Source organism: Caloramator sp. CAR-1 (assembly GCF_030546345.1).
In the GTDB taxonomy this organism is placed as follows: Bacteria; Bacillota; Clostridia; order Clostridiales; family Caloramatoraceae; genus Caloramator; species Caloramator australicus.
In genome coordinates, this window is the sequence record NZ_JAUONW010000040.1 from 57,672 (window position 1) to 114,262 (window position 56,591).

General features: G+C 33.6%; 65 protein-coding genes, 1 tRNA gene and 1 riboswitch (2 of these 67 cut by a window edge). Of the genes, 54 read left to right on the forward strand and 12 right to left on the reverse strand.

The annotated features are described in order from the left end of the window. The 5 genes from Q3V94_RS11070 to Q3V94_RS11090 all read left to right on the forward strand — a co-directional run. Positions 1 to 503 carry the final stretch of an OPT family oligopeptide transporter gene (locus tag Q3V94_RS11070; protein WP_303527727.1) on the forward strand. The gene continues 1,408 nt to the left of window position 1, outside the view, so 503 of the gene's 1,911 nt are visible here — the last part of the coding sequence; its start codon lies beyond the left edge, outside the window; its stop codon occupies positions 501 to 503. A gap of 176 nt (positions 504 to 679) precedes the next feature. Further along, the gene (hutH, locus tag Q3V94_RS11075; protein ID WP_303527730.1) at positions 680 to 2,206 is read left to right on the forward strand and encodes a histidine ammonia-lyase; all 1,527 of its coding nucleotides are present in this window, start codon (positions 680 to 682) and stop codon (positions 2,204 to 2,206) included. Between the two features lie 124 nt (positions 2,207 to 2,330). Then, on the forward strand, positions 2,331 to 2,837 hold the full coding sequence (locus tag Q3V94_RS11080; RefSeq protein WP_303527733.1) for a GAF domain-containing protein: 507 nt from the start codon (positions 2,331 to 2,333) through the stop codon (positions 2,835 to 2,837). A gap of 10 nt (positions 2,838 to 2,847) precedes the next feature. Next, a complete protein-coding gene (locus Q3V94_RS11085) occupies positions 2,848 to 4,566 on the forward strand; it encodes an N-6 DNA methylase (protein WP_303527736.1) in 1,719 nt (572 codons plus the stop codon). Between the two features lie 75 nt (positions 4,567 to 4,641). Next, positions 4,642 to 4,866, forward strand: coding sequence for a glutaredoxin family protein (locus Q3V94_RS11090; protein WP_274765839.1), 225 nt, complete (start codon positions 4,642 to 4,644; stop codon positions 4,864 to 4,866). A 27-nt stretch (positions 4,867 to 4,893) separates the two neighbouring features. Here Q3V94_RS11090 and Q3V94_RS11095 read toward each other — a convergent pair whose 3' ends face one another. Continuing rightward, entirely contained in the window at positions 4,894 to 5,034 is a 141-nt protein-coding gene (locus tag Q3V94_RS11095; RefSeq protein ID WP_008909497.1) for a hypothetical protein, read from the reverse strand. Between the two features lie 112 nt (positions 5,035 to 5,146). On the opposite strand from Q3V94_RS11095, the gene Q3V94_RS11100 reads away from it, so the two are divergent. After that, a complete protein-coding gene (locus Q3V94_RS11100; RefSeq protein ID WP_303527741.1) occupies positions 5,147 to 6,010 on the forward strand; it encodes a DUF4438 domain-containing protein in 864 nt (287 codons plus the stop codon). A 14-nt stretch (positions 6,011 to 6,024) separates the two neighbouring features. Then, positions 6,025 to 6,630, forward strand: coding sequence for a lipopolysaccharide assembly protein LapB (locus tag Q3V94_RS11105; protein WP_303527743.1), 606 nt, complete (start codon positions 6,025 to 6,027; stop codon positions 6,628 to 6,630). Here the strand turns inward: Q3V94_RS11105 and speE are convergent. Beyond that, on the reverse strand, positions 6,579 to 7,406 hold the full coding sequence (speE, locus tag Q3V94_RS11110) for a polyamine aminopropyltransferase (protein WP_008909494.1): 828 nt from the start codon (positions 7,404 to 7,406) through the stop codon (positions 6,579 to 6,581). The genes Q3V94_RS11105 and speE overlap by 52 nt on opposite strands. 137 nt (positions 7,407 to 7,543) lie before the next feature. Continuing rightward, positions 7,544 to 7,696: riboswitch (yybP-ykoY riboswitch) on the forward strand. Between the two features lie 12 nt (positions 7,697 to 7,708). Between speE and Q3V94_RS11115 the strand changes: the two genes are divergently transcribed. From Q3V94_RS11115 to Q3V94_RS11155, 9 genes are all read left to right on the forward strand, one after another. Then, positions 7,709 to 8,353 carry a TMEM165/GDT1 family protein gene (locus Q3V94_RS11115; RefSeq protein WP_303527747.1) on the forward strand — a complete coding sequence of 215 codons (645 nt, stop codon included), beginning with the start codon at positions 7,709 to 7,711 and terminating at the stop codon, positions 8,351 to 8,353. 104 nt (positions 8,354 to 8,457) lie between these two features. Next, positions 8,458 to 8,793 (forward strand): anti-sigma F factor antagonist, encoded by a 336-nt coding sequence (gene spoIIAA / locus Q3V94_RS11120; RefSeq protein WP_303527750.1) that lies wholly within the window; start codon positions 8,458 to 8,460, stop codon positions 8,791 to 8,793. Between the two features lie 14 nt (positions 8,794 to 8,807). Further along, positions 8,808 to 9,233, forward strand: a complete 426-nt coding sequence (spoIIAB, locus tag Q3V94_RS11125; RefSeq protein WP_274765833.1) for an anti-sigma F factor — start codon at positions 8,808 to 8,810, stop codon at positions 9,231 to 9,233. 16 nt (positions 9,234 to 9,249) lie between these two features. Beyond that, the gene (gene sigF / locus Q3V94_RS11130; RefSeq protein ID WP_303527751.1) at positions 9,250 to 10,002 is read left to right on the forward strand and encodes an RNA polymerase sporulation sigma factor SigF; all 753 of its coding nucleotides are present in this window, start codon (positions 9,250 to 9,252) and stop codon (positions 10,000 to 10,002) included. Between the two features lie 77 nt (positions 10,003 to 10,079). Further along, entirely contained in the window at positions 10,080 to 10,223 is a 144-nt protein-coding gene (locus Q3V94_RS11135; protein ID WP_274765832.1) for a hypothetical protein, read from the forward strand. Between the two features lie 4 nt (positions 10,224 to 10,227). Then, positions 10,228 to 10,692, forward strand: coding sequence for a stage V sporulation protein AC (gene spoVAC, locus Q3V94_RS11140; RefSeq protein WP_008909488.1), 465 nt, complete (start codon positions 10,228 to 10,230; stop codon positions 10,690 to 10,692). A 5-nt stretch (positions 10,693 to 10,697) separates the two neighbouring features. Then, on the forward strand, positions 10,698 to 11,720 hold the full coding sequence (spoVAD, locus tag Q3V94_RS11145; RefSeq protein ID WP_303527753.1) for a stage V sporulation protein AD: 1,023 nt from the start codon (positions 10,698 to 10,700) through the stop codon (positions 11,718 to 11,720). Then, complete coding sequence (spoVAE, locus tag Q3V94_RS11150; protein WP_303527859.1) at positions 11,720 to 12,076, forward strand: stage V sporulation protein AE; 357 nt, start codon at positions 11,720 to 11,722, stop codon at positions 12,074 to 12,076. Before spoVAD ends, spoVAE begins: the two co-directional genes overlap by 1 nt. A gap of 11 nt (positions 12,077 to 12,087) precedes the next feature. Further along, the gene (locus Q3V94_RS11155) at positions 12,088 to 12,660 is read left to right on the forward strand and encodes a stage V sporulation protein AE (RefSeq protein WP_303527756.1); all 573 of its coding nucleotides are present in this window, start codon (positions 12,088 to 12,090) and stop codon (positions 12,658 to 12,660) included. 11 nt (positions 12,661 to 12,671) lie between these two features. Here the strand turns inward: Q3V94_RS11155 and Q3V94_RS11160 are convergent, their stop codons facing one another. Next, positions 12,672 to 14,963: a transglycosylase domain-containing protein gene (locus Q3V94_RS11160; protein ID WP_303527759.1), complete on the reverse strand. Its 2,292-nt coding sequence runs from the start codon at positions 14,961 to 14,963 to the stop codon at positions 12,672 to 12,674. Positions 14,964 to 15,208: 245 nt separating this feature from the next. Between Q3V94_RS11160 and Q3V94_RS11165 the strand changes: the two genes are divergently transcribed. Together Q3V94_RS11165 and yunB are read left to right on the forward strand one after the other, a co-directional pair. After that, a complete protein-coding gene (locus Q3V94_RS11165) occupies positions 15,209 to 16,630 on the forward strand; it encodes a glycosyltransferase family 2 protein (protein ID WP_303527762.1) in 1,422 nt (473 codons plus the stop codon). A gap of 74 nt (positions 16,631 to 16,704) precedes the next feature. After that, on the forward strand, positions 16,705 to 17,379 hold the full coding sequence (yunB, locus tag Q3V94_RS11170) for a sporulation protein YunB (RefSeq protein ID WP_303527764.1): 675 nt from the start codon (positions 16,705 to 16,707) through the stop codon (positions 17,377 to 17,379). A 15-nt stretch (positions 17,380 to 17,394) separates the two neighbouring features. Here yunB and Q3V94_RS11175 read toward each other — a convergent pair whose 3' ends face one another. From Q3V94_RS11175 to hpt, 3 genes are all read right to left on the reverse strand, one after another. Then, positions 17,395 to 18,240 carry an NAD(P)/FAD-dependent oxidoreductase gene (locus Q3V94_RS11175; protein WP_303527766.1) on the reverse strand — a complete coding sequence of 282 codons (846 nt, stop codon included), beginning with the start codon at positions 18,238 to 18,240 and terminating at the stop codon, positions 17,395 to 17,397. Beyond that, a complete protein-coding gene (trxA, locus tag Q3V94_RS11180; RefSeq protein ID WP_008909480.1) occupies positions 18,240 to 18,563 on the reverse strand; it encodes a thioredoxin in 324 nt (107 codons plus the stop codon). Before trxA ends, Q3V94_RS11175 begins: the two co-directional genes overlap by 1 nt. A 143-nt stretch (positions 18,564 to 18,706) precedes the next feature. Beyond that, positions 18,707 to 19,234 (reverse strand): hypoxanthine phosphoribosyltransferase, encoded by a 528-nt coding sequence (gene hpt / locus Q3V94_RS11185; protein WP_008909478.1) that lies wholly within the window; start codon positions 19,232 to 19,234, stop codon positions 18,707 to 18,709. Positions 19,235 to 19,356: 122 nt separating this feature from the next. On the opposite strand from hpt, the gene hflX reads away from it, so the two are divergent. Beyond that, positions 19,357 to 21,162, forward strand: a complete 1,806-nt coding sequence (gene hflX, locus Q3V94_RS11190) for a GTPase HflX (RefSeq protein ID WP_008909477.1) — start codon at positions 19,357 to 19,359, stop codon at positions 21,160 to 21,162. A gap of 18 nt (positions 21,163 to 21,180) precedes the next feature. Here hflX and Q3V94_RS11195 read toward each other — a convergent pair whose 3' ends face one another. After that, on the reverse strand, positions 21,181 to 22,857 hold the full coding sequence (locus Q3V94_RS11195) for an NAD(P)/FAD-dependent oxidoreductase (protein ID WP_008909476.1): 1,677 nt from the start codon (positions 22,855 to 22,857) through the stop codon (positions 21,181 to 21,183). A gap of 107 nt (positions 22,858 to 22,964) precedes the next feature. Between Q3V94_RS11195 and Q3V94_RS11200 the strand changes: the two genes are divergently transcribed. Continuing rightward, a tRNA-Gln gene (locus Q3V94_RS11200) sits at positions 22,965 to 23,040 on the forward strand. Positions 23,041 to 23,144: 104 nt separating this feature from the next. Next, the gene (locus Q3V94_RS11205) at positions 23,145 to 24,434 is read left to right on the forward strand and encodes an amidohydrolase (protein ID WP_008909475.1); all 1,290 of its coding nucleotides are present in this window, start codon (positions 23,145 to 23,147) and stop codon (positions 24,432 to 24,434) included. Here Q3V94_RS11205 and Q3V94_RS11210 read toward each other — a convergent pair. Continuing rightward, on the reverse strand, positions 24,429 to 25,439 hold the full coding sequence (locus Q3V94_RS11210; RefSeq protein ID WP_303527772.1) for an alkaline phosphatase family protein: 1,011 nt from the start codon (positions 25,437 to 25,439) through the stop codon (positions 24,429 to 24,431). The two genes, Q3V94_RS11205 and Q3V94_RS11210, sit on opposite strands and share 6 nt — an antisense overlap. A 105-nt stretch (positions 25,440 to 25,544) precedes the next feature. Between Q3V94_RS11210 and rd the strand changes: the two genes are divergently transcribed. The 5 genes from rd (at position 25,545) to Q3V94_RS11235 (ending at position 29,285) form a co-directional block, all read left to right on the forward strand. Continuing rightward, entirely contained in the window at positions 25,545 to 25,703 is a 159-nt protein-coding gene (gene rd / locus Q3V94_RS11215; RefSeq protein ID WP_008909473.1) for a rubredoxin, read from the forward strand. 82 nt (positions 25,704 to 25,785) lie between these two features. After that, the gene (locus tag Q3V94_RS11220; RefSeq protein WP_008909472.1) at positions 25,786 to 26,025 is read left to right on the forward strand and encodes a hypothetical protein; all 240 of its coding nucleotides are present in this window, start codon (positions 25,786 to 25,788) and stop codon (positions 26,023 to 26,025) included. A gap of 85 nt (positions 26,026 to 26,110) precedes the next feature. Further along, a complete protein-coding gene (locus tag Q3V94_RS11225; RefSeq protein ID WP_303527775.1) occupies positions 26,111 to 27,004 on the forward strand; it encodes a nucleotidyltransferase domain-containing protein in 894 nt (297 codons plus the stop codon). Between the two features lie 14 nt (positions 27,005 to 27,018). After that, entirely contained in the window at positions 27,019 to 27,864 is an 846-nt protein-coding gene (locus Q3V94_RS11230; protein ID WP_303527777.1) for a DegV family protein, read from the forward strand. A gap of 8 nt (positions 27,865 to 27,872) precedes the next feature. Continuing rightward, a complete protein-coding gene (locus tag Q3V94_RS11235; RefSeq protein WP_274765820.1) occupies positions 27,873 to 29,285 on the forward strand; it encodes a PLP-dependent aminotransferase family protein in 1,413 nt (470 codons plus the stop codon). A 14-nt stretch (positions 29,286 to 29,299) separates the two neighbouring features. Here the strand turns inward: Q3V94_RS11235 and Q3V94_RS11240 are convergent, their stop codons facing one another. Further along, on the reverse strand, positions 29,300 to 29,494 hold the full coding sequence (locus Q3V94_RS11240) for a DUF1858 domain-containing protein (RefSeq protein ID WP_008909468.1): 195 nt from the start codon (positions 29,492 to 29,494) through the stop codon (positions 29,300 to 29,302). Positions 29,495 to 29,619: 125 nt separating this feature from the next. On the opposite strand from Q3V94_RS11240, the gene Q3V94_RS11245 reads away from it, so the two are divergent. Continuing rightward, complete coding sequence (locus Q3V94_RS11245) at positions 29,620 to 30,279, forward strand: YigZ family protein (protein WP_303527782.1); 660 nt, start codon at positions 29,620 to 29,622, stop codon at positions 30,277 to 30,279. Next, complete coding sequence (locus Q3V94_RS11250) at positions 30,276 to 30,650, forward strand: CoA-binding protein (RefSeq protein ID WP_274765818.1); 375 nt, start codon at positions 30,276 to 30,278, stop codon at positions 30,648 to 30,650. Before Q3V94_RS11245 ends, Q3V94_RS11250 begins: the two co-directional genes overlap by 4 nt. Before the next feature lie 11 nt (positions 30,651 to 30,661). Here the strand turns inward: Q3V94_RS11250 and Q3V94_RS11255 are convergent, their stop codons facing one another. Then, entirely contained in the window at positions 30,662 to 31,033 is a 372-nt protein-coding gene (locus Q3V94_RS11255) for a sulfite exporter TauE/SafE family protein (RefSeq protein ID WP_303527787.1), read from the reverse strand. Further along, positions 31,030 to 31,389, reverse strand: a complete 360-nt coding sequence (locus tag Q3V94_RS11260; RefSeq protein WP_274765817.1) for a sulfite exporter TauE/SafE family protein — start codon at positions 31,387 to 31,389, stop codon at positions 31,030 to 31,032. The genes Q3V94_RS11255 and Q3V94_RS11260 overlap by 4 nt, the downstream gene beginning before the upstream one ends. Positions 31,390 to 31,503: 114 nt before the next feature. Here Q3V94_RS11260 and nadE point away from each other — a divergent pair, with 114 nt between their 5' ends. The 3 genes from nadE to Q3V94_RS11275 are packed head-to-tail and all read left to right on the forward strand — an operon-like array spanning position 31,504 to position 34,167. Beyond that, complete coding sequence (gene nadE / locus Q3V94_RS11265) at positions 31,504 to 32,235, forward strand: NAD(+) synthase (protein ID WP_303527794.1); 732 nt, start codon at positions 31,504 to 31,506, stop codon at positions 32,233 to 32,235. 43 nt (positions 32,236 to 32,278) lie between these two features. Beyond that, positions 32,279 to 33,019: a YebC/PmpR family DNA-binding transcriptional regulator gene (locus tag Q3V94_RS11270; RefSeq protein WP_274765816.1), complete on the forward strand. Its 741-nt coding sequence runs from the start codon at positions 32,279 to 32,281 to the stop codon at positions 33,017 to 33,019. 41 nt (positions 33,020 to 33,060) lie between these two features. Next, a complete protein-coding gene (locus tag Q3V94_RS11275; RefSeq protein WP_303527796.1) occupies positions 33,061 to 34,167 on the forward strand; it encodes a CapA family protein in 1,107 nt (368 codons plus the stop codon). 5 nt (positions 34,168 to 34,172) lie between these two features. Here Q3V94_RS11275 and Q3V94_RS11280 read toward each other — a convergent pair whose 3' ends face one another. Continuing rightward, positions 34,173 to 34,616 (reverse strand): YaiI/YqxD family protein, encoded by a 444-nt coding sequence (locus tag Q3V94_RS11280; protein WP_303527797.1) that lies wholly within the window; start codon positions 34,614 to 34,616, stop codon positions 34,173 to 34,175. A 68-nt stretch (positions 34,617 to 34,684) separates the two neighbouring features. Between Q3V94_RS11280 and Q3V94_RS11285 the strand changes: the two genes are divergently transcribed. From Q3V94_RS11285 to Q3V94_RS11395, 23 genes are all read left to right on the forward strand, one after another. After that, on the forward strand, positions 34,685 to 35,839 hold the full coding sequence (locus Q3V94_RS11285) for a metallophosphoesterase (protein WP_008909940.1): 1,155 nt from the start codon (positions 34,685 to 34,687) through the stop codon (positions 35,837 to 35,839). A 49-nt stretch (positions 35,840 to 35,888) separates the two neighbouring features. Next, positions 35,889 to 36,473, forward strand: a complete 585-nt coding sequence (locus Q3V94_RS11290; protein WP_008909939.1) for a hypothetical protein — start codon at positions 35,889 to 35,891, stop codon at positions 36,471 to 36,473. A 73-nt stretch (positions 36,474 to 36,546) separates the two neighbouring features. Beyond that, the gene (gene ruvC / locus Q3V94_RS11295) at positions 36,547 to 37,041 is read left to right on the forward strand and encodes a crossover junction endodeoxyribonuclease RuvC (RefSeq protein WP_008909938.1); all 495 of its coding nucleotides are present in this window, start codon (positions 36,547 to 36,549) and stop codon (positions 37,039 to 37,041) included. Positions 37,042 to 37,050: 9 nt separating this feature from the next. After that, positions 37,051 to 37,641, forward strand: coding sequence for a Holliday junction branch migration protein RuvA (gene ruvA, locus Q3V94_RS11300; RefSeq protein ID WP_008909937.1), 591 nt, complete (start codon positions 37,051 to 37,053; stop codon positions 37,639 to 37,641). Positions 37,642 to 37,650: 9 nt separating this feature from the next. Beyond that, positions 37,651 to 38,664, forward strand: coding sequence for a Holliday junction branch migration DNA helicase RuvB (gene ruvB, locus Q3V94_RS11305; protein WP_303527803.1), 1,014 nt, complete (start codon positions 37,651 to 37,653; stop codon positions 38,662 to 38,664). Next, positions 38,654 to 39,679, forward strand: a complete 1,026-nt coding sequence (gene queA / locus Q3V94_RS11310; RefSeq protein WP_008909935.1) for a tRNA preQ1(34) S-adenosylmethionine ribosyltransferase-isomerase QueA — start codon at positions 38,654 to 38,656, stop codon at positions 39,677 to 39,679. Before ruvB ends, queA begins: the two co-directional genes overlap by 11 nt. 10 nt (positions 39,680 to 39,689) lie before the next feature. Beyond that, a complete protein-coding gene (gene tgt / locus Q3V94_RS11315) occupies positions 39,690 to 40,814 on the forward strand; it encodes a tRNA guanosine(34) transglycosylase Tgt (RefSeq protein WP_303527806.1) in 1,125 nt (374 codons plus the stop codon). A 41-nt stretch (positions 40,815 to 40,855) separates the two neighbouring features. Further along, on the forward strand, positions 40,856 to 41,254 hold the full coding sequence (locus Q3V94_RS11320; protein ID WP_303527808.1) for a TIGR04086 family membrane protein: 399 nt from the start codon (positions 40,856 to 40,858) through the stop codon (positions 41,252 to 41,254). Between the two features lie 94 nt (positions 41,255 to 41,348). Beyond that, the gene (gene scfA / locus Q3V94_RS11325; protein WP_274768047.1) at positions 41,349 to 41,489 is read left to right on the forward strand and encodes a six-cysteine ranthipeptide SCIFF; all 141 of its coding nucleotides are present in this window, start codon (positions 41,349 to 41,351) and stop codon (positions 41,487 to 41,489) included. Between the two features lie 53 nt (positions 41,490 to 41,542). Next, positions 41,543 to 42,901 (forward strand): thioether cross-link-forming SCIFF peptide maturase, encoded by a 1,359-nt coding sequence (scfB, locus tag Q3V94_RS11330; RefSeq protein WP_303527812.1) that lies wholly within the window; start codon positions 41,543 to 41,545, stop codon positions 42,899 to 42,901. 105 nt (positions 42,902 to 43,006) lie between these two features. Beyond that, positions 43,007 to 44,239: a protein translocase subunit SecD gene (gene secD, locus Q3V94_RS11335; RefSeq protein WP_303527814.1), complete on the forward strand. Its 1,233-nt coding sequence runs from the start codon at positions 43,007 to 43,009 to the stop codon at positions 44,237 to 44,239. Between the two features lie 23 nt (positions 44,240 to 44,262). Beyond that, complete coding sequence (gene secF, locus Q3V94_RS11340) at positions 44,263 to 45,123, forward strand: protein translocase subunit SecF (RefSeq protein ID WP_303527862.1); 861 nt, start codon at positions 44,263 to 44,265, stop codon at positions 45,121 to 45,123. A gap of 293 nt (positions 45,124 to 45,416) precedes the next feature. Continuing rightward, positions 45,417 to 46,463 (forward strand): LacI family DNA-binding transcriptional regulator, encoded by a 1,047-nt coding sequence (locus Q3V94_RS11345; RefSeq protein WP_303527816.1) that lies wholly within the window; start codon positions 45,417 to 45,419, stop codon positions 46,461 to 46,463. A gap of 93 nt (positions 46,464 to 46,556) precedes the next feature. Beyond that, entirely contained in the window at positions 46,557 to 47,537 is a 981-nt protein-coding gene (locus Q3V94_RS11350; RefSeq protein WP_303527818.1) for a sugar ABC transporter substrate-binding protein, read from the forward strand. A 74-nt stretch (positions 47,538 to 47,611) separates the two neighbouring features. Then, positions 47,612 to 49,111 carry a sugar ABC transporter ATP-binding protein gene (locus Q3V94_RS11355; protein WP_303527820.1) on the forward strand — a complete coding sequence of 500 codons (1,500 nt, stop codon included), beginning with the start codon at positions 47,612 to 47,614 and terminating at the stop codon, positions 49,109 to 49,111. Positions 49,112 to 49,139: 28 nt separating this feature from the next. Then, positions 49,140 to 50,129, forward strand: coding sequence for an ABC transporter permease (locus tag Q3V94_RS11360; protein ID WP_303527822.1), 990 nt, complete (start codon positions 49,140 to 49,142; stop codon positions 50,127 to 50,129). 19 nt (positions 50,130 to 50,148) lie between these two features. Further along, positions 50,149 to 50,982, forward strand: a complete 834-nt coding sequence (locus Q3V94_RS11365; protein ID WP_303527824.1) for a sugar phosphate isomerase/epimerase — start codon at positions 50,149 to 50,151, stop codon at positions 50,980 to 50,982. A 29-nt stretch (positions 50,983 to 51,011) separates the two neighbouring features. Further along, entirely contained in the window at positions 51,012 to 52,022 is a 1,011-nt protein-coding gene (iolG, locus tag Q3V94_RS11370) for an inositol 2-dehydrogenase (protein ID WP_303527826.1), read from the forward strand. 52 nt (positions 52,023 to 52,074) lie between these two features. Beyond that, positions 52,075 to 53,310, forward strand: a complete 1,236-nt coding sequence (locus Q3V94_RS11375) for an NADP-dependent malic enzyme (RefSeq protein WP_303527827.1) — start codon at positions 52,075 to 52,077, stop codon at positions 53,308 to 53,310. 12 nt (positions 53,311 to 53,322) lie between these two features. Next, positions 53,323 to 54,351, forward strand: coding sequence for a type II glyceraldehyde-3-phosphate dehydrogenase (locus tag Q3V94_RS11380; protein ID WP_303527828.1), 1,029 nt, complete (start codon positions 53,323 to 53,325; stop codon positions 54,349 to 54,351). Further along, entirely contained in the window at positions 54,336 to 55,598 is a 1,263-nt protein-coding gene (gene pgk / locus Q3V94_RS11385) for a phosphoglycerate kinase (protein WP_303527830.1), read from the forward strand. The genes Q3V94_RS11380 and pgk overlap by 16 nt, the downstream gene beginning before the upstream one ends. A 67-nt stretch (positions 55,599 to 55,665) precedes the next feature. Next, on the forward strand, positions 55,666 to 56,514 hold the full coding sequence (locus Q3V94_RS11390) for a transketolase (RefSeq protein WP_303527832.1): 849 nt from the start codon (positions 55,666 to 55,668) through the stop codon (positions 56,512 to 56,514). Then, positions 56,511 to 56,591: the 5' portion of a transketolase family protein gene (locus tag Q3V94_RS11395; RefSeq protein WP_303527834.1), read on the forward strand. It continues 885 nt past the right edge of the window; only the first 81 of its 966 coding nucleotides appear in the window; it begins with the start codon at positions 56,511 to 56,513; its stop codon lies beyond the right edge, outside the window. Before Q3V94_RS11390 ends, Q3V94_RS11395 begins: the two co-directional genes overlap by 4 nt.

A 56,591-nucleotide genomic window follows, 5' to 3' on the forward strand; every position in this document is an offset into this window, starting at 1 on the left:
TTATACTAATGCTCAACTCAGCTTATGGAATTGGTTCAAAGGAAATTCCAGCACCACAGGCAACTATGATGTCAATGGTTGTTAAAGGAATTATGACTTCACAGCTTCCATGGACATTGGTTCTTGCAGGTATTTCCTTTGGAGTAATGTGCGAACTTATGGGTATTCCAATACTTCCATTTGCCCTTGGACTATATCTTCCAATTCATTTAAGTGCAGGGGTTGTAATTGGTGGTATTGTAAGAGCAGTTGTTGATAAGAAGTTTAAAGACAATGAAGAAGTTCTAAAGGAAAAGACAGAAAAGGGAGTTCTTTTAGCGTCTGGTATGGTTGCTGGGGAATCTTTAGTTGGAATACTCCTTGCAGTTTTTGCGATGGTTGGAGTAAATATTGGAATTGGAGAAAAGATACTTCCAGCAATAACTTCAAGTCCATGGACTTCAGCAGTTATGGGACTTGTATTGTGCTATTGGATTTACAGCTTTGTTGTGAAAAAGGATTAATCTATGAGTCCTTAAGAAGTTAAATACTTCTTAAGGGCTTTTTTATGTTTTTAACTAATATTCAGATAAAATTTGACAAAATATTTTATATATTTATATATTTCGAAAAAGTTAAATAAATGTTATAATAATTATGTAAAATTTATATTTTGGCAACATTTTAGGGGGGTAAAATAATGAACAAGGTTGTGATCGATGGACACCATTTAACTATTCAAGATGTCGTAAATGTTGCAAGAAATGGTTATTATGTTGAGCTTTCAGATGAGGCTAAATTAAGGGTAGAAAAGGCAAGGGCCTTAGTCGACAAGTTTGTTCAAGAGGAAAGAGTAGAATATGGGATTACAACCGGCTTTGGAAAGTTTGCCGATGTTGTAATTTCAAAGGAGGATACAAAAAGGCTTCAAAGAAATCTCATTGTTTCCCATGCCTGTGCAGTTGGAGATGAGTTTGACACAGAAATAGTAAGGGCTATAATGCTTTTAAGAGCTAATGCGCTTTCAAAGGGACATTCTGGAGTTAGATTATCAACCCTTCAAACTCTCATAGATATGCTAAACAAAGGAGTCCATCCTGTTATATATGAAAAGGGATCCTTAGGTGCCAGCGGAGACCTTGCACCTTTATCCCATATGGTTCTTGTAATGATTGGAGAAGGCGAAGCATATTATCAAGGCGAAAGATTAAGCGGGGAAGAGGCTTTAAAAAGAGCAGGAATTGAAAAGGTTGAGCTTGTTGAGAAGGAAGGACTAGCTCTAATAAACGGAACTCAGGTTATGACAGCTATTGGGGCTTTAGCAGTTTATGATGCTATAAACCTTGCAAAGGCTTCAGACATTATAGCTTCCATGACAGTTGAAGCACTAAGGGGAATTACTGATGCTTATTATCATAGGGTTCATGAGGTAAGACCACAGATAGGACAGCTAAAATGTGCAAGGAACCTATTAAGGATTTTAGAGGGAAGCAGTTTAACTACAAGGCAGGGTGAACTTAGAGTTCAGGATGCCTATACATTAAGATGCATTCCACAGATACATGGAGCAAGCAAAGATGCTATAGAATATGTAAAAAGAGTTATAGAAATAGAAATAAATTCTGCAACAGACAATCCTTTGATTTTTGAGGATGAGATGAGGGTAATTTCAGGAGGCAATTTCCATGGACAGCCTGTTGCCCTTGCAATGGACTTTTTAGGAATTGCAGTATCAGAGCTTGCCAATGTATCTGAAAGAAGAATAGAAAGACTTGTAAATTATCAATTAAACGATCTTCCAGCCTTTTTAACTAAAAAGGGCGGACTTAACTCAGGATTTATGATTGCACAGTATTCTGCAGCATCTTTGGTTTCTGAGAATAAGGTTCTTGCACATCCAGCATCAGTTGATTCAATTCCATCCTCTGCAAATCAAGAGGACCATGTGAGCATGGGAACTACTGCTGCAAGGAAGGCAAGAAGCATTATTTATAATGTATCAAGGGTATTAGGAATTGAATACCTTGCTGCAGCTCAGGCCATAGATTTTAGAGGTGATTTTAAACTTGGAAGAGGAACTGAAGTTGCATACAAGCTAATTAGAAAGGAAATAGAACATCTTGATGAGGATAGAGTAATGTATATTGATATTAATAAGGCAAGTCGACTTGTAGATAGTGGAACTCTTGTTAAAGAAGTGGAGGATAAAATAGGAGAGATAGAATAGGTGCCTGGCACTTAAGATTTAAGATTTTTATGAGGGTGCAAATTATTTGCACCCTTTTATTTTGGAGTTGAAGGTATTTTTGTATAATGATATATTAATATAAAAAGCGATTGGAGGCGATAATATGTTAAATAATAATAAGATAGTTGCTGATTCAAAAGAAAATTTTTATAAGATGCTAATATATAGAATTGAAAGTTACTTATCTGCTGAAAAGGATGTTTTAGCAAATTTATGCAACGTTGCGGCACTATTATATGATAATTTAGAGGATATAAATTGGGCGGGATTTTATTTGATGAAGGATGGGGAGCTTGTTTTAGCCCCCTTTGGAGGCAAAGCTGCCTGCACGAGGATAAAAATAGGTAAGGGTGTTTGTGGAAGTGCAGCAAGGGATAGGAGGACATATATTGTGCCAAATGTCCATGAGTTTGAAGGGCATATAGCCTGCGATAGTGCATCAAATTCTGAGATTGTAGTTCCGATTATAAAAGATGATGTGCTCTATGGGGTTTTGGATATTGACAGTCCTAAGTTCAATAGATTTGATGATACTGATAAAATCTTTTTAGAAAAGCTGGTTGAAAAGCTAAATAAATACTTAGATTGGAAGGAAGTTACGAGAATATAAAGGAGGATATATGCTTAAAGAATTTTTAGATGACTTAGACAAAACCTATCAAAGCTTAATTAATGGAATAATTGATTTAAGCATATTTGATAAATGGGGAGAAAGCTTAGGAGATACATATCAAAGATTAAAGAACAAGGAAGAAAAAAAGAAAATGGGAAGCGTTTATACTCCCTATGAGGTTATAAAGTATATGGTGGATTCTTCTTTAAGTTTTGAAGATTATAGAAAGAATCCAAATTTAAAAATTTTAGATCCCTCCTGTGGGGGAGGATTTTTTTTGATTTATGTTTATGAAAAATTATTGGGATATGCAGAAAAACTAAATATTAAAAATGCAAAGGAACATGTTGTAAATAATAATATCTATGGGATGGACCTTGATGATGTAGCTTTAAAAATAACTATATTAGAGCTTTATAAAAGAAGCGGAATTATACCTAAAAATATAGTCTGTGGAGATTTTTTATTCGATGATCAGGATGAATTTGATGTAATAATCGGTAATCCCCCCTACATGGGACATAAAGTTCTTCTTAAAGATTATAGAGAAAAATTAAAAGAAAATTTTGGTGATGTTTTTTATGACAAGGGGGATCTTTCCTATTGCTTTATTAAAAAATCCATTGAAACTTTAATGGACGGAGGGAAATTAATATTTTTTATTTCAAGATACCTTCTAGAAGCGCAACATGCCTCCGGTATAAGGAATTTTATTTTAAACAATTCTTCAATAGAAAAAATTATAGATTTTTATGGGGTTAGGGTTTTTAAAAATGCAGGAATTGATAATATAATTATTTACCTTATAAAGGGTGAAGGAAAAAATATAGAGTATTATAAATTTTTGCCAGATTCTAAAAAAAATATTGATGAGATTTTTGAGGATATAGAGAAAAAAACAAGTTTATATACTAAAAGAGTTGAGATTTTAAAGGATGAGTTATCTAATGATGGTTGGATTTTTTTAAATAACTTAGAAAAAAGCATAATAAAGAAAATTAAAGGAGTAAATTTATGTGATATTGTAGAGTGCTTTCAGGGGATAATAACTGGATGCGATGATGCCTTTGTTTTAACTTGGGAGGAAGCAAAAAAGCTTAAAATAGAAGATAAATTATTAAAGCCCTGGATAAAAGGGAGCAATATAGAGAAATTTAAAGTTATTAACTCAGATAAATGCTTAATATATTCAAATTTAATTGATGATGAAAAAGGATATAGAAATGCTTTAAAGCATATAGAAAAATATAAGGAAAAGCTGATTAAAAGAAGAGAATGCCAAAAGGGAGTCAGAAGGTGGTATGAGCTTCAGTGGGGAAGAAGTATCGATTTATTTGAAGGCAAAAAAATTGTTTTTCCTTATAAGGCAGCAAGCAATAAGTTTGCCATAGATTTTGGAAGTTATTTTAGCGCTGATGTTTATGGATTAAAACTTTTAGGTTTGTATGAGTCATTATATTCCTATGAGTTTTTGGTGGGTATTTTAAACAGCTCAATATATGAATTTTATATAAAAACCCACCTTAAAAAGCTTGGAGATAATTTATATGAGTATTATCCTTATAATCTTTTAAGGATTAAAATACCAGAATATATAAAAGATGTAGAGAATGAAGTCTTAAAGTATGGGAATGCTAATATTAAAATAATAGATAAGATACTTAAAGAATATTTTAAAATAACAGATAAAGAATTTAATGAAGTAAAATTTTGGCTAAGTGGTTGATTTTTTAGATACCAAGTAATATAATATTATTAGAAAATATAATACCTACATGGGGTATATGAAGGAGGAATAAATATGGCAGTTACAGTATACACAACACCAACTTGTCCATGGTGCACAAGGGTTAAGGAATACTTAAGGGAAAAAAACGTTCCATTTACTGAAAAAAATGTTGCTGCAGATAGAGCAGCAGCTATGGAGATGGTTAAAAAATCAGGTCAAATGGGAGTTCCAGTAGTTGATATTAATGGCAAGATTATTGTAGGATTTGACAAGGAAGCCATAGATAGAGCCCTATAATAAAAGGACTGCATCTTCGCAGTCCTTTTATCTTGTATCATTTCTTCTATACCCAAATGTTTCTCTAAACTTTTCATCTATAAGATCAATTCCAGGACCTATCTTATATCTTTTGGATGCTGTTGGAAGTTCCTTGCCTAATATCCATTTCTTGCTCTTTCTTACCATTATTTCACCTCCGATAGAGTTTCTAATAAAATTATGTGTAGTTTGTAAAAAATTATCCCATATAAATTTATATTTGTTATAATATAATTAGCTTAATTTTTGGGGGGATAATATGATAAGAACAAATTTTGAAAGGACTGTCCTTCAATCGGTTCAAGGTAAAATTCATCATCCAGTTAATGCAACTCCTTTTAGGGTTGATGTTAACGGAAAAGCACATGTTTTGCCTGCAACAGGTGGAATAACTTATAATGTTAAGGTGGGAGATCCTGTTTTTGGATGGTCTGGAGATCATGTTGAACCAGGAGTTTCGATTAGGAATGAGGATAAGAATGAAAATGGTGCTCTAATGCTTTTTGCCTGCATTGGAAATGAGGCAAGAGTTGTAACTGGTGATGCAAAGGGTGCTAAAGGATTTGTCATTGGAAAGCACGGAGGAATTGACCACGTTTTAATTCAATTTGAAGAGGAAGACTTAGACAAGATGGCAGTTGATGACAAAATTTTAATTAAAGCATGGGGACAGGGACTTAAACTTTTAGATTATCCTGATGTTGAAGTTATGAATGTTGATCCAAGGCTATTTTTAAATATTCCTATAAAGGAAGAAGAAGGGAGATTAAAAGTTCCTGTTGTTGCCGAGGTTCCTGCTTATCTTATGGGGTCAGGAATAGGTGCTGCTACTGCATTTTCAGGGGATTATGATATAATGACAGAAGATATGGAGGAAATTAAAAGACTTGGACTTGATAAATTAAAATTTGGAGATTTAGTCCTATTAAGGGATTGTGATAATACCTATGGAAGAGGGTATTTAAAGGGTGCTGTAAGCATAGGTGTTGTTATCCACAGCGACTGCATTAAGATGGGACATGGACCTGGTATTACAACCATATTGACATGTAAGTCTGATAAAATAGAAGGATATATAGATGAAAATGCCAACATAATAAACTACATAGATTATATTAAGTAGGAGGATTAAAGTAGGTGGATAATAGAGCTTTTAGAAGCATGATTTTGCTTTTGTTTATTATAGTTTTATTGATTGGATTTTCAGGATATTTGAATTTTTTACCTTCAACTATTAAAAGTATAGTTTTAGTTCTGTTCGTTTTGCTGTTTGTATTTTATGAATCAAGAAGGCCTGTAAAAAGCCTTAAAGATATAAATAGGATATATCAAAGAAGAAGTCTATTTAGCAGGAAAAAAGCCATAGAAACATTAGAGGAGGGCTTACAATTAGATAGTTTAAAGGATAATGAAAAATTGTTTTTATCCATGCAATTAGCTTTAGAATATTATAAATTGAAGGACTACGAAAAGGCATGTGAAGCCTTTAAAAGGGTTGTAGATGAGGCTTTAAGGACGGATTACATTAAAATTGAAGAAAAATTTTTAATAAAATTAGTCGGATCTTATATTTTAAACAATAAAAGGGAAGAAGCACAGAAAATATATAACAGGCTTTTAGCATCAGGAAAATGCGACAAAAGCAAGGTAGTTGAAGATATGTTAAAAATAGGCCCTCTTAATAAGAGGGCTTATTTTACTAATTCTTGGATATATTTTGGTAATACGAAGCATGCTTTGTGAATTTCAGGAGTATAGTATTTTGTATCTAATTCTGGAATTTTTGTTGTATCAACTTGAGTTGGGTCATATTTTTTGGATCCTATTGTGAAGCTCCAATATCCTCCTGGATATGTAGGAATAGCAGCCATAAATAGCTTTGTTACTGGGAATATGTTTCTTGCATCATTGAATACCTTCTTTACTGTTTCCGGTAAATAGAATGGAGTTTCAGTTTGAGCAACAAATATACCATCCTCTGTTAATGCGTTGTATATGTCTTTATAGAAGTTTCCACCGAATAATCCTTCAGCAATGCTGAATGGGTCTGTTGAGTCTACTATAATAACATCAAATTCATTTTTATGTTCTTTAACGTATTGTATACCATCACCAACAAATATTTCGCATCTTGGATCATCAAGGGCACAGCTTATTTCAGGAAGATATTTTTTGCATTCTTCTATAACATCTCCATCGATTTCGCAAAGAACAGCCTTTTCTACGCTTGGATGCTTTAATATTTCTCTAATTGCACCGCCATCTCCACCGCCAACAACCAAAACCTTCTTTGGATTTGGATGTGTAAAGAGAGGAATGTGTGTTATCATTTCATGATAAACGAACTCATCTTTAATTGTTGTTTGAACTATACCGTCAAGGACGAGCATTCTTCCAAATACATCTGTGTCAACTATTGCAAGGTCTTGATACTGAGTCTTTTTTCTAACTAATGTTTCTTTTACCTTGTAGGTCATAGCAGCGCCTTCGATTTGCATTTCCTTAAGCCACATTTCCATATTTTCATTTTCCTCCCTCTGTTAATCTATACAATATAGGATTTTAACATTTATTTTACTGCTTATCAAGAGAAACCTTATAAAATTATTATATTTACTTTTAAGGAAAAATATATTATAATATTTCCAGAAGTTAAATCTATGTTAAAGGGGAGTAGCTGCCCGAAAGGGTTGATAAAGTCAACATACTGGCCTTATGGCCTGGCTTTATCGGCGTAATGCAAGCGAGACCTTTAACACAATGCTCTGGCATTGTGTTAAAGGTCTTTTATTTTGTAAAAAATAATGACAGGAGGGATAGTATGGCACTTATCAAAACGTTATTTTTTGTCCTTATTGCTGAAATGGGAGATAAAACCCAGCTTCTTGCAGCAGCTCTTGCAAGTAAATATAAAGTAAGGGATGCTGCAGTTGGAATTTTTATCGCTACTGTTCTTTTAAATATTATTGCTGTTTTATTGGGTAGCAGCATAGGAAATCTTATCCCGATGAATTTAGTTCAGATTATTGCAGGAGCTTTATTCTTAGCCTTTGGATTTATGACTTTGAGGGATGAAGAGGAAGAAGAGGAGGAAATCAAGGAGACTAAATTTAAACTACCTAATTTTATTGTTGTCGCTTTGGCTTTTTTTCTTGCTGAACTTGGCGACAAAACTCAAATCATGGCCTTTACCCTTGCAGCACAGTTAAAGAGTCCTGTATCAGTTTTAATAGGTTCTGTAATAGGTATGTTTATAGCCGATAGCATAGGGTTTTTATTTGGAAGGTTTGCAGTTCAAAAAATGCCTGAGCATTATATAAAAATTGGTGCAGGAATTATCTTCATTGCCTTTGGACTTTTAACATTATATCAATCAGTAACCTTTTTACAAAATCCTGCTATTTTGGGTTTGGTAATTGTAGTTATCTTTTTGGCAGTTTATCTTATGAAATTTAGAAAGAAGTAATAAATAATTTACCCTTTTGGGTAAATTATTTTTTTGAAATAAGAAGGAAATTAATGGTTTTTATAGAATATATATACTGTAAGTTTTAATTTGGGGGGATTTGGATGCAGCTTATTTTTGAAAGAAAAGATGATGTTCTTATAGTAAAGCTTATGGGGGAGCTTGATCATCATTCAGCTGAGGAAGTTAGAATAAAAATTGATAATAAAATAGATGAAACTGGGCTTAATAAGGTGATTTTTGATTTTGCGGGAGTAAACTTTATGGACAGCTCGGGAATTGGAGTAATAATAGGAAGATACAAAAAAGTTAAAGATTTTAATGGAAAAGTTGCTATAATTAACTTAAGGCCCCATATTAAAAAGATATTTGAACTTGGGGGGCTTTTTAAAATTATTAAAGAATATGATAACTTACAAAAAGCTTTATTGGAATTTTAAAAGGGGGAAGTAAAATGTTTCAAAATGAAATGAAATTAGAATTCCCAAGTAAATCTCAAAATGAGGCCTTTGCAAGAGTTGTTGTGGCTGCCTTTGCATCACAACTTGATCCTACTATAGAGGAGCTTTCTGATGTTAAGACTGCTGTTTCTGAGGCTGTCACTAATGCTATTATTCATGGATATGAAAATACTCAAGGAACAGTTGTTTTAAAGTGCAAAATAGAGGGAAGGAAATTGACTGTTGAGGTTATCGATTATGGAAAGGGAATAGAAGATGTTGAGCTTGCAAGACAACCCCTTTATACATCAAGGCCCGAACTTGAAAGATCAGGAATGGGATTTACTGTTATGGAAACCTTTATGGATTCCCTTGAGGTAGAATCAGAACCTGGAAAGGGAACGAGAATTATAATGACAAAAGAGTTTAAACAATTATGATTTTGGGGGAATTCATATGCAGAACGATTCGCCCACAAAATTGATGGATAATCAAGAGGAAGTTTATCAATTGATACTTAGAAGTCAAAATGGGGATAAAGAAGCCCAGGATATTTTAGTTAAAAATAATTTAGGATTAGTTAACCTTGTTATAAAAAGATTCGTAAATATGGGATTTGAATATGAGGATCTTTTTCAGATTGGATGTATAGGCCTTGTTAAGGCTATTAAAAACTTTAAAGTAGAACAAAATGTAAAGTTTTCAACCTATGCAGTTCCGATGATTTTGGGCGAAGTTAGAAGGCATTTGAGGGATGATGGGTTTATTAAATTTAGTAGGAGTATGAAGGATACTGCAAAAAAAGTTAAGCAGACCAAGGAAAAGCTTTTTAAGGAATTGGGAAGGGAAGCAACGATTGAAGAAATTGCTCAGGAGCTTTGTATAACTACTGAAGATGTAATTTTGAGCCTTGAGAGCATCAGCGGTCCTGAATATTTATATGATACAATTCATCAGGATGATGGTTCGCCGATACTTTTGATAGATAGAATAAGTGAAGATGAGGATTCAGAAGGGGATCACATCGACAAAATTGCCTTAAAGGAAGTTATAGATAAACTTGAACCTAAACAAAGACAAATAATAATCTTGAGATATTTTAAAGATCTAACCCAAAGTCAAGTTGCTAAAATGCTTGGGATATCCCAGGTGCAGGTTTCAAGGATTGAAAAAAAGGTTTTGAATTACATAAAAGAGTCGTTAAAGTAACCTGGCTATTGCCGGGTTTATTTTTTGTATTTTTTTTTTATGGATGGGAAAAATATTTAGTAGTCGGAGGTGGTTTTATGTTTAATAATCATAAAAGAAGCGATGTTTCAACGGTAAGGCAAAAGGAGGATAAACTTTTAAGGTTTGATTATGATAAAAATAAAATAGACCTTAACTCCTTTATAGTAGGAGAAAATGAAAAGATAAAGGAAGTAAGGTGATAGTATGGAAAAACGCAAGGAAAATGAAATAAAAAATATATATCAGCAGTTAGTTCAGAAAAAAGTTCCCCAGTCATCCCTTATCAAGGATGCTATTTTTGCCTTTGTAGTTGGAGGTCTTATTTGTGATGTAGGTCAGTTTTTTATGAATTTGTTTTTATCCTTTGGAATTTCAAAGGATGATGTCGGATACTATGTAGCTACAGTCATGGTTTTTTTAGGTGCATTTTTAACTGGATTAGGGGTTTATGATAATATAGGAAAGTATGCAGGAGCAGGATCTATCGTTCCAATTACTGGCTTTGCTAATTCAATAGTATCGCCTGCAATGGAATATAAAAGGGAAGGATATATTTTTGGTGTAGGTTCTAAAATGTTTGTTATTGCAGGACCTATTTTAGTTTATGGGATTTCTTCATCTATTATTGTTGGTATAATTTATTATCTTGTTAAAATGCTTGCGAGGTGAAGCATATGGCAGAAAAAAAGATAGGCCTTCATACTATAAAGCTAAAAAATCCGCCGTCTATTTTATCTACTGCAACTATAGTAGGACCTAAGGAAGGAGAGGGACCTTTAAAGGATTATTTTGATATCGTTTTAGAGGACGACCTTTTTGGTGAAAAGTCTTGGGAGAAGGCAGAGTCAAAAATGCTGCGAGAAGCAGTAAGGCTTGCTATGAATAAAATAAACTTATCGCCAGACCAGGTTGATTACTTTTTTGCAGGGGACCTTCTTAATCAAATAATTTCTTCAAGCTTTGCTGCAAGAGAACTTGGCATCCCCTTTTTTGGTCTATACGGTGCATGTTCTACCTTAACTGAGGCTATGAGCCTTGCTGCAATGATGGTGGATGGAGGATTTGCCGATATTACAATTGCTGCAACCTCAAGTCACTTTTCATCAGCAGAAAGGCAGTTTAGATTCCCCTTAGAACATGGGAATCAAAGACCGCCAACATCTCAGTGGACAGTTACCGGAGCAGGAGCGGTAGTTTTAGGCAGTAAAGGCGGTGGACCTTACATCACTTATATTACCACAGGAAGAGTTGTAGATTTTGGTATAAAGGATGCCAATAACATGGGGGCGGCAATGGCACCGGCTGCAGCTGATACTATCTTAAGACATCTTAAGGATACTGGATTTACTGCAGCTGATTATGACCTTATAATGACCGGAGACTTGGCTAAAATTGGAAGAGAAATTGCAGCTGATATTATAAAGCAAAATGGATATGATATCACAACAAAGTTTACAGATGCTGGAATAGAGATATTTGACCTTACAACCCAAGATGTTCATGCAGGAGGAAGTGGATGTGGCTGTTCTGCATCTGTATTTGGAGGATATATATATAAGCAATTAATAAATGGAAATCTCAATAGGATAATGATAGTATCTACAGGAGCTCTTTTAAGCCCAACCAGCACCCAACAGGGTGAATCCATTCCGGGAATAGCACATGCTATAACAATTGAAAGGAGTATTATGCCATGATGGACTATATATGGGCCTTTTTAGTTGGAGGAAGTATCTGCTTGATTGCTCAAATACTTATGGATAAAACTAATTTAACTCCTGCGAGGATTTTGGTTTATTTTGTTACTGCAGGTGTAATATTAGGTGCTATTGGAGTATATGAACCCATTGTTAAAATAGGTAAAGCAGGAGCTACAGTTCCACTTCCTGGATTTGGATACAGCCTTGCTAAAGGTGCAATTAGAGAGGTTGAAAAGTATGGATTAATTGGAGCTTTTACAGGAGGAGTCAAGGCAACGTCTGCTGGAATTGCTGCTGCAATTTTTTTTGGATATATTATGGCTCTATTGTTTAATCCAAAGACAAAAAATTAGGAGTTGATTAAATGAAAAAAAGGGTAATAATAGTTACGGATGGAGACTTAATGGCCCAAAGGGCTATAGAAACAGCAGCACAAAATATTGGTGCAAGGGTAATATCACGATCAGCTGGAAATCCAACTATATTATCGGGAGAGGAAATAGTCGATCTTATCAAGGAAGCAAAGCATGATCCTGTAATTGTGATGGTAGATGATAGGGGCAACACCCATAAGGGTGATGGTGAAAAGGCGATGGAGTATATTCTGAATTCAAATGAAGTTGAAGTAATTGGAGCAGTTGCAGTAGCTTCAAATACCAGTAAGGTAACTGGCGTTGAAGTGGATGTTTCTATAGATAGGAATGGTAATGTTACTCATCAGGCGGTTGATAAGGATGGTAACCCAAAGGATGATAAGATAATTAAGGGAGATACGGTGGATGTTTTAAGTAGATATGATATTCCAGTAGTAGGAGTAGGAGATCCTGGTAAGATGGAAGGTTCAGACGATGTTGAATTTGGTGCGCCGATAATTACAAAGGCATTAGAAGAGGTAATTAAGCTTTATGAGCTGAAAAATAAATTAAAAAAGCAATAGGCCTAAAAGGCCTATTGCTTGGGTTGCGTTGGATTGGTTTGCTGCGGGTTTTGACCCTCTTGAGGAGGGGATTGGTTTTGGTCGGTGGGATTACTTGTTGGATTTTGCGTTTCTTGATTTTGCCCCCCATTATCCTGTGGATTACTGGGATTTTCCGGCGTTGTTATATCTGGTTCAGGGACGATATTTACATGGTAATCACACAATTCAACAGGTTGAGTTCCGTCTATAAACATCTCAGTAACAACTCTATTTCCCCTTGGATCATTAAAACATAAATCTGTCGGATATTTTCCTGAATCTAAACATACCTTTTCATATACTATTCCACTTGGCCTTTCAAAATCAACTACTTTTAAGCCTTCATGAGCTCTTTTCATTATTTCTCCCCATAATTTTGCTGCAAGGGAGCTTTTAAGTCCAGGAATAGATGTATTGGGCTTATCGTGGCCTATCCATACAGCACCGGAATAATATGGCGTTACACCGCAGAACCAAACGTTAGTATAGTCTGAAGTGGTTCCTGTTTTTCCTGCAACAGGCATTGAACCAAACCTTGCCCTTCCACCTGTTCCGTAAGGTTTTCTAACAACATCCTTCATCATATCAAGCATAATATAAGCAGCTTGACTTGATATTGATCTTGATTGTGTAGAGGTTCTTTCCACAATTATGTTATTGTATCTATCAGTAACCTTTGTGTAAAGGATAGGTTCTGAGTAAATTCCTTTATTTCCAAACACTCCATAGGCTGCAGCCATTTCAATTGGGTAGACTCCCTCTGTAAGACCACCAAGGGAAAGTGGTGCTACGTATTTGTCAGAGTTTTTTATGGTTGATATATGAAATTTATTTTGCAGATAATCAACGGATGTTCCAATTCCTAATTGGAGTAAAAGTTTAGCTGCTACAACGTTTATAGAACGCGTAATTGCTTCTCTTACCGTTACATTTCCTCTATAGGAATTATCGTAGTTTTTAGGTTCCCATCCTCCTGTTGCAGCCAAAAGCTCCTGTGAGAAGGGACTATCTTCAATTATGGTTGCGGCAGTTGCAAGCTGCGTATCGATAGCTGGAGCATAAACTGATAGTGGCTTTATTGCTGAACCTGGCTGCCTTTTTACGTCTGTTGCCCTATTCATGGATCTTAATGGATGAGGTCCACGTCCGCCAACTATCGCCCTAACTTCACCTGTAGAATAGTCCATTATAACTGCAGCTGCTTGAGGTTGTGAAACTTTTGGAGAATTTTCAGTTGAAGCATAGGGTTTTAAATTAAATTGTTTAAAGAAACTATCGTCATTGATTACAGCTTCTGCGGCTTCTTGAATTTTGGTGTCTATTGTAAGATATATGTTATATCCTCCAGTTCTTAACCTTTGCTTTGCTTCACTTTCTGTTATATTTAGCTTGTCTGCCATGTCCTTTGCAATCTCATCAATTGCGGGTTCTATAAACCACTGATATTTCATTGTGTTTGGGGATTCCTTGCTTTTAAAAACAAGTTTTTGGTTTATCGCTTCATCGTATTGCTCTTGAGTAATATACCCCTGCTTTAGCATTTTTTTAAGAACTGTTTGCTGCCTATCTAAATATGTCTTTGGATTTTCCTGATTTTTTTTGCTGTAGGGGTAGTATTTATATGGGCTTTGAGTGAGCCCTGCAATTAATGCAGCTTCAGCAATTGTAAGTTCGTTTACATCCTTTCCAAAGTAAAACATTGAAGCAGCTTGGACGCCATAGGCACTTCCGCCAAGATATATTGTATTTAAGTAGCCTTCAAGAATTTGATCCTTGCTAAGTTTCCTTTCCAGCTGAATAGCAAGATACATTTCTTGTAGTTTTCTTGAAAAATCCTTTTTTGGTGATAAAGCGATGTTTTTAATAAGCTGCTGTGTTATTGTCGATGCACCTTGAGCTTTAGACATTGTTTTAATATCATACCATAAAGCTCCAAATATTCTCTTTGGATCGATTCCGTGATGTTTATAAAATCTTTCATCCTCAATTGCAATAAAAGCATGCTGAACATGTTTTGGTATTTTTTTAAGGGGAACTACTGTTCTGTTTTGAACATCAGAAAAGTCCTCTATAAAGTTTCCATCTTTATCATATATTCTGCTGCTCTGCTTTAAGTTATCAAGTATGTTGGCGTCAATTTCAGGAGCAGATTTTATAACTGCAATTGCAACTCCAATCCCTGCTGCAAAAATAAAAAGGAATATAAAAAGGAATATTATCAACAATATATTCAATACGCCTCTTTTTTTGTTTTTTCGTTTACTTTTCCTTTTTTCAGCCATAGTAAACCTCCTTGAATGCAAAAGCTTGATTAAAATAATTATAACAAATGTGGACATTTTTATCCACATACATTATTTTGGACAATTTATTACCATTTTGTAAATAAATTATAAACATTGCGAAGGCAGACTTTTGAAGGACTAAAGAAGGGCTTATAATATGATATGGAGTTTTTGATTAGTATAATTCAACAAAGGTTAAACAAAAAATATTAACAGACAGAATAAGTTATGGAGGAATTAACATGAAGGAAATGATTTACAACTTAACCTTTTTCTTTCAAGTAGGTGTTTTTATTGTTACACTGTATTATCTTATTATATCGTTATTTGGACTTTATAGAAAAAAGGATAATAATTCAAATTCAGAACCTGAAAAATCCTTTGCTCTTATAGTTGCTGCCCATAATGAAGAAATGGTTATAGGTAATATTGTGGATAGCCTTAAAATGCTTGATTATCCAAAGGAGTTATATGATATATATGTAATAGCAGATAACTGCTCCGACAATACAGCAAATATTGCAAGAAAGCACGGTGCTATAGTTTATGAAAGATTTGATACTACAAAAAAAGGTAAAGGATATGCCCTTGAATGGATGTTTAACATTTTGTTTCAAATGGGTAAGAAATACGATGCAGTTGTGGTTTTTGATGCCGATAATTTAGCATCTAGGAACTTTCTTAAGGAACTCAATAGGAAATTAAAAGAGGGGTATAAGGTCGTTCAGGGATACATAGACAGCAAAAACCCCCATGATTCCTGGATATCAGAATCCTATTCAATATCCTTTTGGACTGCCAACAGACTTTTCCAGCTTGCAAGGGCAAATTTAGGATTATCTAATCAAATTGGTGGAACAGGATTTTGCATAGATATGGAAGTTTTAAAGGAGATTGGATGGGGTGCTACATGTCTTACTGAAGACTTAGAATTTACATGTAAATTGGTTTTAAATGGTCAGAAGGTAGGCTGGGCTCATAGCGCGGTTGTTTATGATGAAAAACCTTTAACTTTAAAGCAATCTTGGAGGCAAAGAAAAAGATGGATGCAAGGATTTGCTGATGTAGCTTCGAGGTTTTTCTTTAAGTTAATGAAAAAAGCCATTAAAGACAGGGATTTTGTAGCCTTTGACTGTGCTTTGTATACTATTCAGCCATTTATGATAGTTGCACTTGGGTTATCAACAATTTTAACCTTCCTTCAAAGCTATAGCGCGGATGGGATGAATATTTTTATAATAAGCTATTTATTCTCGCCAATTGTTTGGAAATTGCTTTCGGTATTTCAATTTTTATTTACACCCTTTGTAATGTTTTTAGAAAATAAATTGTCTAAGAAGTTATTAGTTTATTTTTCGCTTTATTCATTGAATATATTCTTATTTGACTATATGTTTGATCCTGATTCAAAGCTTATATATATAATGCTTGCCCATACGATATTTTTAGGTTCATTTATACTAATTTTAGCTAAGTTTGAAGGCAAGACAGCTTTAAAGGTATTTTTATGGTATTTACTATATGGAGTTTATACATTAACATGGCTTCCGATAACAATACAAGGAATAATAGATAAGAATAAAAAGGAATGGGCTCATACGCAGCACACGAGACAAATCAGCATACATGAGATTGAAAATCTTGATAGCCAGTCAGTAGCATAAAGGACGCATTGCGTCCTTTAATATTTTTTTTGAGAAAAACATATAATTAAATAGCAATATTAAGGTTGATTTGTATGAAGAAAAGATATAGGACTATTAAAATAAAATTAATATTATATTTGATGCTTCTTTTAACTTTTGCGACGTTGTTTTTGATTTATCTTAATTATTTTTTAAGGCCGACCTTGATTGCCTATTGTGATCAGGAGGCTAGAAGGACAGCGGTAGAAACTATAAACAATACGGTTAAATTTGAGTTTGGGAATAAGATATCCTATGACGATATTATGTCGGTTAAAACTGATAAGGATGGAAATGTTGTTATGATTCAGGCGAATACGGTGGAATTAAATATTTTAGGTTCTCAAATAGCCCTTGAAGTTCAGAAAAGGATTGGCGATATAAAGGAAAGAAGGGTGGAAATTCCACTTGCTGTTTTAACAGGGATAGAGATTTTATCAAATTATGGTCCAAGGATACCCTTTAAAATGAGGCCGGTAGGTTCTGTGTTAACTTCCTATAGGACTGAATTTTCATCGGCAGGAATAAACCAAACAAGGCATATTGTTTACTTAGATGTTTCTGCAACTGTTCAGGTAATTATTCCTCTTGCAAGGAATAGTGTTACTGTAACTTCCAGCATTCCTATTGCTGAGAGCATAATAGTAGGAAAGGTTCCGGATACTTATGCTGAGATAAAAACAGAAAATCCACCTAAGGATATTCAGGAGTATAATATTAAAAAATGATGAGGAAGTTCCTCATCATTTTTTTTGATCTAGGTATTCAGCAGCATTTAATGCAGCTATTTGTCCTTCCCCTATAGCCTTTGCTACTTGGTAGGGTTTACCTGTTATGTCTCCGGCGGCAAATAGCCCTTTAATGTTTGTTTCCATCCTTTTATCTACAAGAACATGGGGACCGTCAACCTCAAGGCCAGGCACAAGGCTTGTAAGGGGTAGGCTGTCCTTTAATACAAAGAAACCATCTGCTTCTATTGAGTTGTTTTTAAGTATTAGTTTTTCAGCCTTTAAGGATCCTTCAAATTTTATAGGACTGTCATTAATTATTTCAACATTTTCATTGAATTTGAAGTCACCTTTAAACATTGGGATAAAATATACCTTTTGGCAAACTTCAGCTAAAAAATTAGCCTCTTCAAGGGATTCATGATTATATCCAACAACTGCTACAACCTTTCCTTTATATAAAGGGGCATCACAGGTTGCACAGTAGCTTACCCCGTTTCCAAGGAATGTATCTTCGTTTTCTATAGATTTTTTAAAATCGACGCCTGTAGCAAGGATAACTGATTTTGCTTCATAAAAATCGTTTTCTGCTTGAATTGAAAAATAGTTGCCCATAGCATAAACTGCGATTACGGTTTTATTTATTATTGTAGCATTAGTTAACTTTAGATGCTCGTTAAGCCTTTCCATTAAATCCTTTCCAGATATTTCTGGCAAGCCAGGGTAATTAGGAATAGAGGGGCTAAGCAAAACTTTTTTGCTATCGCCCCCGAATATAACAACGCTTTTGTTTCTGGCAAAGGCATTAACAGCAGCTGAAATGCCAGCCGGGCCTTTGCCTATTATAGCTACATCGAACATTATAGTCCTAAAGCTCCTTTAATAGCACTTTCAATTTGAGCTGCTGGTCTAAATCCTACTATTTTACCCAATGGCTTGCCATCTTTGAATAGAACAAGGGTAGGGATGCTTGAAATACCGTAAAGTGAAGCAGTCATAGGATTTTCATCTACGTTTAGTTTTGCAACAACAAGGTTATCCTTAAGGTTTTCAGCAACTTCTTCAACAACTGGAGCTATCATTCTGCAAGGTCCGCACCATTCAGCCCAAAAATCTACTAATACAGCTTTATCTGAGTTTAAAACCTTTTCATTGAAATCAGCATCTGTTACATGAATTACCATAATATATTCCTCCTCTATATTAAGCTTTGTTTACTCACTATACCCCAGGGGGGTGTCTACACTATTATAATATTACTATAATTTAATTTTGTCAATATTATTTTTAAAATTTCAAAATAAAAGGCACCGGACGGTGCCCCTAATTATTCCCAATTGAATATATAAGGCTTATTTCTGTAATAATCGCCATAGTTTAATCCGTAGCCAACAACGAAAACATCGGGAATTGTAAAACAGCAGTAATCAGGAACAAGTTCAACTTTTCTTCTTTCTGGCTTGTCGAGTAACACGCAGGACTTTACACTTGCAGGGTTTTTAGATTTGATATATTCCATAACGAATTTCATAGTTATGCCTGTATCAACGATATCATCAACTATTAAAACATCGTAGCCTTCTACATCGTCTGCTATATCTTGAACTATCTTTACTTGACCGCTGCTGGTTTCACCATGTCCATAACTAGATGTTGCCATAAACCCTATTTTAACAGGAACATCTATATGTCTTACAAGGTCTGCAGTGAATATAAAACTACCTCTAAGTAGTGACAAAACATAAAGTTTTTTTCCTTTATAGTCTTCGGAAATTTTTTTGCCAAGTTCAGAAACTTTTTGTGCAATTTCATCTGAACTTATTAAAATGTTTTCTTTTTTATTTATTAACTCCATCCTATTCCCTCCATTAACGAAGATTGTTATCATTTAATATAAGTTAAAGTTAATGTTTTGTCAAGGCGTCTTGGTTGTTTCTAGCAATATATTAATGTATAATTATTTAGCGAGGTGATGATATGATAAGAGGTAATTTAGAAGGAGTAAAAAAATCTTATATAAATGAATTAGAGGCTTTGTTTGAAATTGATTTAGATAAAAATTTAATAATTTCTAAGGATATCCTAAATGTTTTATCAAGGATTTCTTGGGAATTAAAAAGAGAAATTTCTATATATATAAATAGACGGGGTAAAATAGTAGATATAGCAATTGGTGATAGTGAAACTGTAAATCTTGAAGAAATATTTGAAAAACGAAAAGAAGGAGGCCTATCTGGGATAAGATGTATCCATACCCATCCATCAGGGCAGGGGGAACTTTCAGTTGTAGATATAACGGCACTGGTTAGTTTACGATTTGATATGATGGTAGCCGTTGGAGTTAATGAAGGAAAACCTATAGATTTTTCGATAGGCCTTATAAGTGTTATTGATGGAATGCTCTCTAAAAGAGCTGATATATTAGGTCCCTATGAAGCAGGGATTATTGAGTCGATTGATGCATTAAAACTTATTAGGGAAGTTGAGGAAAAATTAGAGGAAAGAGTATTTATCCTGGAGGAAAAAGCTAAGGAAAAGGTTATATTGGTTGCAGCAGGAAACGATGATTTATATACCGTTGAAGAGTCATTAGAGGAGCTTAAAGAACTTGCTGAAACCGCAGGAGCAGAGGTGGTTTTTAAATTATATCAGAAAAAAAGTAAAATTGATCCTGCCACATATATAGGAAGTGGTAAGGCAAGGGAGATTAGCCTTTTAAGACAAAGCCTAATGGCTGATGCGGTGATTTTTGACGATCAATTAAGCCCTGCACAGATAAGAAATCTTGAAGAAATTTTAGGATGTAAAGTTATAGATAGAACAGCCTTAATCCTTGATATTTTTGCCCAAAGGGCAAAGTCGAAGGAAGGAAAGCTTCAGGTTGAACTTGCACAGCTAAAATATAGATTGCCAAGATTAACAGGCTTTGGAGCCATGCTCTCGAGAACAGGTGGAGGAATTGGAACAAGGGGACCTGGAGAAAAGAAGCTGGAAATCGACAAAAGGCATATAATGAGAAGGATCAATGATTTGGAAAAGGAGTTGGAGGCTGTAAGAAATACAAGGCAGGTTCAAAGGGAAAAGAGGCTTTCTAATGAAATTCCTGTAGTTTCAATAGTAGGTTATACTAATGCAGGAAAATCTACTTTAAGAAATAAGCTTTGTGAAATTGCAGGGGTTGATAAGGAAAAGGTTTTTGAAGCAAACATGCTCTTTGCAACCCTTGATACTACAACAAGGCTTGTTAATCTTCCTAACGGTAAAGACGTTTTAATTTCAGATACAGTTGGGTTTATAAGGAAGCTTCCCCATGAACTTGTTGAGGCCTTTAAATCCACCCTTGAGGAGATAATTTATAGCGATCTTATCTTACATGTAGTTGATGCTTCAAATAAAAATGCTGAAGCTCAAATAAAGGTCGTAAATTCAGTTTTAGAGGAAATAGGAGCGGGAGATAAAAGAAAAATTCTTGTTTTAAATAAGATGGATATTGCTGATTGTGAAAGTTTAGAGATTTTAAGGGGTAAATTTAAGGATGTTGTTGAAATATCGGCTGTTGAAGGAACCAATTTAGATGTCCTTCTAAAGGTTATTCAAGATAATGTTTACAAGGATATGATAAGGGCAAAACTATTGATTCCATATTCTGATACTAAAGTTGTTTCTTATCTGCATCAAAATAACTGCATTGAAAAGGAAGAATATACAGAAGAGGGGATACTTGTATGTATAAATACCACTAAAGATGTTTATGGTAGGATAAAGGAATTTGAAGTAGAATAGGCACAGAATTTTCTGTGCCTATTTATCATTATCCCTTATAAGTTTAGCTATATTGTTGGCAACTAGCATCCCTGATTGAAGGGCACCCTGCATCCATCCGTGCTTAGTTGAAACATGCTCACCTGCAAAATGAACCCTTCCATTCATTTCTGGGGTTGTAGAATCATAAAGGAATAGTTCTTTTTGATTTGGAAGCATAAAGCAAACTCCTCCCCATATAAAGGGAACCTCTGACCAAAGGATGTAGGTATAATCTATCAAATTATTATCCATATATCCTTCTGGAAGTTTGTGTATTTTTTCTATAGATCTTATTATTTCTGTAATCCTTAAGTTTTCGTATTCTTTTCCAAGTCTTACGGCATTTTGATTCCAGTTGTAGGAGGCAAGTAGTGTTCCGGGCTCTTTATATGATGTATTTTCTTTTAGTTTATACTTAAATAATTCACCTTTAATAGGAACTAAATGATCTGAGGGATAAACTGTTAATATTGTAATAAGATCTGTTAATGTTGTTCCACTTAAGGGGTTGTTTTTATCCCTCTCCCAAAATCTTTCCTTTAGATAGAGGAAGGTTTTTTGGCCTATTTCATAATTAAGTTCATTTATTGCCTGCATTTTTCTAACGGTAAATGGTGGGTTGACTTTTATTCTTCTTAGGCTTGAAAAGGGAATAGCACAAATCACAAAATCAAAATCGTTATAAAAATAGCTGTTGTCGTTAAGGTCTAATATTTCCAAAATTATTTTTCTACCATCGTAAGGGGACTGGATTATAGAATTAACAAGGCTATGAAGTCTAAAATTAACTTTTCCAGGACCTTTAGAATTTATAAGTTGATTATAAAAGGCAAGGGGAAGATTTATTATTCCTCCTTTAATAGTGTAGGTATATAAAAAGTCTAATGTATAGTATTCTGCTAAAATTTCAATGAGGCTTATATTAATAAGATCCCCCTCTAGGGCAGATATATTGCTAATTAAAGAAATAGCATTTTGGGAAAGGCCAACATTTTCATATCCTTGTCTTAAGGAAATGCTTTGAATTTCTTTTATTTTTTTAGAATAATCCCTCTTAATTTGCAAAAGTTCCTTTCTTTCTTCCTTTGAAAGGCTAAAGAAATATTTTTTATATAGTTTTCCGATTAGTTCATCTGGAGTTCTTTTTTTCTCCCTATCAGGAAGATCAAATTGTGGATATATATTTTCCATTATGCTAACTGGATTATTAATTGCATATGAATTTCTAACAAAAAATAAAGAGGATGTGCTTTTACTTATAAAGGGGATGGTTCTGAGTTTAAATTCATTAATATAGTGCCATGTTGTTTCGTGGGAGGGTGGAATGCGCATAGGACCAAGCTCGCCATATTGATTTTTGGACTTGTCAAAAAAGTGGGTTTTAACTCTTCCTCCTATTCTGTTTGAGGCTTCAAAAATAGTAATGTCGCATCCTATTTTATTAAGTTCATAGGCAGCACAAAGTCCTGAAAGGCCTGCGCCTATAATGGCTACTTTAAATTTTTTCCCTTGCTCTTTGGATGCGATTTTTTCAATGTTTGGTGGAGGTGAAAGAAGCTTTATTATTTCATGAAAATCCTCCTCACGATTATCTGATTTTAGGAAAAATCTTAAAATAGCATGCCTTTCAACATCAGTAGGATTTGGAACTTGATATGGAACTTCATTTTTCATTATATCACCATAGGGATTTTTATTAATTTATATGAATAAAAATATTAAATTAATGATATAATTGATATTGAAATTTTAAAAAAAGTTGCTATAATAATAAGTGATGATGCCGAGTAGCCAAGTTGGTAAGGCACCTGACTCTGGATCAGGCAATCGTGGGTTCGAGTCCTACCTCGGCAGCCAGTGGGGTGGTAAATAACCACCCCTAAATTTTTTTTGTTTTATTTTAATTGAAAATTCTGAATATAACGAATATAATTATATAAAAGCCAAAAAGGAGGGTTATGATGAAAAGATTATTAATAGAGAATATAAAAGTAATTACAATGGAAGGAGATTATATTATCCCTAAAGGATATATTTATATTGAAGATAACAAGATAGTAAAGGTTAAAGAAGGAGTTTATGAAGGAGAAAGGGATAATTTTGAGGTTATAGATGGAAAGGGCTGTGTAGCACTACCAGGTTTTATAAATTGCCATACTCATATTCCTATGACCCTCCTTAGGGGCTATGGAGAGGGGCTGCCCCTAATGAGATGGTTAAATGAAAAAATCTGGCCCTTTGAAGCTAGGTTAACTGAGGAAGATATATATAACGGTGCCCTCTTAGGAATTATAGAAATGATAAAAAGCGGAACTACATCATTTGTAGATATGTATTTTAGAGAGGATACAATTGCAAAGGCCTGCAGAAGGGCAAACATCAGGGGATTTTTAGGAAGCCCAATAATTGGGGATATGTGGGAAAGGCAGATCGATGAGACGCTAAGTTTATATGATGAATTTAAAGAGGATGATTTAATCAAGATATTTATTGCTCCCCATTCACCATACACATGTTCCTTTGAAACTTTAAAAAAGGTTGGGGAAATAGCAAGAAACTACAAATTACCTATTCATATTCACATTGCTGAAACCAAGGATGAGGTAAACATAATAAGGGAAAAGTATAATAAAACTCCATTTGAGGTTTGTAAAGATGCCGGACTTTATGATGAAAACAAAGTTATTGCAGCCCACTGTGTTTACTTAAATGATGATGATATTATTATGGTTAAGAATTATGATTTTACTGTGGTATATAACCCCCAAAGCAATATGAAGCTTGCAAGCGGTGTAGCACCTATTGTAAAGATGATGGAAAATGGAATTAATGTAGCTTTAGGGACTGATGGAGCATCCAGCAATAATAATCTCAATATGATAGATGAAATGAAATCTGCATCCCTTCTTCAAAAACTCAGCTTCAATGATGCTACAGCATTAAGCGCCTATGATACTTTAAAGCTTGCAACGGTAAATGCAGCAAAGGCTATAGGTATGGAGGATAAACTTGGAAAAATTAAGGAGGGTTTTTTGGCAGATATAATATTAATCGATTTTAATAAACCTCACCTTAACCCTCCAACGGATATATATTCAAATATTGTTTATGCTGCTAACGGTTCTGAAATAAAGACAGTGATAATTAACGGTAAAGTGGTTCTAAAGGATTATAAGCTTCTTGATATAAAGGAGAATGAAACCATCTTAAATGCTAACCAATCCTTTATTAAGGTTATTGAAAGATTATAATAAATTCCTTAAGTAATAAAATAATTTTGTTATCATAATGCTAATAAAAGCTGTAAAAGAGGCAAAAATTAATGGAAATCTCTTGTTTAGCTTTATAATTCTATTATCCATAACTAAATTGACTGATAAATTGTCGTTGCCCTGTATAAGGGATGTTCCTGTCATAAAAGAATTTTTAGGAATATTTAAAAGGTCACAGATTGTTGGGGCAACATCAAGCTGAGATACCCAATCCTTTGGGACTAAGTTTAGTTTCTCGATGTCATTATCAATGATTATAAGTGGAATTTCGATACACCGAACATTGCCATCACCATGGCCCCCTTCATCCTTATGGCCATGGTCTGATGTTACAATTAATGTATAATTTTTATCTTTAATATGTTTCCATAGAAATTCAATATTATTATCGACATTTTCGCAAGATTTTTCGTATTCTGGTGATAAGGCACCGTGCCTATGTCCTGCTTTATCAACCTCCATTGGATGAACTAATAATATGTCAGGGTTATATTTATCTATAATATTTATTGCATTGCTAAAAACCCTTGAATCATTGTTAAAATAGGTATATCTGTAATTAAATGAATAAGGAAAGAGCTCAATAAACCAGTAGTAACCTGATAGGGCTGTTTTATAACCCGACCTTTTAGCAAGAAGAAAAATGTCAGGAATTAAAGAAGGGACAGGATGAAAGTTTCTTGTTATTCCGTTTATATTAGTTGGCGAGCCTGTAAAAATTCTTTCGTAACCTGGTCTTGATAAAGTTGGAGGAAAAGCTTTTGAATTATAAAGGATTCCATTTTTGTAGTCTATCATATTTAATAAAAATGGCATATACTTAATGGAATCTAAGCGCAGCCCATCTACAAGAACAATGCATATTTTTCTATTTGTTTTTTTAAAAGTTATATTATTTAAGGCTTTTAGCTGAGTTTTAATCAAAAAATTATGTAACATAAAAAATATTGTAACAAAAATAAAAATTTGGGTTAAGATTTTCATATTATCACCTATAAATAGTTTGAGAAAAAAATAAATAATAATGTTGGAAAATATAAATAAATGGGTTATAATATGGAAAAGAACTATTAATAAGGAGGTATTTTTATGGACAAATATTTATGCCCAGCATGTGGCTATGTTTATGATCCAGCAAATGGTGATCCGGATAACGGAGTAGCTCCAGGAACAAGGTTTGAGGATATTCCTGAAGATTGGGTATGCCCACTTTGTGGACTTCCAAAATCGGAATTTGAAAAGATGTAATATACACCCCCAATTTAGGGGGTGTATTTTTTTATGTTGTAAGGGAAAATTATTGATAGAAATGTGAAAAGGGGTGTTTAAGATGTTGATTTGTCCAGTTTGCAATGGATTGGTTGATTATAATAAGAAATGTCCTTTATGTGGAAATAGGATGGAGATTTTAGATAGGATTGAGAATTATTATGACAGTTATTCTGCAGACCTGCCGTATGAGATTACAGATCTTAACGATGGCGATCCAAGCTATATTTGTAAGCATATAATTTTATGTCCAAGTTGTGGTTATAGGGATGTAGAGGGTATTTATAATATTCAAAAATAATAATACTTTACAATGATTTGATAATAATTATATAATAAATTAAACATTATTTTTTTTATTTTAAAATTTTATGGGGGAGGGTAATGTGACTAATTTAATAAAATCCTATCAGGAGGCATACGATAAGGCATTTGGTAAGTTAAAAAATAATTCCAATGTTATTGCTATAATTGTTTATGGGAGCATTGTATCTGGCGATATTTGGGAGGAATCGGATATAGATTTCTTTGTAATAACCAAGGAACAAAATAAATTAATGAATTTATACAGCAAAATCAATGATGTCCCTATTCAGGTTAACTATATATCAAAGGAAATTTTTATTAAGTCTTATACCAACCTATTAAAGGGAGGAACCTTCCATAAAGCCTTTTTTACAGGGAAATTAGTTTATTGCTTAGATGATGAGATTAAGGATCTATTTAATTCAATAAGGTTTTACTATGATAGGGATAGAAATATTAGAAATCTTGAGATATTATGTAATATATTTAACTGTTTACATTATTCAAGAAAATACTACTATACAGGAAAATATGAAACTTCCTTTCAATGGATAGTAGATCTTATTACAAATTTTGCTAGGCTACAGTTAAATGTAAAGGGATATATAACCGATAAGGATATTTTATCCTTTGCTGTTAGTATGGATGAGGAAGTAGATAAGCTTTTTAATATATTAAATACACAAAAAACTTTAAAGGAAAAGATATATACCGTTCTTGATTTTATTGAAAAATATCTTGATCAAAATATTTCTACTCTTGCCATGCCCATAATTGAATTTTTAAAGGAAAAAAAGCAGTTTTTATCAATTCATGATATTAAAAATTCTCCTGAATTTAAACAGTTAAATGGAGACTTGAATTATCTTTTAGATTATTTATCACAAAAGGGATTAATCAATCAGTCCTTGAGAAGTTTTACAACATATGGAGAAGAGGAGCTCATTGAGGAGCTTGTTTATTATGTTTATTAATTTGGAGGTGGATTATGAAAAAAATAAAAATAATTGCCGATAGCGGTTGCGACCTTGAAAGGAGCTATGCAGAAGAACTTGGAGTTTATATTATCCCTATGATAGTTTATTTTGATGATGAGGCTTATTACGATAGAGTAACTATGACAACGGAGGAGTTTTATGAAAAGCTAAAAACCTTTAAGGGACTTCCAAAGACTACTCAGATAACACCAGCAAGATTTATAGAAGAATTTAAAAAGTTTATAGATGAGGGTTATCATATAATATATATTAGTTTTTCTTCAGGCCTTTCAGGAACATATCAATCTGCCCTTGTTGCAAGAGAGGAACTTGGGGAAGAGAATGTAGATGTTATTGATTCAAAGGGTGCTTCTGTTGGGTATGGCCTTATGGTTAGGGAGGCTGCCTTAATGCTCAAGGAAGGAAAAACAAGGGAAGAAATAATAGATAGAGTAACTTTCATGAGGGATAGGATGGAGTATATATTTGCAGTTGGAAATCTTGAGATGTTAAAAAGAGGAGGAAGAATATCAAGTTCTAAGGCTCTTATTGGCAATTTGCTCAATATAAAGCCTATTCTACAGTTTGATAATGGATATATAGTTCCCTATGATAAAGTAAGGGGAGAAAAGGCAATTATAAAGAAGATGATCGAAACGATGCAGGAGAGAGGTTATGAAATAGAAAAACAAGTAATAGGTTTAAATTATTCAAGAAATTTAGACTTTTGTTTGCAACTTAAGGAAGAAATAGAAAGGACATTTAAAGTTAAAGAATTTGTTATATCGGAGATTGGTCCAACAATAGGAAGCCATGTTGGCGAAGGAACTACTTCAGTTTTCTTTATGAGAAAATAGGTGGTCTTATGAAATTTTATGAAAATATAAAGCTTGATGAGTTTTCTAGTGAGCCGAAATATATTCAGCTTTATGAGATTTTAAAAAATTTAATTGAGGAAGGTGCCATAAAACCTGATGAAAAGCTTCCTACAATAAGGGAACTTTCTAAAAAACTTAGCGTGAATACCGTTACAGTTGTTAATGCATATAAACTTCTAGAACAAAAGGGATATATCTATACAAAGGTGGGAAGTGGGACTTTTGTATCTAAACAAAATGATGAAAGAATACAAGTTTTTTCAGAAAATCCTTTAGCAACAAATACCAAAAGGGAAGAAATCAACGGAGCAATTAATTTTTCTACATTAACACCGCAAAGCAGTCTTTTTCCTGTTGAGGATTTTAAATTTGTCATAAATAGAATTTTAGATAGGGATGGAGCTAGTGCCTTTAATTATGTTGAGCCTCAAGGATATTTCCCGCTAAGGGAGTCCATTTGGAAATATTTGGAGGAATGCGGAATTGAATGCGAAATAGATAATATTAGCATCGTTTCAGGTGCCCAGCAGGGAATAGACCTTGTGGCAAAGGTGCTGGTTAATTTTAATGATGCTATTGTAGTTGAAAGTCCTACCTATACAGGTGCAGCAGCGATATTTAAAAATAGGGGAGCAAATATTATCGAAATCCCGCTTAAAGAGGATGGATTGGATCTTGATGAACTTGAGGATGTATTAAAAAAGCAAAAAGTTAAACTTATATACGTAATGCCTAATTATCAAAACCCTACGTCTATAACCTATACTGTTGAAAAGAAATTGGAACTTATAAACTTGGCATTAAAATATAATACATATATTTTGGAGGATGATTTTTTAACTGAAATCAACTTTTCTAAAAAGCCTAATGAACCTTTAAAGACTCTTGATTTTTGTGATAGAGTTATTTTTATTAAAAGTTTTTCAAAAATTTTCATGCCAGGACTTAGACTTGCAGTGATAGTATCTCCTTTTAATATATCTAGAAATTTAGTTTTTGCAAAACAAAATACGGACATTTCAACGTCAAGTTTAATTCAAAGGGCCTTTGATTTATATCTTAGGGAAGGTTTGTGGACAAGACATTTAAACAATCTTAAGGATATTTATTATAAAAGATATTGCTTAATGAAGGAAAAATTAAGCGAGATAAAGGATATAAGATTTAAAGATCCTAAGGGTGGAATTCATTTTTGGGTTGAATCTGAATTGGATGCAACGATAATAGCTTATAACGCAAAGAAAAGGGGAATTGCGATTGCTCCTGGTAGGGCCTTCTATTTCGATTCAAGAAGTAGTAACAATTTTAGACTAAGTTTTGCTCAAACTGATTATGATGATATAACAAATGGAATAAATATTTTGAAAGAGATTTTTGATGAAATAAAAATGCCAGGGTAACCCCTGGCAATTTATTAGCCTTTTATAGCTTCGTTTAGATCCTTTAACATAGCATCTAGATTGATACCATGTGCCATAGCGCCTTGTTCTAGAGTTTCGTATCTAGCTGCTATGCAACCTAAACAGCCCATTCCGTATTTAGCAAAAACTTGAGCTGTTTGAGGATATTTTTGAACTATTTCAATTATACCCATATCTTTTGTAATCATAGGGTCAAACCTCCTTAAATAAAATTTAAGCTTAATTTATCTTAACATATATTTTTAAAAAATACAACTATATTAGTCAACATTATAATTTATCATTTACCAAAAATTTGTTCTGAGGTGAGAGGATGTTTAAGGAAGATTGGACAGTTTTAAGACAAGTTGAGGTTTCCTTTGAGGAAAAGAAGTCTTTATTTATTTGTAACATAAAGAGGATAAAAAACGAAGAAGAGGCCATGGATTTTATAAATTCGATAAAAGAAAAATATAAGGATGCAACTCATAATGTATATGCCTATATAACTAATAATGGCATATCTATGAGGTATTCTGACGATGGTGAGCCCCAAGGAACTGCTGGACCACCAGTTTTAGAGGTTTTAAAGAGGGAAAATGTTAATGATGTTGCAGTTGTTGTAACAAGGTATTTTGGAGGAATTCTATTAGGTGCAGGAGGACTTGTAAGGGCGTATAGTGCATCCTGCAAACAAGGTGTGGATGCTGCAGGCAAGGTAAAAAGAAAAATGGGAATAAAGTTTTCTATGATTGTAGACTATGAAAAATATGGGAAGATAAATTATTATCTTCAAAGTAAAAATATAAAAATTTTAGATGTAGAATACATGGAAAATATACGGATACAGGGTGTGTGTTTGGAAGAAGAATTTGAAAAAATTCATTCTGATATAATTGAAATAATGGGGGGAAATGATATAATTAAAGTTACAGACAATAATTTAGTCTTTGTAGATGAAGCAGAAAGGATTATGGAGGTGCAAGAATCATGAATATTAATGAGTTTAAGGAAAAGAAGATTTGGGCTGTTGTTGGCAGCGTATCTAACAAGGAAAAGTTTGCTTACAAAATCTATAATTTTCTAAAAAATAAGGGGTATAGGGTATATGCTGTGGATCCAAAGGGACTAGACGTAGATGGTGAAAAATCATATAAATCACTATTAGACTTACCAGAGGTTCCTGAGGCTGTAGATATGGTTATAAATCCAGCCTTAGGTGGAACTTATGTGGATGAAGCAAATAAATTAAATATTAAATATATATGGTTCCAACCAGGTGCAGAAAGCCAAGAACTAATAGAAAAGTCAAAAGGTTTTGGAATGGAAGTTGTTTACGGACATTGCGTTATGAAGGAGTTCTAAAGGGCTTACCGTCAGCTTTGACGGTGAGCCTTTTCTTTTCTGCTTAAATAAATTTCATAGGCTCCCATAAAGAGAAGAAAAATACCGAACATTTTCTTTAAAAGGCTTGAGCCTAAACTAACGGCAAGAATGGAGCCTATGATTGAACCAATAATACCAAAAATGATGAGGATTTTTAAAACGTTTTTTTCTATGTTGCCCTGTTTAATATGGGTATATAAAGCAACAATGGATGTGGGAACAAAAATAAGAAGGTTAGTGCTTTGTGCAATTTGCTGCTTTACATTTAAAAATATAATTAGAGCAGGTATTAAAATTGTCCCTCCTCCAATTCCCATTCCGCTAATAATTCCAGAAATTAAGCTAATTATAAAAATAATCACTTAAAGAACACCATCCTTATTCCTGCGATTATCATAAAAATTCCAAAGATTAGCTTTAAAGTTCCATCTGTAAATTTATTAAGTATTTTTGCACCTATATATCCTCCGATTACGTTGGCTATCACAACTTTAAGGGTTAAATTCCAGTCTACAAGGGATTTTGAAATATAAAAAACTGAGCTTATTATAGAAAGAGGAAGGATTATTGCAATAGCTGTTGCATGGGCTTTGTGCTGTTCTATTTTTAGGATATGGTTCATGGCAGGGACTAATAAAGTTCCACCGCCAGCACCAAAAAGCCCATTACAAATTCCTGTTAAAAGGCCTATTATATAAATTTTTATCTTATCCCTCATTTATATCACCTATAGTTTAGTTTTTTAATTATTGATGTTTTTATACCTTACAATATTGAAAGTTATTCATTAATATGCTAATATCTTAAAAGAAAGCTTCAGGGAGGTATTAGGATGTTTGATGTAGAAAGGGTTGCCAATGAGCTGGTTGAATGGTTAAAGGATAGGGTTAAAGAAGCAAATGCAAAGGGAATTGTCCTTGGGCTTAGCGGTGGGGTTGATTCTGCCGTTGTAGCTGCTGCTGCAAAAAAAGCTTTTCCTGATGATACCTTAGGGATTATTATGCCTTGCTATAGCAATCCTCAGGATGAAAAGGACGCTCTGTTGCTTGCTGATAGATTAAACATAAGATATAAAAAAGTAGTTTTAGATGAAGTTTATGATTCGCTTTTAAGGGCTGTAGGTTCAACAGGAAATGAAAACCGACTTGCCCTTGCCAATATAAAACCAAGGCTAAGGATGACTACGCTCTACTATCATGCTGCACTTTTAAATTACCTTGTTGCAGGAACAGGCAATAAAAGTGAGCTTACTGTTGGTTATTTTACTAAATATGGTGACAGCGGAGTTGATATCCTTCCGCTTGCATCCTTTGTTAAGCATGAGGTTTGGGACCTTGCAAGATACTTTAATGTTCCTGAAGAGATTATAAACAAGGCTCCAAGTGCAGGACTTTGGGAAAACCAAACAGACGAAAAGGAAATGGGTATAACTTATAAAGAACTTGATGAATATATATTGACAGGTAAAGCTACAGAAAGGGTTAGAAATATTGTCGATGAATTAAATAGAAAGAGCCAGCATAAAAGGGAAATGCCTAAAATATTTGTCCCAAGTAGCAAGTGATGTAAAAGAATAATAGTAATTTAACTTAGAAGGGGGAATAAATATGGCAGGACATTCAAAATGGGCGAATATTAAACATAGAAAAGGTAAGCAAGACGCTCTTAGAGGAAAAATTTTTACAAAAATAGGTAAAGAAATTCAGGTTGCGGTTAAGGAAGGTGGACCAAATCCTGAGGCAAATTCAAGATTAAGGGATGTTATCGCTAAGGCAAAGGCTAACAATATGCCTATGGAAAACATCCAAAGGGCTATTAAAAGGGCAACAGGAGAGCTAAAAGATGTAACATATGAAGAAATCATTTATGAAGGATATGGCCCAAATGGTGTTGCTGTTATCGTTCAAGCTTTAACAGATAACAGAAATAGAACTGCAGGTGATGTAAGACATATATTTGAAAAATTTGGTGGTAACTTAGGGGCAACAGGCTGCGTTTCCTTCTTGTTTGAGAAAAAGGGACTTATAATAGTTGAAAAGGAAGAGGGAATTGATGAAGATTCTCTTATGATGATGGCCCTTGATGCTGGTGCTGAAGATTTTTCCTCTGAAGAGGATGCTTATGAAATTACAACTTCTCCTGAGGATTTTTCAAAGGTAAGGGAAGCTCTAGAAAACAATGGAATAAAACTTGCTTCAGCTGAAGTATCGATGATACCAAGCACTTATGTAGCATTAGATGGTGAGGCTGCAGAAAAGTTTGAAAAACTTTTAGACAGATTAGAAGAAAATGATGATGTTCAAAATGTATGGCATAATGCAGAGTTCCCAGAAGGATGGGGAGAATAAAGGAGCTGATAATCAGCTCCTTTTTTAAAAAGGAGAGAGTTATGAAAAGAATTTTAAGTTTTTTTTTAGCGGGAGCTACATTGCTTTTATTTCTATCCTGTAATGGTGTAGATAAATTAAAGGAGCAGCAAGAAAAAATAGTAGTAGAAAAACCTAAAAAATCAGCAAAAATAGTTATGGTTGGAGATGTTATTTTCCATAAGCCACAGATAAACAGTGCAAGGACGAATAAGGGATATGATTTTAAACCCTCCTTTAGCGAAATTAAGGACATTATTAGTAAAGCTGACTATGCAGTTTTTAATTTTGAAGGTAATGTAAATACTAAATTGCCTCCATCTGGATATCCTAATTTTAATTCTCCTATTGAGGCTATAGATGCATTAAAATGGGCTGGTTTTGATGCTGTAGTTTTAGCTAATAATCATAGCCTTGATACAGGTCTTGACGGATTAAAAGGGACATTGAAAAATTATAGCTTAAAGGGAATAAAAAGTATTGGAGCAGGTAATCAAAAAGATAGAGCCCTGATCCTTGACATCAATGGAATAAAGATTGGTTTTTTAGCCTATACTCAATTTATAAACGGAAGGTCTAGTGGGCTTGGATATGTTAATATTTTGGATTTAAAAACAATAGAGAAGGATATAAAAAATATAAAAAGTAATTGTGATTTTTGCATCGTTTATTTACATTATGGGACAGAATATATAAGAAATGCTACTGTTAAAGAAAGGGAACTCTTTAGAAAAATAGCAGATTTAGGGGCTGATTATATAGTAGGTAATCACCCACATGTTGTAAGGGAAAGTGAAGCATATAAAACTAAAGATGGAAGATGGGTAATATTTAATTATTCATTAGGAAATTTTATATCCAATCAAAAGGACAAATATACTGATATAGGTCTTATTGTTAATCTTACTTTAGAAAAAGAAGACAAAAGAACTTATATTAAGGATTTGGATTTAATACCTGTATATAGACTAAAGTTTTATGAAAAGGGAAGACTTCATGTGAAAACAATTACATTGGATAGATTGGATAAATACAATGAAAAGATTAATAGTGAGGATTTAAAATATATTTTAGGGGTTTCAAAGGAAATAAATATGAAAAATTCAATCGAAGTTTCAAATTTAAAATAGGGCCTTTAGGGCCCTTTAATTTGTTTGATTAAAAGTTCAAGGCTTTTTTTGAAATGTAGATCGTTTTGTTTGTTTCTTTTTTTTATGCCCCCCATCTTTCCACCTGCATTACGAACCTTTGAAGCTATATATCTTTGCATTAAAAGGGAGTCTATGTTATGCTTATTAAAAATTAGGCCGTTGTAATTTAAAGCATAGGCTTCTTTAGAAAGGGCCATTGCAGCTACGCCATAATCCTGGGTTATGACTATGTCCTTTGGAGATACTTCATTTATTAAGGCAAAATCTACAGAATCTCTGCCTTTGTCTACGATGATTATCTTACAATTATCATAATTGAGAATATGGCTGGTATCTGAAAACATAATAACTTCAACATTGTATTCTTTAGCTGTATCGATTATTATATCTTTAACGGGACATGCATCGGCATCAACAAGTATTTTCATGGCATCCTCCATGTCTTTTTAGTATATTTTATGAAACTATTGCTGATTAAATTCTAAGGGGGGATAGTATGAAGGTGATAAATTATATTTTTATTATTTTATTTTTAGGGATTTATGGATTGATTAATTTTTATATAGGGTTGAGGGCATACAAGGCCTTAAGTTATTTAAGCATATCAAATGGAATTTTATATTGGGGATTTTTTGTTATTTTAGCTTCTTCAACATTTGTGGTAAGAATATTTGATAATAAGTTTAGGGGTAAGTTTTTCTATATTTTTGAGCTTATATCAAATTATTGGCTGGCTATATTGGTATATTCGCTAATTATATTATTATTTTACGATATTATAGGAATTGTAGCAAAGATATTTGGATTAAATGAATTTTGGATAAATCCTAAATTTATGATTTTAAGGCTTTTAGTTTCAACTTGTGTCTTAATATTAATTTTTATTTATGGCAATATGAATGCTAAGGATATTGTAATATCAGAGTATGAAATAAGAACGGATAAAAAACTTCCAAAGGAAGAGTTAAAGATAGTTTTAGCATCAGACTTCCATTTAGGCAACATAATAAATGAAAGACGACTGAAGATATTTATAAACAAAGTAAACGAAATTAATCCAGACATAGTTTTGCTTGCAGGGGATATCATAGATGAAAATCATGAGATTTTTGATAGATTAGAAATGGATAAACTTTTTAAGAAATTAAAAGTAAAGTATGGAATATTTGCTTGTTTAGGAAATCATGAGTATTTTAGGGAAAACACGGATGAGATTAAGAAAAGCCTTGAAAAAGGAAATATAAAGGTTTTAAGGGATGAAGTTGTCGATATAGGGGATTTTTTAACTATTATAGGAAGGGAAGATGCTGTATTTAATAGATTTGGTGGGAAAAGGAAAAGCATTGATGAGTTTTTTAAAGCCGTTGACAAAAATAGATATATCATTTTGCTTGATCATCAGCCTAAAGAAATTGATGAGGCTATTCATTATGGTGTTGATCTTCAAGTTTCAGGACATACACATAAGGGACAGTTCTTTCCGATAAACTTGTTTACAAAAAGGTTGTTTGTAAATGATTATGGTCATTATGCAAAAGGGGAATATAACTTAATAGTGACATCGGGTTTTGGAACATGGGGACCGCCTATAAGGATTGGAAGTAGATCGGAAATTGTAGTAATAAAACTGATACAAAAACAAGGAATATGAATAAATTTATAAAATATGGTAATACTATCCTCATGAGAGGAGGATAGTTATGAAAAAAACAATTGGCATTGCTGCTGCGCTTTTATTATCGTTAGTAACCAGTTTTTTTGCAGGTTATTATACGACTTTAAGATATGTGGAAAGGAACAAGGTTTCACAGCAGAATGAAAATTTGCTCCATGAAGAATTAGCTGAAAATACTGCAAAACTTCCCGAACTTAACGTAATAGGACCAAATACAGAAATAGTCTATAGGGAAAGATACGTAAAGGGCGTTGAGTATAATAGAGATGTTGTTGAAGGGGCTACAGCTGAAGTAGTCGGGATGACGAAGGAGGAGGCAGAGGAATATTTTAAAAATAAAGGTTACTTGGTTATTGATTTTAGCAACGAAAGGGTATTATTGGTAAAGGATATTAAAGACAAATGGCCCAGCGGTTGCTTTGTTGTAAAGGAAAAGGACGGTTTTGTAGCAATCTTTGAGGTTGATGAGAATGGAGAGCTAAAACTAGTTAAAGTTACAGAACTTAAAGTAACTGACCTTCCTGATACGGATAGGGAGGAAGTCATAAAAGGAAAAGTATATGAATCCTTAGAGGATGCCAATGAGCTTATAGAAGAATATACCTCATAGTCCATGCTAAAAACTTGCATGGACTTTTTTGTTGTTATAAAATATCATTATTAAAGACAGGAAGGTGATTGTTTTGCTCATTTTAGGAATAGACCCTGGAATTGCAATTGTGGGTTATGGATTTATAGAATATAAGAATAATAGGTTTAAAGTTATCGATTATGGAGCGATATTTACAACTCCTAAAAATACCATGCCGGAAAGGCTTGAGATAATCTATAATAAATTAGAGGACTTGCTAAATATTTTTAAACCTGATGCAGTTGCCTTTGAAGAGCTTTTTTTCAATATGAATGCTAAAACGGCAATAACTGTAGGACAGGCAAGGGGAGCTGCTGTTCTTTGCGCTCAAAGAAATAAACTTAATATATTTGAATATACTCCCCTTCAGGTAAAACAGGCAGTTGTTGGTTATGGAAGGGCAGATAAAAAACAAGTTCAGCAGATGGTCAAAATGCTCCTTAATTTGAGTGAAATTCCAAAACCGGATGATGTTGCTGATGCCCTTGCCATTGCAATATGCCATGCCCATTCAAATCAATTCGGCGATATGTTTAGAATAAAATGAGGTGATAAGGTGTTTGCTTACATAAAAGGAACTGTTACGCTTGTTTTAGATGATTATGCTGTGGTTGAAAATAACGGTATAGGATATATGATTTTTATGCCATCAAGGGATCTTGATGCATTAAGGGATAAAAAGGATGTCTTAGTTTACACATATTACTATGTTAGAGAGGACAATATATCATTATATGGATTCTTAGATAAAGAATCCTTAAATATTTTTAAATTGCTCTTGGGAGTTTCGGGCGTTGGGCCTAAGGCAGCGCTATCCATTTTATCTTGCACTACCCCATCTTCTTTTATTTTATCCGTAGTGACAAAGGATGATAAGACATTAAGCAAAGCCCAGGGAATAGGTAAAAAACTTGCCCAAAGGATAATACTAGAACTGAAGGATAAATTTAAAGATTATGAATTTGCAAATGAAAAGGAAGAGGATAAAAGGGAATTCTTAGACAAGGATGTCTCAAAAGAGGCTATTGCAGCTTTATTGACTTTGGGATATACTAAACAGGAAGCAATTCAGGCGGTAAAAAGAGTTGAAGGTGCAAGCTCGGTTGAGGATTATATAAAGGGTGCATTGAAATTCCTTATGAAGTAGGAGGAGATTATGGAGGATAGGATTATAAGTTCTAGTTTAAAGCCAGAGGATTTAGATTATGAAGGAAGCCTAAGGCCTAAAACCTTAAGGGAATATATAGGACAAGAAAAGGTTAAGGAAAGACTTAAAATTTTTATTGAGGCTGCCAAAAAAAGAGGAGAAGCCCTTGACCATGTTCTACTTTATGGACCTCCTGGCCTTGGAAAGACAACCCTTGCAAGTATAATAGCAAATGAGATGGGATCAGGTCTTAGAATAACTTCAGGCCCTGCTATTGAAAGACCTGGTGATCTTGCGGCAATTCTTACGAATTTAGGGGATAAAGATGTTTTGTTCATCGATGAAATTCATAGGCTAAACAGAAGCGTTGAGGAAATTTTGTATCCTGCTATGGAGGATTTTTGTTTGGATATAATAATAGGTAAAGGGCCTTCAGCAAGGTCTATTAGAATAGATCTACCCAAATTTACATTAATAGGAGCAACTACAAGGGCAGGTATGCTAACATCCCCCTTAAGGGATAGATTTGGGGTGGTAACAAGGCTTGAGCTTTATACTGTTGATGAATTAAGGCTTATAATAAAAAGATCTGCCAGCATCTTAAACGTTGAGATAGATGATGCTGGGGCTATTGAAATTGCAAAACGCTCAAGGGGGACACCAAGAATTGCCAACAGACTATTAAAAAGAGTAAGGGATTATGCTGAGGTTAAAGGCGATGGATATATAGATTTTAAGATTGCAAGCAGCGCTTTAGATCTTTTAGATGTTGATAAATTAGGTCTTGATAATATTGACAGAAAACTTTTAGAGACGATTATTTTTAAATTCGGCGGTGGCCCTGTAGGTATTGATACCCTTGCCTATTCTATAGGAGAGGAGGCAGAAACCATAGAAGATGTTTATGAACCATATCTTTTGCAAATAGGATTTTTAAGCAGAACACCACGCGGCAGAGTTGCAACAAGACTTGCATATGAGCACTTAGGAATAAAATTAGGAGGGTTGGACATTGAAGGTTAAGGAATTTTACTTTCATCTTCCAGAGGAGTTAATTGCACAAAAACCCTTAGAAAAAAGGGATGAATCAAGATTAATGGTCCTTGACAGGAGGACGGGAGAGATTGAACACAAAATATTTAAAGAAATTATTGATTTTTTAAACCCAGGAGACTGCCTTGTCTTAAATAACAGCAGGGTTATTCCTGCAAGGCTTTTTGGGGTTAAGGAGGACACAATGGCAAGGGCGGAGTTTGTCCTTGTTAAAAGATTGGATAGGGATAGGTGGGAAGCCCTTGTTAAGCCTGGGAAAAAGGTTAAAACTGGATCAAAATTTATTTTTGGCAATGGAGAACTTTCCTGCACGATTTTAGATAACACAGACTTTGGAGGAAGAATTATTGAATTTCACTATGATGGAGTTTTTGAAGAAGTTTTGGATAAATTAGGTGAGATGCCCCTACCGCCATATATAAAAGAAAAGCTTGAGGATAAGGAAAGATATCAGACGGTTTATTCAAAGGTGGAAGGTTCTGCTGCAGCACCAACGGCAGGGCTGCATTTTACTGAGGAACTTTTAGAAAGAATAAAGGAAAAGGGAATAAATATTGCCTTTTTGACTTTGCATGTGGGTCTTGGAACCTTTAGACCTGTTAAGGTTGAAAATATCGAGGAACACAAGATGCATGCGGAATTTTATAATCTTGATGAGGAAAACGCAAAGATAATAAATGAAACCAAGAAAAATGGCAAAAGAGTTATAGCAGTTGGGACAACATCCTGCAGAACCCTTGAGACTATTGCAGATGAAGATGGGTTTGTAAAGGCTTCATCCGGATGGACGGATATATTCATTTATCCTGGATATAGGTTTAAAATATTAGATGGGCTTATAACCAATTTCCATCTTCCAGAATCCACCTTGATTATGCTCGTAAGTGCCTTTGCAGGTAAAGAAAATATAATGAGGGCATATAATATTGCAGTAAAGGAAAGGTATAGATTTTTTAGCTTTGGAGATGCAATGTTTATAAAATAGGAGGTAAGTTATGTCGGCTATAAGATTTGAACTTATTAAGACATGCAAACAATCAGGCGCAAGACTAGGTAAGCTATATACTCCGCATGGAGTTATAGATACTCCAATATTTATGCCCGTTGGAACGCAGGCAACGGTTAAGGCTATGACTCCAGAGGAGCTAAAAGAAATAGGGGCCCAGATTATTCTGAGCAATACATATCATTTATATTTAAGACCTGGAGAAAAGCTTGTTGAAAAGGCCGGTGGACTCCACAGTTTTATGAATTGGGATAGAGCAATTTTAACTGATAGCGGTGGATTCCAGGTTTTCAGCCTCAGCGATTTAAGGAATATAACGGAGGAAGGTGTAACATTTAAATCCCATATTGATGGTTCAAAACATTTTATATCGCCAGAAAAGGCAATCCAAATAGAAAATGCCCTGGGTGCTGATATCATTATGGCCTTTGATGAGTGCACGCCCTATGAGGCGGATTATGATTACACAAAAAACTCGATGGAAAGAACACTAAGATGGGCAGAAAGGTGCCTAAAAGCCCACCAGAAACCAGATAAGCAGGCTCTTTTTGGAATAGTTCAGGGGGGTATGTTCAAAGACTTAAGACAAGAAAGTGCAAGACAAACAGTTAAAATGGATTTTCCGGGATATGCTGTTGGAGGTTTAAGCATTGGCGAACCAAAGGAGATTATGTATCAGGTCCTTGATTGGACAGTTCCTTTCCTTCCTGAAAATAAACCAAGATATTTAATGGGGGTTGGAAGTCCAGATGCCCTATTGGAAGGAGTAATAAGAGGAATAGACATGTTTGACTGCGTCCTCCCAACAAGAATAGCAAGAAATGGAACAGTATTTACGAGCAAAGGGAAATTAGTTGTAAGAAATGCTGAATATGCAGAGGATTTTAGGCCTTTAGATGATGAATGCGATTGCTATGCATGTAAAAATTATTCAAGGGCATATATAAGGCACCTTTTTAAAGCCAAGGAAATACTTGCAGCAAGACTTGCGACGATTCATAATTTAAGATTCCTTTTAAAGCTTATGGAGGATGTCAGAAGGGCAATAATGGAGGATAGCCTTTTAGATTTTAAAGAAGAGTTCTTTAGAAAATATGGCTATACGAATGAATAAAAGCTAAGCCCACCACATAATATTTATTAGGGGGTGGGTTTATGTCAAAAACTGACAATCAAAAGGAGTCAAAGTTTGTTTCAATTTATGCAAAAGCTATTCTAAGGGGGATAATTCTAACGCTAATTTTGATTTTTGTAGTAACGGCTATTGCATATTTTGCGCAGATTGATGAATCCTATTTTAGGACAATAACATGGATAATTAATATAATTGCTATTTGCTATGCAGCAATATATGGTGTATTGAAGATTGGCAAAAAAGGTTATCTTCATGGTGCTTTGATTGCATTGATTTACTCTATAATAATGTTTTTAGCTGCTTTATTGTCTGATAAGGGAGCAGTAAATATAAGAACTTATATTGTTATTTTTATCGCTTCAATTATTATTGGAGCTTTATCAGGTATGATAGGGATGGTTTTAAAAGGCAATGATTAATACTTGAACTTGCATTACAAGGCTGGTATAATTAACATGGTAGACTTATCCTTGGAAATATGTAAATTTTGAGTAATTAGAAGGAGGAGTTAATATGAAGCATATTAAAACAATAAACGTTGGAACATTAAAGGCAAGTTTAACAAAACCAGGTTGTAAAGAATGCGCAAATTCATGCCAATCAGCTTGCAAAACTTCAGCTACAGTTGCTAATTTACCATGTGAACATAATTAATCAGGCAGTAACTTTAAGGTTACTGCTTTTAAATTTAGAAGGAGGTAACCAAATTGAAAATTCATAAATATAGAATGTTTGATAAAAACATAGTAATAGATGTAAACAGTGGAGCAATTCATGTAGTTGATGATGTAGTTTATGACTGTTTAGATTATTATGAAACAAAAAGCAAGGAGGAAATCGTTGAAATATTATTGGACAAGCACTCAAGGGAATCAATTTTAGAGGCTCTTGAAGAAATTGAATATTTAGTTAAGGAAAATATGCTGTTTACTGAAGACTTTTATAAAGAAACAGTTTTAAATGATAAGAGCCCTTCATATATTAAGGCTATGTGCCTCAACGTTGCTCACGACTGCAATCTAAAATGTAAATACTGCTTTGCATCTGAGGGCAGCTACGAGGGGAAAAGAAGCCTTATGAGTGCAGAGGTTGGTAAAAAAGCTATTGATTTTGTTATAAAAAATTCAGGATATAGGCACAATATTGAAATCGACCTGTTTGGCGGAGAACCTTTAATGAATTTTTATGCAGTGAAGGAAATAATAGAATATGCAAAGGAGCAGGAAAAAATTCATAATAAAAATATAAGATTTACTATAACAACAAACGCCACTCTTTTAAACGATGAAATTATGGAGTATATAGATAAAAACATGGGAAACGTTATTTTGAGCATAGATGGCAGAAGGGAAGTAAATGACAATATAAGAATCAGATACGATGGTTCTGGAACATTTAATACTATACTTCCTAAAATAAAGAAAATGGTAGAAAAAAGAGACAAAAATAAGCAATACTATGTGAGGGGAACATTTACCCATGAAAATATCGATTTTTACAATGATGTTGTGTTTTTAGCGGATCAGGGATTTAACGAGATTTCTATTGAGCCTGTTGTTTTAGAGGATGAGAATCCTCTTGCAATTAAAAAAGAGGATCTTCCTGTTATATTTGAACAATATGAGAAGATTGCAAAGGAACTTATAGAAAGAAAAAAGGCAGGCAAAGCTTTTAAATTTTATCACTTCAATATAGACATAAACGGAGGACCATGCGTTTATAAGAGGGTGTCCGGATGTGGTGCTGGTTATGAATATGTTGCAGTGACTCCGGAAGGTGATATTTATCCCTGCCATCAGTTTGTTGGAAAGGAAGAATTTAAGCTTGGAAATGTATTTGATGGAAGAATAGATGAGAAACTTTCCAATGAATTTAAAAATGCCCATATATATAATAAACCAAAATGCATGAATTGCTGGGCAAGATTTTACTGTAGCGGCGGATGCCAAGCAAACAACTATTCCTTCAACGGAAATATACATGAACCTTATGATTTAGGATGTGAAATGATGAAAAAAAGAATTGAATGTGCAATCGCTGTAAAAGTTTTTGAAGAAGAAAATTAAAATTTAGAAGGAATTTTGTCTTTTATGTAGAATTATATTAAGTAGTTTGCTTTTTTAGAGGCATTTGTCCTTATGCAAAAGACATAGTAATGAAGGGGGATTAATATGAAAACCAGAGGTAGGATTTATTTTATCGTTACTACTTTATTAATTTTGTTTCTTTCTTATGCATTAGTAAATGGTCTAACATTAGGGGACTATCAGGTAAAGCCGCTCAGCAAAATAGTTAAACTTGGCCTTGATTTAAAGGGTGGAGTTTATGTTGAGGAGGAAATAGTTGATAAGAATGTAAGTAAAGATACAATTGAAAGAACAAGGGATTTAATTGAACTTAGAGTTAATTCATTAGGCGTTAGCGAGCCTATTGTAGCTATAACAGGCAATAATAGAATAAGGGTTGAGATACCAGGAATTTATGATCCTAAGGCTGCCCTTGAGCAAATTGGGAAAACAGGAAGATTAAGATTTGTAGGTCCTAATAATGATGAAATAATAACTGGAAAAGATGTAAAGGATGCTACTGTAGGAGTAGATCAAAGGACAAATGCACCTGTAGTTCAATTGAAGCTCAATCAAGAGGGAGCAAAGAAGTTTGCTGAAGCAACTCAAAAATACTTAGGAAAGCAGATTGCAATTTATATGGATGAGGATTTAGTTTCAGCGCCAACTGTTCAATCAGTTATTCCAGATGGTGAAGCAATTATCACTGGAAGCAAAAATGTTGAAGAAGCTAAAAGGCTTGCAGGGATTATAAAATCTGGTGCTCTTCCTGTAAAGTTGAATCCTGCAACTATAAGAGCTATTGGACCAGCCCTTGGAGCAGAGGCTATCCCAACAAGCTTAAAAGCTGCAACAATTGGTATTGCTTTAGTCATGTTATTTATGCTACTTTACTATAGAATTCCAGGTCTTATTGCAGACCTTGCCCTTATGGTATATATGATTATAACAGCATTGGTGTTTACAGTTGTTATTAAAGCAACTTTAACTTTACCTGGTATTGCAGGGCTTTTACTTTCAATAGGTATGGCTGTTGACGCTAATGTTCTTATATTTGAAAGAATTAAGGAAGAATTGAAATTAGGTAAATCCTTAAGGACAGCAATCGACGCTGGATTTAGGAGGGCATTTACTTCAATTTTAGACTCAAATGTAACTACTTTAATTGCTGGATTTGTTCTGTTCTTTATTGGAACGGGTGCAGTTAAAGGTTTTGCCCTCACCCTAATTATAGGTGTTTTATCAAGTATGTTTACAGCTATAACTGTAACAAGATTCTTGCTTAAATCCTTTGTAAATGCAGGATGGATTACTAACAGCAAATTCTACGGAGCATAGGGGGAGGGATTAAAATGGAAAGAATGTTTAAGATTGTTGAAAAGAGCAAAATATGGTTTACAATATCATTGATTATAATTATCATAGGAATGGCAACATGGCTATTTAAGGGATTAAACCTTGGTATCGACTTTAAGGGAGGAACTGTTGTCACAATTAAGATTGGAAAAGAGTTTGATGTTGTGGAACTTAGAAAATCCCTTGAAAAATATGACCCACAAATCGATGTAAGAGAAATAGAAGGATATGAAGTTACTATAAGAAGCAATAAAATAACAACAGAACAGGTAAATCAGATTTTTAATGATGTAAAGACAAAATATGGACTAAAAGATGATGCCCTTCGTTCAATAGATACTATAGGACCATCTATAGGTAAGGAACTTAGAAGAAGTGCAATAATTTCAACATTGCTTGCTACTTTAGGTATCCTTATTTATACATCATTTAGATTTGAGCTATGGTCAGGGCTTGCAGCCATAATTGCATTAGTTCATGACTTGTTAGTTACTATATCCGTTTATACAATTTTACAAATTCCAGTAAACTCAAGCTTTATTGCAGCGATGTTAACTATATTAGGTTATTCTATTAACGATACTATAGTCGTATTTGATAGAATAAGGGAAAACAGAAAGCTTGGAAAATATCATGACTTTGAAACTTTGGTAGATGCAAGTATAACTCAAACACTAGCAAGATCAATTAATACTACATTAACGACTTTATTTACAATAACAGCAATTTATATATTTGGAGTTCCATCCATAAAGGAATTTGCATTACCACTGATCATAGGTATCATTAGCGGTGCTTATTCTTCAATCTTTATCGCCAGCCCATTATGGGTGATATTTGAAAAAAGACAAGGACAAAGGGTATGATAGTCTTATAATGAAAATATATTAAGTAAAAAGCAAAGGAGAAACTATTTTTAGGTTCTCCTTTGCTTTTTTTGATAAAAAATTTGAAGTTCTAAAATGACATGTTTAAAAAATATATCTTATATTAGAAATATAAGTAAAGTAGTAAAACTATAATAATTGACAATGAACACGTTAACAATTTTTAATAATTATACTTCTTTACAATGGAAAACATTAGCATTATAATATAATCAAGAACACAATTGGAAATAAATACAATTGCACACGTTAACAAAGTAGTGGTGATGAATATGGCTTTAACTATTAAAGATATTGCTAAAATTGCAGGTGTTAGTCATACTACTGTATCTCGTAGTTTAAATGATAGTCCTTTAGTAGCAGAAGAAACTAAAAAAAGAATAAAAGAGATTGCTGAAAATATGGGATTTGAATTTAATGCACATGCTAGAAGTCTAAGCACAAACAAAACGGGAACTATATGTATAATATTTCCAGAAGGTTTTGGTGAATATGGAGTTAGCATGTATTATAATTCTCTTATGCATCAATTATGGAAAAGCTTTGGGGAAGAAAATATTGATATTATAGTATCCTTCCCTAAAAACTTTGCAACAGGAGAAAGTAATTTAAAACGACTTATAAACAGTAAAAAAATAGATGGAATTATTATTGTTCATCCAAAACTTACACAAGTAGACGAACAAGTTACATTTTTAATTGAAAGATTGAAAATTCCATATATTTTTCTTCATCATTATCCTGATTTTTTAGAAAATAAAGATTTTGATGTTATTTATACAGACCATTTCAATGGTGGATATTATGCAGCTGAGCATTTAATTAAGCTAGGTCATGAAAAAATTATGTGTATAACTTCCTATGGGGAATCATTAGAATTTAAACAACGAACGGAAGGATATAAAGCTGCAATTAACCGTTATGGGTTGAATTTTGATGCAGAATTAATATTTAAAGGATATAGAAATATAGAATCAGGATATAACATTATAAAAGAAAACATAAATCTAATTTTTAATAAAAAGGTAACTGCAATTTTTGCTCAAACAGATATGATGGCGATAGGAGCTATCTTAGCTTTAAAGGAAAGAGGAGTTCGTGTTCCTGAAGATATTTCAATAGTAGGTTATGATGATATTGATTTAGCATCAAGCTTTAAACCTTCATTAACTACAATACATCAACCAAAAGAAGAGATGGCAATTTTAGCATGTAAAAGAATGGTTGAATTAATTAATTCAAATAAAAAAAGAAAGAAGATAGAATTGATACTACAAAATAAACTAATTATTAGAGAAACTACTGCACCAAAAAGATAAATTCAATTATTAATTAAAATTTTTTCTTTATTATGAAAATTCAGAACCTTAAAAATATAAAAAAGGTTCTGAAAAATATAAAGGGGGGTATTTATGAAAACCAAAAAAAATCTAATCTCAATTTTATTAACAGTGTTATTTATTGTAACACTGTTTACGGGGTGTAAAAGTCAAGCTACAAATTCTGGACAAGCTACAGAAGGACAGCAGGCAAAGAAAAAGACAATAGGAGTTTTAATGGCTGACTTTAGTGACCAATTTCAGGTTTATGTGTTAGACGGTATGAAGGAAGCTGCTAGCAAACTAGAAAATATTGATGTTGTTTACATGGATGCTAAATATGACCCTCAGAAACAAATGTCGCAAGCTGAAAATTTAATTGCTCAAAAGGTTGATGCAATTGTTTTATTCTTAGTAGACAGAGAAGCAGGCAAACCAATGATTGAAGAGATTAATAAGGCTGGTATACCAATTATTGCTGTAAACAGAAAGCTACCAGATGATTCAAAGGCAGTAACATATGTTGGATCAGATGATATCAATGCTGGAGAAATTCAGGCAGAACAGATGGCAAAATTACTTAATGGAAAAGGTAACATAGCTGTATTAGATGGTTCATATGGCCATGAACCACAAATTAGAAGAGGACAGGGATATGAAAATATATTAAAGAAGTATCCAGATATGAAGATAGTTATAAGAAATACTGGAGACTGGTATAGAGATAAAGCAATGAAGATAGTTGAAAACTGGATACAATCAAAGGTTAAGATAGATGGTATATTAGCTAATAATGATGAAATGGCATTAGGTGCTGTTAAGGCACTTGAGGACGCTGGATTGCTTGGAAAAGTAGTTGTATCTGGTATAGATGCTACTCCAGAAGCACTTGAATATGTAAAGAGTGGAAAATTAAATTATACTGTATTCCAGGATGCAAAAGGACAAGGAAGAACATCAATTGAGATTGCAGCAAAAGTTGTAAATGGAGAACAAGTTGAAAAAGAATATATAATCCCATTTGAATTAGTAACAAAAGATAAAGTAGAAGAATATGCTCAACGTTATAAGTAATTAATATGAAGAATCAATAATGAATACCAATCTTTTGATTGGTATTCATTATTGAATATGATGAGGTGATAAAAGTGAGTTCGGAATATATTCTCGAAATGGAAAACATATCAAAATCTTTTCCAGGTGTTCATGCACTAAATAATGTTAACTTAAAGGTGAAAAAGGGAACGGTTCATGCATTAATGGGGGAAAATGGAGCAGGTAAATCGACCTTAATGAAAATTTTAATTGGTATCTATAGACCTGACCATGGAATAATAAAATTTAAGGGTAAGGAAATGAAATTTAGGTCTACTCATGATGCTTTGCAGGTAGGAATTTCAATGATTCATCAAGAACTTAGTCCTGTTCCATATATGACCATAGCAGAAAATATTTTTCTTGGAAGAGAATCGACTTATGGAAAAAGTTTTTGGATAAATGATAAAGATATGATAGATAAAACAACAAAACTTCTTAATCAGCTTAAGATATCGCTAGATCCAAGAATGAAAATGAAAGAACTTTCAACAGCATATACTCAAATGGTAGAGATAGCTAAAGCTATTTCGTATAATTCAGAACTAATAATAATGGATGAACCAACATCTGCTATAACAGAGAGGGAAGTAGAACATTTATTTGAGATCATTGAGTGGCTTAAAAAGAAAGGAGTATCTATAATTTATATAACTCATAAAATGGATGAAATCTTTAAAATAGCTGATGAGGTAACGGTATTAAGGGATGGTAATTACATTGGCACCCATAGTATCAATGAAATAACAAAGGAAAAATTAATTGAAATGATGGTTGGTAGAGAAATTAAACAGCTATTTCCTAAAGAAGATACTGAGATAGGTGAAGTTTTATTAGAAATTAAAAATTTTACACGAGAAGGAAAATTCTATGACATAAATCTTAAAGTTCATAAAGGTGAAATACTCGGAATAGCTGGTCTAATGGGGGCCGGAAGGTCTGAAATAATGGAAAGTCTTTTTGGAATTAAAAAACCAGATAAAGGAGAAATATACATAAGAGGGAAAAGAGTTTATATAAATTCGCCTGAAGATGCTATAAAGCATAAGTTAGCCTTTTTAACAGAGGATAGAAAATTAACAGGATTGTTTTTGCCATTGACAGTTAGGGATAATATTTTTATTTCTAATATAAATAACTATATAAGTAAAATGCTTATTAATAGTAAAAAAGTTAATAAAGATTGTCAAGAACAAGTAAAACGTTTAAATATAAAAACTCCAAGTCTTGATCAAATTGTTAACAATTTGAGTGGAGGAAATCAACAAAAGGTTTTAATTGCTCGTTGGTTATTAACGAATCCGGATATTTTGATTCTAGATGAACCAACTAGAGGAATTGACGTAGGAGCTAAGGCAGAGATTCACAGAATGATGAGCCAACTAGCTAAGCAAGGTAAAGCAATCATAATGATATCATCTGAACTTCCGGAAATAATTGGTATGAGCGATAGAATACTTGTAATGCATGAAGGCAGAATAACCGGCGAACTTAAAAGAAACGAAGCTACTCAAGAAAGAATAATTTCATATGCAACAGGTATAATATCCTAAAATTAAATGGGAATGGGAGTGATCGATAATGAATAATTCAACACAGGAAATTGTTTTAGAAAAAAAGCAATCCCAAATACGAGACAAAGTAAAAGTTAAAAGTTTGATACAAAAGCATGGAATGTCTTTAGTTCTGCTTTTAATGATTATTTTAATGACAATTCTATCGCCTGCTTTTTTAACAACAAGAAATATTATGAATGTTATAAGGCAAATTTCCGTCATATCAATTATTGGTTTTGGTGTTACCATGGTAATAATCACAACTGGAATAGATCTTTCTTCAGGATCGGTATTAGCATTAGCTGGAGTTGTTGCTACATCATTTGCACATCCTGGACAGTATCCCATTATCATCCCAATCATTATGGGGCTTTTGGTAGGTGCTATAGCCGGAAGTATAAACGGGACTTTTGTTGCCTTTGGTGAATTACCAGCATTTATACCTACACTTGGGATGATGATAGCAGCAAGAGGATTTGCATTAATTTATAGTAATGGACGTCCAATAACCAACCTATCTCAAATGTATGAGTTTATTGGTGGAGGATACTTATTTGGTGTTCCGTTTCCAATATACGTTATGTTTTTTACAGCAGTAATATCTCATATTCTATTGAAACATACTAAATTTGGAAGATATATATATGCTATTGGTGGGAATGCACAGGCAGCTATAGTTTCAGGAATAAATGTAAAAAAATATTTAGTCCTTGTTTATACTTATGCAGGTCTTTTGGCAGGTCTTGCAGGAATAGTTTTATCGTCAAGATTAAGTGCTGGACAACCAACGGCAGGAGTTAATTATGAGCTTGATGCGATTGCTGCTGCTGTTATTGGTGGGACAAGTTTATCAGGGGGAATAGGAACAATTACAGGAACAATAGTTGGTGCACTAATTATGGGTGTATTAAACAATGGACTTGATCTTTTACAGGTTTCAGCATATTGGCAACAGGTATTAAAAGGAGCAATAATTATTGGGGCAGTTTTGTTAGACAAGAAAAAGAAGAAGTAATTTGTTTGGAGGTTTTAAAATGAAAATTTGTTTTAATGAGGCTACGACTTTAAAAAATTCAAATTTGAAGAAAGACTTAGAACTATGTGAAAAATTTGGATATGATTTAATAGAAATTAGATTAGATAAACTTAAAGAATACCTTAAAAGTTTTAGAGTAGATGATCTTATTAAGTTTTTTAACAATAGCAAATTAAAACCATATGCCTTTAATGCACTTGAATTTATAACCTTCAGAGATAAAGAAGGTTTTGAAAAAATAAAGGATGATTTAAAGTTTTTATGTGAAGTTGGTAACAAAATAGAGTGTAGAAAAATAGTAGTAGTTCCTTCCTTTGATGTAGTGCCTAAAACAAAAAAAGAAATTAAAAATGAATCTATTGATAGACTTAATGAACTTGCAGATATTGCAGAGGTTTATGGAATGCAGCTTGCTTATGAATTTGTTGGATATCCTAATTGTTCTGTAAATACATTTGGACAAACTTATGAAATAATAAGTGCCTTAAATAGGGAGAGCGTAGGTATGGTTTTGGATTGTTTTCATTTTCATGCAATGGGGTCAAAAATTGAGGATTTGAAAAATGCGGATTCAGGTAAGATTTTTATTCTGCATGTAGATGATAGTGAAGATTTACCAGTAGGAGCTTTAAGGGATGAAAATAGACTATGGCCAGGCGATGGAGTTATTGATTTTAACTCTTTATTTGGAACACTTAAAGAAATTGGATATAGTAAAATGGCTTCTGTTGAACTGTTTAGGCCAGAATATTGGAATTTAGATGCTGAAGAGACAATCAGAATAGGCAAAGAAAAAACTGTTAACTTATTAAAGAAATATTTTGATATTTAGTGTTAAAATTAGGAAAGAAGGGGAATTTTATGATAAAACTTGGTATAGTTGGCCTTGGTAGGTTGGGGAAAAGGCATGCAGAAAACATAGCATTTAGAATACAAAATGCTGAACTACTGGCAGTTTGCAGCATCGTTGAAGATGAAATTAAGGATGCTCAAAAAAATTTGGGCGTAAAATATGCATACAAAGATTTTTCAGAAATGTTAAAAAATAAGGAGCTGGATGCAATTGTTATAGCATCTTCTTCAACTGAACATTGCAAGCAAATTGAAGAAGCTTTAAATGCTGGATTTCACGTCTTCAGTGAAAAGCCACTTGGAATCAATATGCATGAAGTATTAAGAGCAAGAGAAGTTGTTGGAAAACATAATGACAAAATTTTTATGCTTGGATTTATGAGGAGATATGATGCATCTTATGCATATGCTAAGAAAAAAATAGAAGAAGGAATTATTGGAAGACCTTTTCTAATTAGATGCTATGGTCTTGATCCTGTAAAGGCTGTTCAAGGAGCAATTGCATTTTCAGAAAAAAGTGGTGGTATTTTTTTAGATATGGCTATTCATGATATAGATCTTGCAAGATGGTATCTTGGTTCTGAGGTAAAAAGTGCTTATGCCATAGGTGGATGCTATGAATATCCAGAATTTAAAAAATATAATGATGCAGATAATGCGGTTGCTCTGCTTCAGTTTAAAAATGATGCGATAGGTATTTTATATGTAGGAAGAACATGCACTCACGGATATCATATCGAAACAGAAATAGTTGGAACAGAAGGTTCGTTGAGAATTGGAAGTATACCACAGAAAAACTTAGTAACCATTTTTGATGAAAAGGGCGCAGTTCAAGAGTGTGTTTCTGGATTTTTAGAACGATTCGATCAGGCCTATGTAGCTGAAATACAAGAATTTGTTAATTGCATAATTGAAAAGAGAAAACCTAAAGTTGGTGTAGACGATGGAGTTATGTCTACAAAAGTAGCTTATGCATGTAAAGAATCATTCGAAAGTAATAAGTTGGTTATTATAGAGTAGTATTAATTCTAATTTTACTATAGAAACTATTATGGTTAAAGGAGGTGAGGATATGGATTTTAAGCAAAAAGCATTAAAATTCCATAAAGATAACGAAGGGAAAATTGCACTCCATTCTAAAGTCAAAGTAAAGACAAAAGAGGATCTAACACTGGCATATACACCAGGAGTAGCAGAACCATGCATTGCTATTAAAGATGATCCATATAAAATTTACGATTATACATCAAAAGGAAACTGGGTTGCAGTAGTTACTAATGGAACAGCAGTTTTAGGATTAGGCGATATAGGAGCAGGTGCAGGACTTCCTGTAATGGAAGGGAAGGCTATTTTGTTTAAAACGTTTGCTGGTGTTGATGCTTTCCCCATTTGTATTGATACGAAGGATATAAATAAAATTGTTGAAACTGTAAAACTAATAGAAACTGGTTTTGGAGGAATAAACTTAGAAGATATAAAAGCACCAGAATGCTTTGAAGTAGAAGAAAAATTAAAAGAAGTATGTAGTATCCCTGTGTTTCATGATGATCAACACGGAACTGCAGTTGTAACACTAGCGGCTTTAATCAATGCACTAAAGTTAGTAGATAAAAAGTTTAAAGACATAAAAATTGTGGTTAATGGTGCAGGTGCAGCTGGGACAGCAATAACAAAGCTACTATTATCGGTTGGAGTAAAAAATATAATTGTCTGCGATAGAAAAGGAGCTATATACAGAGGAATGGAGTATGTTGATTGGGCAAAGGAAAAATTAGCTCAAATTACTAATCCGGAAAATATAAAAGGTAGCTTAGCTGATGTGATAAAAGGCGCCGATGTTTTTATAGGAGTTTCAGCACCTGGAGTATTAACTTATGATATGGTTAAAACAATGAATAAGGATGCTATAGTTTTTGCTATGGCAAATCCAATTCCTGAAATTTTCCCTGATGAGGCTAAAAAAGGGGGGGCAAGAATAGTAGGAACAGGACGGTCAGATTACCCAAATCAAATAAACAACGTTTTAGCTTTTCCAGGAATTTTTAGAGGGGTTTTAGATGTAAGAGCAAAAGAAATAAATGATGAAATGAAGATAGCGGCAGCTAAAGCAATTGCAGAAATAGTTACAGATGAGGAGTTAAGGGAAGACTACATATTGCCTAAAGCTTTTGATCTGAGAATCGCGCCCAAAGTTGCAGCAAATGTTGCTAAGGTAGCAATTGAAACAGGTGTAGCAAGACGAGATAATATAACGCCTGAATGGGTAGAGAAGCATACTATTGAATTGTTAAATTTAAACAATGTATAAGGGGGAGTTAAAATGGTTAAAGTTGGTGTTGTTGGTTATGGTGTTATAGGCCAAAGACTAGCTGATGGAGTTTCGCTTCAAAAGGATATGGAACTTATTGGTGTTGCTGATGTTGCACCAACGTTAGCAGTTAGGGCATTAAAAGAAAAAGGAATGCCTTATGATCTTTATATTGCGATTCCAGAAAATAAAGAGTTATTTGACAAGGCTGGTATTCCAGTATCAGGAACTTTAGAAGATTTAGTTCAAAAGGTTGATATTATTCTTGATGCAACTAGTGCAGGGGTTGGAGCAAAGAATAAAGAATTATATAAAAAATATAATAAAAAGGCTATATTCCAAGGTGGAGAAAAGAATGATGTTGCAGATGTATTTTTCCATGGATATGCAAACTATGAAAAGGGGGTAGGGAAGCAATTTCTAAAACTTACCTCATGCAATACTACAGGATTAATAAGAGCAGTAGATTGCCTTGATAGAGAAATAGGAATTGAAAAAGTAGCTATTACAATTGTTAGACGTGTAGCTGATCCAGGTGATTATCATAGAGGTCTTACTAATGCTCTTCAAGTAGACAAGGCACCAAGCCATCAGGCTGTTGATTTGATGATGATAATGCCACATATTAATGCAACAGGTATACTTATCCATACACCTGTAACACATGGACATATTATTACTGTTGTTGCAACTCCTAAAAAGGACGTAACAAGGGAAGAAGCGCTAGAACTTTTCAGTCGTCATCCAAGAATTAGAGTAGTAAGAATTGCTGATGGTTTTTTAGGTAATGCTGCATTATTTAGATATGCAAGGGATCTTGGTAATCCAAGAGGAGATATGTATGAAATCGCTGTTTTTGAAGAAACAGTTGTTAAATCAGGAAGAGATATTATGTTTGCAATAAATATTCCTCAAGAGGCAGTTGTTATTCCAGAAACTATGGATGGTATTAGAGCTGCAATGTTAATGCAAACTGACAGATTAGAAGCTGTTTCATTAACAAATAAATATTTGGGGATGGGAAAATGGATGGAAAAGTAATAACTGGAATAAGATCGATTGAAGAGTATGATTACGCTAATAAAACTGTTCTCTTGAGGGTTGATATTAATTCGCCTATTGATCCTAAAACTAAAAAAATAGTTAATGAAAATAGAATTAATATGAGTATTCCTACAATTAAATATCTCATAGACAAAGGTGCAAAAATAGCTATGATTGCACACCAAGGAGACACATTAGATTATCATAACTTAATTCCTATGAGAGAACATGCTGATAAATTATCACAAAAATTAGGTATTGAAGTTAAATATATAGACGACGTATGCGGACCAGCTGCTCAGGAGGCAATAAAAAACTTAAAGCCGGGAGAAATAATACTTCTTGGAAATCTAAGATATTTAACAGAAGAGGTATCAACCTTTGAAGATGCAGTTAAATTGAAACCTTCCGAGATGCTTAATACTTATCTTGTAAGGAACTTAGCACCTCTTGTTGATATTTACGTTAATGATGCATTTGCAGCAGCTCATAGAAATGCTCCTTCTATGGTTGCATTTCAAGAAATACTCCCATCTGCAGCAGGGCTTCTTATGATGAAGGAAATAGAAGCACTTACAAAGGTAATGGAAGCCCCAGATAGACCAGCAGTGTTTGTTCTTGGTGGGTTAAAAATTTCAGATGCTTTTGGAATGATGAAACAGGTTCTTCAAAATGGTGCTGCTGATAAGATACTCGCTTGCGGTGTAACTGGTCATATTATGCTTATGGCAAAAGGATATGATATAGGCGAGAAAAATATTAAATTTATAAAAGATAGATCACTAGATGTATTTTTAAAGCCAGCAAAAGAATATCTTACTGATTATCCTGAAAAGATTATAATGCCAGTAGATCTTGCATATGAAAAGGATGGAGTAAGGCATGAAGTATCGATAAATAATCTACCTGTCAACGAATTATGTATGGATATCGGAAGTAGAACGATAGAAATATTTAAAGAAGAAATACAAAAAGCAGGAACAATATTTGTCAATGGACCAGCAGGAGTATATGAAAATAAGCTATTTGAAAAAGGAACCAGAGAAATTTGGACAGCTATTGCAGAAGCAAAAGGATATTCGGTTATTGGTGGTGGAGACACAGTATCAGCAGCTCAGCGTTTTATAGATACAAGCAAAATCAACTATGTGTGCACAGCTGGAGGTGCTATGGTAAGATTCCTGTCAGGAGTAAAGATGCCGCTTATTGAAGCTATGAAGAATGCGTATAATAAAAAATTTTAAAATTGAATAGTCGGAGGTTTATCCTCCGCTATTCCTTTTAAATTGTTTAAGAAAAAGGAGGTGTAAAATGTTAAGCAGTGATAAAATCAAAGATTTAAAAATATTTGCCACAAAAATAAGAATAGAAGCAATTAAAGCCATTGGCAATTTAGGATTTGGACATGTTGGAGGAGTATTATCAATTGCTGATACACTTGCTGTATTATATGGTGAAGTTATGAATATAGATCCCAAAAATCCAAGATGGGAAGATAGAGATTGGCTAATTTGTTCTAAGGGACATGCTGGACCAGCTGTTTATGCAGCACTTGCTTTGAAAGGATACTTCCCTTTGGAAGATTTAATGACATTAAACAAACCAGGAACAAATTTACCAAGTCATTGTGATAGAAATCTGACGACTGGAATTGATATGACAACGGGATCATTAGGTCAGGGGGCATCTATTGCAGTTGGAGTTGCATTAGGTAATAGACTTAATGGACGGAAAAATTTTACCTATTTAATTCTTGGTGATGGTGAAATTCAAGAGGGACAGATTTGGGAGGCTGCTTTATATGCTGCACAACAGAAGCTGGATAATTTAATTGCGTTTGTTGATTATAATAAAAAACAATTAGATGGATATGTAAAGGATATTAATGATTTAGGTAATATTAAGCTGAAATTCGAAAGTTTTGGATGGTTTGCGCAGGAAGTAAACGGAGCAGAAGTTGAAGAAATATATGATGCTATTCAAAGAGCTAAGCAAATTGAAGGAAAGCCTTCAGTTATAGTCTTAAATACAATAAAAGGCAAAGGATGGAGCTATGCTGAAAAAGCAGAGTCAAATCATCATATGATTATCAGTCAAGAGCAGCTTAATGAGGCACTTGAAGAGCTTCAAACGGAGCTAAAAAGGGTGGTGGCAAAATGAGCTATATCGTTACCCAAAATAGAATTAAAGAAGATAAAGAAATGAGAAATGTTTATTGTGAGACCCTGATGGAGCTT

What these genes read in the sequence shown, in the direction of transcription:
- secD (WP_303527814.1), top strand. Translation starts at nt 43,007, where the DNA reads ATGAAAACCAGAGGTAGGATTTATTTTATCGTTACTACTTTATTAATT.
- Q3V94_RS11350 (WP_303527818.1), top strand. Translation starts at nt 46,557, where the DNA reads ATGAAAACCAAAAAAAATCTAATCTCAATTTTATTAACAGTGTTATTT.
- Q3V94_RS11390 (WP_303527832.1), top strand. Translation starts at nt 55,666, where the DNA reads ATGTTAAGCAGTGATAAAATCAAAGATTTAAAAATATTTGCCACAAAA.
- spoIIAB (WP_274765833.1), top strand. Translation starts at nt 8,808, where the DNA reads ATGTTTCAAAATGAAATGAAATTAGAATTCCCAAGTAAATCTCAAAAT.
- Q3V94_RS11280 (WP_303527797.1), bottom strand. Translation starts at nt 34,616, where the DNA reads ATGAAAATACTTGTTGATGCCGATGCATGTCCCGTTAAAGATATAATA.
- sigF (WP_303527751.1), top strand. Translation starts at nt 9,250, where the DNA reads ATGCAGAACGATTCGCCCACAAAATTGATGGATAATCAAGAGGAAGTT.
- Q3V94_RS11085 (WP_303527736.1), top strand. Translation starts at nt 2,848, where the DNA reads ATGCTTAAAGAATTTTTAGATGACTTAGACAAAACCTATCAAAGCTTA.
- secF (WP_303527862.1), top strand. Translation starts at nt 44,263, where the DNA reads ATGTTTAAGATTGTTGAAAAGAGCAAAATATGGTTTACAATATCATTG.
- Q3V94_RS11165 (WP_303527762.1), top strand. Translation starts at nt 15,209, where the DNA reads ATGAAGGAAATGATTTACAACTTAACCTTTTTCTTTCAAGTAGGTGTT.
- Q3V94_RS11380 (WP_303527828.1), top strand. Translation starts at nt 53,323, where the DNA reads ATGGTTAAAGTTGGTGTTGTTGGTTATGGTGTTATAGGCCAAAGACTA.
- hflX (WP_008909477.1), top strand. Translation starts at nt 19,357, where the DNA reads ATGATAAGAGGTAATTTAGAAGGAGTAAAAAAATCTTATATAAATGAA.
- Q3V94_RS11345 (WP_303527816.1), top strand. Translation starts at nt 45,417, where the DNA reads ATGGCTTTAACTATTAAAGATATTGCTAAAATTGCAGGTGTTAGTCAT.
- Q3V94_RS11210 (WP_303527772.1), bottom strand. Translation starts at nt 25,439, where the DNA reads ATGAAAATCTTAACCCAAATTTTTATTTTTGTTACAATATTTTTTATG.
- Q3V94_RS11135 (WP_274765832.1), top strand. Translation starts at nt 10,080, where the DNA reads ATGTTTAATAATCATAAAAGAAGCGATGTTTCAACGGTAAGGCAAAAG.
- Q3V94_RS11100 (WP_303527741.1), top strand. Translation starts at nt 5,147, where the DNA reads ATGATAAGAACAAATTTTGAAAGGACTGTCCTTCAATCGGTTCAAGGT.
- hpt (WP_008909478.1), bottom strand. Translation starts at nt 19,234, where the DNA reads ATGGAGTTAATAAATAAAAAAGAAAACATTTTAATAAGTTCAGATGAA.
- tgt (WP_303527806.1), top strand. Translation starts at nt 39,690, where the DNA reads ATGTCGGCTATAAGATTTGAACTTATTAAGACATGCAAACAATCAGGC.
- spoVAD (WP_303527753.1), top strand. Translation starts at nt 10,698, where the DNA reads ATGGCAGAAAAAAAGATAGGCCTTCATACTATAAAGCTAAAAAATCCG.
- Q3V94_RS11270 (WP_274765816.1), top strand. Translation starts at nt 32,279, where the DNA reads ATGGCAGGACATTCAAAATGGGCGAATATTAAACATAGAAAAGGTAAG.
- Q3V94_RS11090 (WP_274765839.1), top strand. Translation starts at nt 4,642, where the DNA reads ATGGCAGTTACAGTATACACAACACCAACTTGTCCATGGTGCACAAGG.
- Q3V94_RS11175 (WP_303527766.1), bottom strand. Translation starts at nt 18,240, where the DNA reads ATGTTCGATGTAGCTATAATAGGCAAAGGCCCGGCTGGCATTTCAGCT.
- Q3V94_RS11160 (WP_303527759.1), bottom strand. Translation starts at nt 14,963, where the DNA reads ATGGCTGAAAAAAGGAAAAGTAAACGAAAAAACAAAAAAAGAGGCGTA.
- rd (WP_008909473.1), top strand. Translation starts at nt 25,545, where the DNA reads ATGGACAAATATTTATGCCCAGCATGTGGCTATGTTTATGATCCAGCA.
- Q3V94_RS11205 (WP_008909475.1), top strand. Translation starts at nt 23,145, where the DNA reads ATGAAAAGATTATTAATAGAGAATATAAAAGTAATTACAATGGAAGGA.
- Q3V94_RS11095 (WP_008909497.1), bottom strand. Translation starts at nt 5,034, where the DNA reads ATGGTAAGAAAGAGCAAGAAATGGATATTAGGCAAGGAACTTCCAACA.
- Q3V94_RS11230 (WP_303527777.1), top strand. Translation starts at nt 27,019, where the DNA reads ATGAAAAAAATAAAAATAATTGCCGATAGCGGTTGCGACCTTGAAAGG.
- nadE (WP_303527794.1), top strand. Translation starts at nt 31,504, where the DNA reads ATGTTTGATGTAGAAAGGGTTGCCAATGAGCTGGTTGAATGGTTAAAG.
- Q3V94_RS11290 (WP_008909939.1), top strand. Translation starts at nt 35,889, where the DNA reads ATGAAAAAAACAATTGGCATTGCTGCTGCGCTTTTATTATCGTTAGTA.
- ruvB (WP_303527803.1), top strand. Translation starts at nt 37,651, where the DNA reads ATGGAGGATAGGATTATAAGTTCTAGTTTAAAGCCAGAGGATTTAGAT.
- Q3V94_RS11360 (WP_303527822.1), top strand. Translation starts at nt 49,140, where the DNA reads ATGAATAATTCAACACAGGAAATTGTTTTAGAAAAAAAGCAATCCCAA.
- Q3V94_RS11245 (WP_303527782.1), top strand. Translation starts at nt 29,620, where the DNA reads ATGTTTAAGGAAGATTGGACAGTTTTAAGACAAGTTGAGGTTTCCTTT.
- Q3V94_RS11275 (WP_303527796.1), top strand. Translation starts at nt 33,061, where the DNA reads ATGAAAAGAATTTTAAGTTTTTTTTTAGCGGGAGCTACATTGCTTTTA.
- Q3V94_RS11375 (WP_303527827.1), top strand. Translation starts at nt 52,075, where the DNA reads ATGGATTTTAAGCAAAAAGCATTAAAATTCCATAAAGATAACGAAGGG.
- iolG (WP_303527826.1), top strand. Translation starts at nt 51,012, where the DNA reads ATGATAAAACTTGGTATAGTTGGCCTTGGTAGGTTGGGGAAAAGGCAT.
- spoVAE (WP_303527859.1), top strand. Translation starts at nt 11,720, where the DNA reads ATGGACTATATATGGGCCTTTTTAGTTGGAGGAAGTATCTGCTTGATT.
- Q3V94_RS11250 (WP_274765818.1), top strand. Translation starts at nt 30,276, where the DNA reads ATGAATATTAATGAGTTTAAGGAAAAGAAGATTTGGGCTGTTGTTGGC.
- Q3V94_RS11080 (WP_303527733.1), top strand. Translation starts at nt 2,331, where the DNA reads ATGTTAAATAATAATAAGATAGTTGCTGATTCAAAAGAAAATTTTTAT.
- speE (WP_008909494.1), bottom strand. Translation starts at nt 7,406, where the DNA reads ATGGAAATGTGGCTTAAGGAAATGCAAATCGAAGGCGCTGCTATGACC.
- Q3V94_RS11365 (WP_303527824.1), top strand. Translation starts at nt 50,149, where the DNA reads ATGAAAATTTGTTTTAATGAGGCTACGACTTTAAAAAATTCAAATTTG.
- Q3V94_RS11240 (WP_008909468.1), bottom strand. Translation starts at nt 29,494, where the DNA reads ATGATTACAAAAGATATGGGTATAATTGAAATAGTTCAAAAATATCCT.
- spoVAC (WP_008909488.1), top strand. Translation starts at nt 10,228, where the DNA reads ATGGAAAAACGCAAGGAAAATGAAATAAAAAATATATATCAGCAGTTA.
- Q3V94_RS11155 (WP_303527756.1), top strand. Translation starts at nt 12,088, where the DNA reads ATGAAAAAAAGGGTAATAATAGTTACGGATGGAGACTTAATGGCCCAA.
- pgk (WP_303527830.1), top strand. Translation starts at nt 54,336, where the DNA reads ATGGATGGAAAAGTAATAACTGGAATAAGATCGATTGAAGAGTATGAT.
- yunB (WP_303527764.1), top strand. Translation starts at nt 16,705, where the DNA reads ATGAAGAAAAGATATAGGACTATTAAAATAAAATTAATATTATATTTG.
- Q3V94_RS11260 (WP_274765817.1), bottom strand. Translation starts at nt 31,389, where the DNA reads ATGAGGGATAAGATAAAAATTTATATAATAGGCCTTTTAACAGGAATT.
- Q3V94_RS11235 (WP_274765820.1), top strand. Translation starts at nt 27,873, where the DNA reads ATGAAATTTTATGAAAATATAAAGCTTGATGAGTTTTCTAGTGAGCCG.
- Q3V94_RS11285 (WP_008909940.1), top strand. Translation starts at nt 34,685, where the DNA reads ATGAAGGTGATAAATTATATTTTTATTATTTTATTTTTAGGGATTTAT.
- Q3V94_RS11220 (WP_008909472.1), top strand. Translation starts at nt 25,786, where the DNA reads ATGTTGATTTGTCCAGTTTGCAATGGATTGGTTGATTATAATAAGAAA.
- trxA (WP_008909480.1), bottom strand. Translation starts at nt 18,563, where the DNA reads ATGGTAATTCATGTAACAGATGCTGATTTCAATGAAAAGGTTTTAAAC.
- Q3V94_RS11195 (WP_008909476.1), bottom strand. Translation starts at nt 22,857, where the DNA reads ATGAAAAATGAAGTTCCATATCAAGTTCCAAATCCTACTGATGTTGAA.
- Q3V94_RS11115 (WP_303527747.1), top strand. Translation starts at nt 7,709, where the DNA reads ATGGCACTTATCAAAACGTTATTTTTTGTCCTTATTGCTGAAATGGGA.
- spoIIAA (WP_303527750.1), top strand. Translation starts at nt 8,458, where the DNA reads ATGCAGCTTATTTTTGAAAGAAAAGATGATGTTCTTATAGTAAAGCTT.
- Q3V94_RS11320 (WP_303527808.1), top strand. Translation starts at nt 40,856, where the DNA reads ATGTCAAAAACTGACAATCAAAAGGAGTCAAAGTTTGTTTCAATTTAT.
- hutH (WP_303527730.1), top strand. Translation starts at nt 680, where the DNA reads ATGAACAAGGTTGTGATCGATGGACACCATTTAACTATTCAAGATGTC.
- scfA (WP_274768047.1), top strand. Translation starts at nt 41,349, where the DNA reads ATGAAGCATATTAAAACAATAAACGTTGGAACATTAAAGGCAAGTTTA.